The organism is Brevibacillus jepli (assembly GCF_047229145.1).
In the GTDB taxonomy this organism is placed as follows: domain Bacteria; phylum Bacillota; class Bacilli; order Brevibacillales; family Brevibacillaceae; genus Brevibacillus.
The window spans coordinates 115344-173014 of record NZ_JBFEFW010000002.1 but is presented as its reverse complement, the minus strand read 5'-3'; the positions used below and the strand labels follow the sequence as shown (position 1 = coordinate 173014).

Below are 57671 nucleotides of genomic sequence, written 5' to 3'. Positions count from 1 at the left end.
TACGAGAAATCAGGAAAAGCCGTAACGAAGGACATCGTCAAAAAACTGGTCCCGTTTGGGTTTCTAGGTGGATTGCTTCCTGAAGAGGCAGGGGGTCACGGGCTAGATTATACTACCTACTTTACGATGATCGAAGAGTTATCCAGAGTCTGGCCTTCCTTGCGTGCGACAGTCGGGCTCTCGAATTCGGTCTTGACTCATATCTATGAATACGGATCAGAAGAGCAACGAAGAAAATTTTTACAACCGTTAATGGCGGCGGAAAAATTCGGGTTCTTCGCGCTTACAGAACCGAATGTCGGCTCGGACACATCCAGCATTCAAACGCGGGCAGAGCTTCGGGGTGACAAGTGGATCATCAACGGCTCCAAAATGTTTATAACGAATGGTCTTGAAGGCGAAATCGGAATCGTCATTGCGCAAACCGATAAAACCAAAGGGATTGACGGCATTGCCGCGTTTATTGTGGAGAAGGGCGTCTCTCATTATCAAACAAAACCAATTGAGAAGATGGGAACGGTCAGTTGTCCGTTTGCTGAATTGATCTTTGAAGATTGCGAGATTCCCGCAGAGAATTTGCTAGGAAAAGTGGGAGATGGATTAAGGCAGGGGCTCAAATTTCTCAATAGCGCACGAGCCATGGTCGCCTTTATTTCTACTGGCATCGCCCAAGCGTGCATCGACTCTTCGGTAAAGTACGCCAAAGAACGGGTTCAATTTGGTAAGCCAATCGGAGGGTTCCAACTCATTCAAGCAAAAATCAGCGAAATGGTTACGCTGACGAATGCCATGCGTTTATTAGGCCTTCAAGCCAGCCACTTGCTGGATCAGGGGAAGCCCTGCAAAGTGGAATGCTCCATGGCCAAATACTTCGCGACAGAACAGGTCTTGAAAGTGGCAGAAGAAGCCCTACAAATTCACGGCGGCTATGGGTATACCAAAGAATTCCCGGTTGAACGGTATTACCGCGATATTCGTTACTTTACCATTGCAGAAGGCACGAATGAGATTCAAAAACTGATTATTGGGCGAGAAATTTTGGGGATATCAGCTTTTTCATGAATGAAACAGGGAAAGAGCCGACAGATCAAATTGTCGGCTTATTTCTTTAGGAGATAATCCCTTTTCGGTAGAGCTCTCCAACCGCATGCGACCGATTATTGGCTCCCAGCTTTTGAATGGCTGATTTGACGTACTGTTTTACAGTCAACTCACTGATCTCCATGGAATCAGCCATTTCCTTTGTACTTTCACCCCATGCGATTCTCTTCATCACTTCTAATTCTCTTTTGCTTAGCTGAGAAGAATTTTCTGTAGCTGGAAAGTCTTCAATGAACTTTCCCACGAGCTTGCCATACAGAGTAGTAGCCGCAAGGAATTCATCATCAAACGTTACACTGCTATGAAATTGTTTTGAGCAGATAAATCCTATGACAACAGCACCGTAGCAAATGGGGACGACTAAAACTCCATTCTCATTTGATGAATGTGCGTATTTGCTGCTGGTTTGCTTAAAAAATTCCACCCCAGAACAGTATTTCGCCTTTTTTTCACGAATGGTTTTTTGGACGATATCAAACGCTCGAATATCATCTCGGCGTTCTCGTATATGACCTAACCCTTTGGAGGAGAGTGAAATGATCCCTTCTGCAAAATAGCCAATGGGAGAGTATCTATATAAATAAGCATCATTGACGGGAAAAAGCTCCATATAGAGTTCAATTATCTTAAATAGCTTTTCTTCATGACTGGATATGGCATCGAGTTTTCGAACATGTTCTTCTATCGTATAGATTGCAGTCACTTTGTCATCTCCTTTTGGGGGAATCTACACACGACAAAATGGGAATATTCTTATTATACAGAAAAAAGTAAGCTTTCGATAGGTCTATTAAGGGAAGGATGGATGTTTTGTGGCGAAGTTAGACCCAACAGCGAAAATGTATGTGGAAAGGATTCATCAATTGCCTGCCCTTCACAAAATGGAACCGCAGGCCGTGAGAGATTTATATGCACAAATGCCTCCAGTAGAGATGGAGCTTGCACCGCTCGCAACCATAGAGGAAAGGCTGATTCCAGTTGGACAGGATGCGCGTATAAAGATCAGAATCTATACGCCTGAAGGCCAAGGTCCATTTCCTCTCTTTGTTTACTATCACGGTGGCGGCTGGGTAATTGGTGACCTTGAAACAGTAGATGCGAGCTGCCGAATGCTCGCGAATCAAACGGGAAGAATCGTTGTATCTGTCGATTATCGGCTAGCTCCCGAGCACAAATTCCCAGTTCCGTTAGCAGACTCCTATTCAGCATTAAAGTGGGTCAGTGAAAATGCTACTGCTATAAATGGAAACGCTTCCAAATTGGTCGTAGGCGGTGACAGTGCCGGAGGAAATCTTTCAGCGGTCGTCTCACAGCTCGCCAAAGAACAGGGAGGACCGGCGATTGCGGCTCAGGTTCTTGTATACCCGTGTACGGACATGCGCTTTGACTCTGCGTCGTATATGGATTTTCAAGAGGGCTTTGGACTTAATCGAGACCTCATGATTTGGTTTTCCAACCATTATATCAATCATGCGTACGACAAAGGCAATCCATACGTATCTCCATTAGTAGCGAATGATTTGAGTAATCTCCCTCCAGCTATGGTGATCACTGCTGAATTTGATGTTTTGCGTGATGAAGGGATCGCCTATGCCGAACGCTTGAAGAAAGCAGGCGTTATGGTCGAGACGTATTGCGAGCAAGGCTTGGTACACGGCTATTTCACGAATATGGCAGTATTTCCTGAACATATCAAAGAAACGATTAGTAGAATCGGGAATTTTCTCATGAAGATTGACCAGACGGTAACCAGCTGAGCACCATTCATCAAAAAAAAGAATCGGCAGCTTCCTTCAAGGGGATAGCTTAATGATCATCTACTATCTCCTTTTGAGGGAATGCGTACATACCGAATCAGGAATATTCAGATAAATAAGAAAAATGTAAGCTGTAACTAGTTCTTTCTACAGTCTGATTTCATTGGGAGGGTAAGAAAACAATGGCGTCTACTCAACAGAAATCCCAGACGATACAGCCTAACGATTTCGACGCAGTTGTCATCGGTGCAGGGTTCTCAGGCTTATACATGCTGCACCGTTTGCGGGAGGCCGGCTTTTCCACACGAGTGTATGAGGCGGCTCCGGATGTGGGGGGCATATGGTTTGCCAATCGCTATCCAGGGGCTCGTTGTGACTCCGAAAGCATCATTTATAATTACATGTTTTCTGAGGAGCTGTATCAGGAATGGACTTGGTCCTCCAGATACCCGGAACAGAAGGAAATCTTGAGTTATCTTCAATATGTAGCAGATAAGTTTGAATTACGACGTGACATCCAGTTCAACACGCGTATTATGGCTGCCCATTATGACGAGCAAACGAACAGGTGGAAGCTTCAAACAGAAGATGGCACCCGTATAACGGCGAAGTACTTCATTACCGGAGTCGGAAACCTCTCCAGCTCCAACATCCCCAAGTTTACAGGCTTGGACAGCTTTGAAGGTGCGTGGTACCATACCGGACACTGGCCGCATGAAAAGGTAGAGTTCAAGGGGAAGCGAGTCGGTGTGATCGGGACAGGCTCAAGTGGTATCCAGTCGATTCCAGTCATTGCCGAGGAAGCAGATCACTTATTCGTCTTCCAGCGGACTCCCGGGTACAGTACACCGGCGAAAAACCATCCCTATGACCCGGAGTTCATTCGGCAAACAAAAGCAAACTACAGCGAAATTAAGCGGCAAACTCGTGAATCTACTGCCGGCTATCTCCACAAGCTGATGAACGATCGGTCTGCGCTGGAAGATGATCCGGATGTACGCCAACGCGAATACCAAAAGACCTGGGATCGGGGTGGTTTTGGATTCGGTCGTACATACAATGACTTACTGCTTAACCCATCTTCCAACGAAACGGCAGCTGAGTTCATCCGCTCTAAAATAAGCGAAACCGTGAGAGACCCCAAGGTGGCTGAGCTCCTGAAACCAACGTACTATTACGCTGCGAAAAGGCCCGTATTGGACACGAATTACTACGAGACGTATAACCGGGAAAATGTCACCTTAGTTGACGTAAAAAGTGCGCCAATAGCCGAGATTACGCCGAGGGGACTCAAAACCACGGAAGCCGAATACGAGCTGGATATCATCGTTTTTGCAACCGGTTACGATGGGATGACTGGCCCGCTGTTTAAGATTGATATTCGTGGTAGAGATGGAATTTCATTGAAGGAAAAATGGGCAGGGGGACCAGAAACAAGGACATACCTCGGACTCACCAACGCAGGTTTTCCCAACATGTTTATGATCACCGGACCCGAGAGCCCTTCTGCACTGTCCAATCTGCCTGTGTCGATTGAGCAGCATGTGGAATGGATCGGAGATTGTCTCGAGTATCTTCGGGAGCATGGGATTGAAACCATCGAGGCGAAAGCAGAGGCAGAAGAGGCTTGGAGCAAGCATTGCAGAGAGGTAGCTGAATCTACACTCTTTACGAAAACAGATTCCTGGTACAATGGCGCGAATATCGAAGGAAAACCTCGGGGCTTCCTTATTTATGTCGGTGGTGTGGGCCATTACCGGAAAATATGTGACGAGGTAGCCGCGAAAGGCTACGAGGGATTTACTCTCCTATCGTTGTCCTCTCGAGAAACGATTTCCTGATCGACTTTACCATTTCATAAAGGAATAGGGGATGAGCAAAGCATGTCCAAAACTCTCGGTGCACCTAACCAAAACGTGATAACGTTCCTATTTGACACAAAGAAAATGTTCATCAATGGGGAATGGGTTCCCTCTGTATCCGGTAAAATCTATGAATCTTTGAATCCAGCAACAGGTGAAGTCATCGCTAAAATCTATGAAGGTGACAAAGAAGATGTCGATCTGGCAGTTCGTGCAGCAAGAGCCGCATATATAGGCACCTGGTCAGCCACTTCGCCTGCTGATCGATCAAAGCTCCTCCATAAGCTGGCAGATTTATTAGAATCACATTCGGAAGATTTCGCCTATTTAGAAACCCTCGATGGCGGTAACAGCATTAATCTTACTCGCCATGGCTTTGTACCAGGAGCCGTCGCTCATTTACGCTATTATGCCGGCTGGGCGACAAAATTAACAGGCCAGACGATACCACTTACATCAGGCGGGAACTTCCATGCCTATACCCAAAGGGAGCCCTTGGGCGTATGCGGGCAAATCACACCTTGGAATTATCCTTTGCTAGGGACTGTCTGGAAATTGGCGGCACCACTAGCGGCAGGGAATACTGTGATCTTGAAGCCTTCGCAGCAAACCTCCCTTACTACATTGCTATTAGGTGAGCTTATACAAGAAGCCGGTTTCCCTAACGGCGTGGTGAATATCGTGACAGGATCAGGTAGGAGCATTGGAGAAGCGATCACGAGTCATCCGGGCATCGACAAGATCGGATTCACAGGCTCTACCGAAGTGGGCAAAGGCATCATGAAAAAATCCGCCGACACCTTGAAAAAGATCACCTTGGAACTAGGCGGAAAATCACCAAACATTATTTTTGCCGATGCCGATTTGGACAAAGCGATACAAGGTGCATTCATGGGGATGTTTACGAACCAAGGCCAAATATGCGTGGCAGGCACACGACTCTATGTAGAAAAGCAAGTGTTCAAGCAAGTCACGGATCGATTGGTAGAAATGGCACAAAAGATGAAAGTCGGCAACCCTTTAGATCCTACAACACAAATGGGGCCGCTCATTTCCAAAGAGCACCTGCAAACAGTGAAAAAATATATCGAAATAGCGAGGCAAGAAGGCGCCACCGTATTAACAGGCGGCAACATTCTACAGGATGACAACCTGGCAGGCGGTAATTACCTGGAGCCTACGATACTTACGGATCTCGAGGAATATTGCACGGCTGTTAAAGAGGAGATATTTGGCCCGGTATTGTGCGTCATGCCGTTTGAACATATAGAAGAGGTCATTGAAAGAGCCAATTTAACGGAATATGGTTTAGCTGCTGGTGTATGGACGCAAAGCCTGACGACAGCACATAAAGTCATCAATGCTTTAGAAGCAGGGACTGTCTGGGTAAATACGTACCTCAAGTCAGACAATGGTCTTCCTTTCGGAGGCTTTAAGCAAAGCGGGATTGGCGCTGAAATGGGTTATCAAGGAATTGAAGCCTACACGAAAACGAAAAGCGTCTTGATTAACCTGAATTAATCGAATCATGACACAGAACAGGGGGCAGGAATTATGAAAGCACTGGTATTGGTAGATAAGCAGAAATGTGAGGTTCAGAATGTTCAAGATCCCACTCCTGATAAAGACGGTATTGTGATCAAAATCATGGCAAATGGAGTATGTCGCAGTGACTGGCATTTATGGCTGCATGGACAACCCGCTAACCGTATCCTCGGGCATGAATTCTGCGGTGTCGTAGAGGAAGTGGGCAAGGACGTGGCTCATTTTAAAAAGGGCGATCGGGTGGTTGTCCCCTTCATCGGAAGTGACGGTACATGCCCTTACTGCCTTAGTGGCAAATCAAATCTGTGTGACTCCCGTACCCACCCTGGAGCGACCTATGATGGTGGCTACGCAGAATATGTTGCCATTCCAAAAGGCGATCGAAATGTCATACACCTGCCGGAAGAAATTCCTTTTCTCGATGCATCAGCCTTGGGATGTCGCTTCATGACAGCTTTCCATGGGTTGGTCGATCGAGCGCAAGTGCTGCCGGGAGAATGGGTAGCGATTTATGGATGTGGTGGTCTTGGTCTTTCTTTGATCAACATTGCTTCGGCAATGGGGGCAAATGTAATCGGGGTAGACATTCTTGATACGAATCTGGAATTAGCCAAGCAGATGGGAGCAGCCTATACCATTAACAGCCGGAATACGAACCCCGTTGAAGCCATCATGGAAATCACAAATGGCGGGGCAGATGTGTCCGTGGATGCACTTGGACATTCCGAAACTTGCGTGAACTCGATCCTGAGCCTGAAAAAGGACGGGCGTCATCTGCAAGGCGGTCTTGTTACACATGATGGCGGGAAAGTTACCCTCCCAGTCACTGAGATGCTCAAGAAAGAGATTCGCTTTATCTCTACGTTTGGCATGCCGATTCATGGTTATTCATCCTTGCTGTCCTTCGTTTTACAGGGTAAGCTGGCTCCCGGAAAGATGGTGAACCGTGAAGTATCCCTGTCAGAAGTAAATGACCTCTTCGAAGGAATGAGCAATAACACGTTAACGGGAACGTATGTTGTGACAAAATTCGAATAAGAGAAGCCAATCCTAACAGAGACAATTGCAAAGCAGGAGGGAGAGCCTGTCGGATGGTACGACAGACTCTTTTTTCTTATCGGAGGGAGTGTTATCCATGCTTAGTATTTTGAATTTCCTCGCATTTTTGGCGATAACGGCCTATGCGGTTTATTTGGCAGTATACTTGGTAAGGAGCAGAGTTATTTTCATCAAGCTGGGCAAGAAATCGCAGCTTCAACCAGATACCCGCCAACGAATCAACGAGTTTATTGTCCAGGTATTCGGACAAAAGAAGCTGTTTAAGGACATAAAAAGCGGGATCATGCACTTCGTTATGTTCTACGGATTCATCATCCTTCAATTTGGGGCAATTGAGCTCATCTTAAAAGGGTTTTTCCATGACTTTGCGTATCCAATCGGTGCTCTCCACAAGTATTTCAGTCTCTCACAGGAGATTACGACCTTTCTCGTATTACTCGCAACGCTCTACGCCTTTTACCGTCGTTACATTGAAAAGTTAAAGCGCTTGAAGCGTGGCCTAAAATCAGGTCTCGTCCTTATTTTTCTCTCCACGTTGATGACATCGATTTTGTTCAGCCTTGCTTTTGAGCATCTGTATATGGGGCGAACAGGAGATATGTATTCACCTATATCTGCTCTCGTTGCGGGATGGTTTTCGGGAATGAGTCCAGAAACAGCAGGGGTTTTGTTCTATTTCTTCTGGTGGATTCATCTGATTGTTTTGCTGATGTTTATGGTGTACGTTCCACAATCCAAGCACGCGCATTTGCTGTTCGCCCCTATCAATGTATTTCTTCGGGATACAAAGCCAGTAGGCAAATTGACGACCATCAATTTCGAGGATGAAACACAGGAAACATACGGGGTCGGCAAAATTGAGGATTTTCGCCAGAATCAATTGATTGACTTGTACGCCTGTGTGGAATGCGGCAGATGTACGAATATGTGTCCGGCTTCGGGTACGGGCAAAACATTGTCGCCAATGGACTTGATCGTCAAAATGCGCGATCATTTAACAGAAAAAGGCACGTCGCTTACTTCAAAGTCACCATGGGTTCCCTCGCTTTTGAATGCCTCTTCTGCGAATTCGGAGGTGGCAGCCACCAGTGCAGTAGTCAATCTGGTAGGAGATGTCATCACTGAAGAAGAACTATGGGCTTGTACGACCTGCCGCAACTGTGAGGATCAATGCCCGGTCGCGAATGAGCATGTGGAGAAAATCGTGGATATGCGCCGTTATCTTGTCCTGACAGAAGGCTCTATGCCGCATGAAGCTACACGTTACTTCCAAAACGTAGAGCGACAGAGCAATCCATGGGGAATCAATCGCAAGGAACGTATCAAGTGGCGTGAGGGAAGAGAGGATATCGTTGTTCCGACAGTAAAGGAAGTAGAGGAATTTGAATACTTATTTTTCGTCGGTTCAATGGGTTCATTCGATCTCCGCAGTCAAAAAATCGCCCAGGCATTTGCAAAAATCATGAACACGGCAGGTGTGAGCTTTGCCATTTTGGGCAATGAGGAACGCAATTCTGGTGATACCGCTCGGCGCATGGGAAATGAATTTTTGTTCCAGCAGCTTTGTCAGGAAAATATCGCTCAGTTCCAGGAGTATCAGGTGAAAAAAATCGTGACGATCTGTCCGCATACGTACAATACGTTCAAGCATGAGTATCCGGAATTTGGATTGGAAGCGGAAGTCTACCATCACACCGAGGTCATTTGGGAGCTCATCCAGCAAGGTCGAATCCAGCCATCGAAGGAAGTGACTGAAAGCATCGCCTATCATGATTCCTGCTACATAGGGCGTTATAACAACATTTATGATCTGCCGCGTCAGATACTCAAAAAGATCCCGGGTGTGCAGGTTTTGGAGATGGGACGAAACAAGGAAGACGCGATGTGCTGTGGGGCAGGCGGGGGCATGATGTGGATGGAGGAAACGCAAGGTAAACGCGTGAATATCGCGCGAACAGAGCAAGCTCTCGTCCTTAAGCCTACTACGATTGGCAGCAATTGTCCGTATTGCTTAACCATGATGAGCGATGGCGTAAAAGCCAAAGAAGCAGAAGACCTCGTCAAAACTTTGGACATTGCTGAAATTGTGGAGAAGGCGATATAAACAGAGGATAACGACATGCGAGTATGAAATATTCGTAGAAAATAATGTTCTAAACTGAACGGGAGTAATTGAAACAGCGGCGAACCAGGACCTGAAAATAAAGTTTTAGGCTCGCTGCTATTTTTATTATGCTAACGATCGTCATGGTAATAAACGCTGTAGCACACAGAAAAATATTCCAACATCCAGGAGCATCCCCTTTCATATATCCAATCGAGAATATACAATCTAAATTGGGAGGGGTGAAAAATGGATACTCTTATAATTACACCTATGAAAGGTATTGGCAAAATACTGCTTGGTATGACTAAAACCGAAGTAGATGAGTGCCTGCAATATTACACGGATAAATACGAAATAACCTATGAGAAAAATCCACTATGTTTTCATGCGAAGGGTGCTATTCAATCCTGTTTTCAATTTGAATATGACTCTGATGGTAAGGTATACTTCATTCAAATAGCATCTTCTCTTAAGAATGAACTTAACTGCGTATTTCAGGATTGGGATGTATTTAACACAAAAGCGGAGGAATTGGTAGAAAAAATTGATAAGGTATCGACCTATGACCGCAATCACCGTGAGCTTGGTTGGACGTATTATTATCCCGGGTTGGGACTTTCGTTTTGGAGACCAAACATACTTAAGGAATCTGACATGCAAGAAGATTGGTTCAAGGAACTAGAACCATCCATTCAAGAGGATGAAAAAAGGAATTTATACTTTGAATGTGTAAGTATCCAGTGTATTAAGTAGACAAATAAAGTAAAAGGTTTATAAAAAGGCCACAGACAAAAGACCTGTAATTATATCATAGGCTGCCGCTTTGATATTTAGTTATTTTGCCTGTTAACGTATTGCCCCATCGTCAGTCTAAAACAATATTTTCATAATCTAAGTCTTTATTTACTTTAAACATGAAAATTGCATATAAACGCAAAGGTTTCATGAAACGTATTTTTTGAAATTTCCGACTACAATATTTGTCCGCCTGTTTGTACCAATGAAAGGAGCGTGCCAGTAATGGGCAGAGTACTGGTAGAATACGAACAAGAATTACATCACACAGAGAAAACCATCGACTCCAAATACGTTCAACAACATCTCGCAAATGAGCGTACTTATCTTGCCTGGATTCGAACAAGCCTCGCAATTGTCGGATTGGGATTTTTGGCATACGGCGTATTATTCCAATCGACTTCCAAATTCGTTCAGGTTGTAACGGATATCATTGGAATCGGGTCTGTTTTATTTGGAGGCTCCATTATTGCATTTGCCACTCTGGATTATGTCAGGAAGCGAAAAGGGATCAATAATGAAACATTTCGTTCTCCCGTCTCGGGTATCTATCTAGTCTCTACCAGTTTGATTTTTATTACCATGGTTCTCATGGTTTTAGTAAGCATCATATTGTTAACACCGAATTAAAACGTCGATGGGTATTCCGGCGTTTTTTTGTTTTTTCACCTGACCAATGTGCGCCAATCTGCATGAAAAGGGTATAATAAACTGGCAAAATGTATCAGGGGTACGTTACTTTCTTTCAAATACACCAATCAATAAAAGGAGATAAAATGACAGACAAAAAAACAACGATCGAACCGGGATGGAACTTCGACAACAGCTATACAACGCTGCCGAAATCATTTTATTCCAGACTGAGCCCACCTCCAGTGCGTTCACCGAAGCTCGCTATTCTTAACGAGTCATTGGCAAAGTCACTGGGGCTGAATGCCGAAGCCCTTCAAAGCGACGATGCCGTAGCCATGCTCGCGGGAAACGTGACACCAGAAGGCGCAATGCCCCTCGCCCAAGCATATGCCGGTCATCAATTCGGTCACTTTACCATGCTGGGGGACGGTCGGGCTCTCCTGCTTGGTGAGCAAATTACACCCACTGGCGAGCGTTTTGATATTCAATTGAAGGGCTCTGGAAGAACACCTTATTCACGCGGCGGCGATGGTAGAGCAGCGCTTGGCCCGATGCTGCGCGAATACATCATTAGTGAAGCCATGCATGGGCTCGGTATTCCTACTACGCGCAGCCTTGCAGTAGTAACAACCGGCGAATCTATCTATCGCGAATCCGCGTTGCCTGGTGCCATTTTGACACGTGTTGCAGCCAGTCATATCCGAGTAGGCACGTTCCAATTTGCGGCAAGATTTTGCTCCATAGAGGATCTCCGCGGGTTAGCTGATTACACGTTGCAAAGACATTTTCCGGAGATCGAACCAGATGATAATCGCTACCTCCAGCTACTGAAGGGAGCTATCAAGCGGCAAGCTGCGCTGATTGCCAAGTGGCAGCTCGTTGGCTTCATCCACGGGGTCATGAACACCGACAACATGGCAATCAGCGGCGAAACCATTGATTACGGTCCGTGCGCTTTCATGGACACGTACGATCCTGCAACTGTATTTAGCTCTATTGACGTTCAGGGACGCTATGCTTACGGAAATCAGCCGTACATTGCCGTGTGGAATTTATCTCGTTTTGCGGAAACCTTATTGCCGTTGCTTCATGACAACGAAGCGCAGGCTGTGAAAATAGCCGAAGATGCCCTTGCCGAATTTAGCAAGCTGTATCACAGCAATTGGCTCACAGGAATGCGGGCAAAGCTCGGTATGTTTAACGAAGAGGAGCAAGACGAAGCGTTGATAGAAGGTCTACTGGGCATGATGAAGGAGCACCGTGCAGACTACACGAATACATTCCGTGCGCTCTCGATCAATCAACCAGAAGATACCGTCCTGTTTGGCACGAGCGAATTCACGGAATGGCATGAGCAGTGGAAAGCACGACTAGCGAGACAGCCAGAAGACATCTCTGCGGTACAACAGTTAATGAAAGAGAGTAATCCGGCAGTCATTCCTCGCAACCATCGTGTAGAGGAAGCATTGGAAGCTGCATGGAAAGAGGGCGACTACTCTGTGCTCGAACGGTTACTCGCTGCCCTTTCTGATCCATATGCTTACACTCCCGAGCAGGCAGAATACACGACAATACCCGAGAAATCAGCACGTCCGTACCAAACGTTTTGCGGTACGTAATAGCACGCAATATGAGTCCAACGATCTTTCACACGTTGGACTCTTTTTTCATACGTCCGGTACTGGCATTGATAGCAATCCTTCATCAAAAATGATAGTATAGCAGGTAAAATCGCAAGGGGATATCAAACATGCCAAAGACCATCTTGATCGTAGAAGATGAACCTATATTGCGAGAGATCATGAAGGATTATTTCGTAAACGAAGGGTATGAAGTGTTAGAAGCCTCAAATGGGAATGAAGCGCTATCGACATTTCAATCAAGTGAAGTACACTTAATCATATTGGACATTATGCTGCCAGAATTGGACGGATGGTCTGTTTGCCAACGCATTCGCAAGTCATCCAACGTTCCCATCATCATGCTTACAGCTCGTGTCGATGAGGATGATACGATCTTCGGATTTGAGCTAGGGGCAGATGACTATGTAACCAAGCCTTATAGCCCTCCCATTTTATTGGCACGCGCAAAACGGCTTTTGGAAAGTCGCCATATTTCCGGACTGGCTGATGAGGGATTATCGAGCAGCGGCATTACGATCCATTTTTCGTCCCGAACGGTTACAGTAGATGGGGTTAAGACAGATTTGACACACACCGAATTTGAAATATTAGCTTACTTCATGAGGAATAAAGGGATGATCATTACAAGGGAGCAATTAATCACCAAAATATGGGGATATGATTTCGCTGGTGATGATCGTACGGTGAACAGTCACATCCGTAATCTACGCTCGAAACTAGGGGAAAAATCAAAGCATATTACAACAGTCGTACGCTCAGGTTATAAATTCGAGGAACAAGTATGAAGAGTAGCATTGTTTTCAAGCTGTTTATCTGGACTTCGATTTTATGCTTGGCTATTCTTGCAACCATTTATGTAGGGCAGACCGTTTTCTTCAAACAATTTTACATCAACAAAAAAGTGGCGGATGTCCAAGAGAGCCTGAAAACATTTGAAGAAGAGTATGCAAGAAGCAGTGGAGATCCGCAAGCGGTCCAGAAGCTGGAGCAAGACTATTATCGCCAGCACAATACATGGGTTACCACGCTGGATCATCTGGGGAATATCAACTACGCCGACGATGTTTCTATAGAAGTCAAGCTATTGCCTGAAAAGAACAGCCCCTTTTCCAAGCAGACATTGATCATTCCGCTATACGGCTTGATGAATATAGGGGAGATCCGTGAGGGAAGCTTTCTTCGTCCTGGAGCAATGGTTACCATTCAAGGAATCAGGAAAGATAGCGGAGTTGTTCCGTATCGACTGGGAATTGAGTGGGGCAAGGTAAGTTTTGAAAATAATCAAATCGCCAAAAAAGAACACGAGATCATTCCAAAATTTCAAGATCAGGAAAAATCATGGAATGCTTTCCCATCCATCTACCTCCATGGAACCATTACCAAGACCCATCTTCCTGTGAAGGGCGAAACACCCCGGCTGCTCTATACCAACCTTGTCTTTATGGATCGGATCAAAGAGTTTCAAGCAAACCTTTTACTCAGTCCTGACAAGTTGAAGGTGAACAACCCCTGGACGTACCTTATAGAAGAAAATGATATCAAGTACCAACTGTTCGTCCACCCCATCCAGAATAAGAAAGGGGAGCCAGCCTATATTTTTGCCATGACATCGCTACAACCGGTCGATGAAGCCATCAGCATGATCAAAGAATACTATGTGTACCTCCTTTTATTTGTGGTGCTCCTCATTTTGTTGAGTTCGTTCTACTATTCGAAGCAGATTGCGAGACCTTTGTTGCGCATTAATCATACAACGAAAAAGATTGCCAGCCTGGATTTCTCAGAGAAAATTCCCGTTGCATCTAAAGATGAGATCGGGGACTTATCGCACAATATTAATATGCTCTCTGCACGGCTGCACTCCTACATTGAACAGCTGCAGCAAGATATTGAGAAAGAGAAGCAATTGGAGAATACAAGAAAGGAGTTCATCTCTGGCGTATCGCATGAGTTGAAGACTCCACTCAGTGTCATCCAAAGCTGTCTGTCGATTCTAAAAGACGGCGTAGCGAGCCATAAGAAGGATTACTATTTCGAAGCGATGGAAAATGAAGTGAAAAAGATGGACATGCTCATTGTAGATATGCTGGATCTGGCGAAATACGAGTCCGGGACGTACAAAATGAAGATGGAGTCGTTTCCAATAGATGATGTGATTCAGCTGATTTGTGAGAAATTACGGCCAGAATTGGAGAGCAAGGAGTTGCATCTGCATACCGAGCTTATTCCGGTCAATGTAGTAGCCAACCAGCTGCGAATCGAGCAAGTACTCGTCAATTTCCTGACAAACGCTATTCGCTACACGCCTGAGCGAGAAAGCATCATCATTTCGAGCAGGGAAGAGAAGGATTCCATAAAAGTTTGTATCGAAAATAAAGGAGCCCATATACAGGAAGAACAACTCAAGAAAATATGGGACCGATTTTATCGAGGAGAGTCTTCCCGCCATCGCTCTACAGGAGGAACCGGGCTAGGTCTGGCCATCTCGAAAAAGATATTAGAGATGCATGGCGTACCTTATGGCGTTTACAATACGCAAGATGGCGTTATGTTTTACTTCTATTTGAACAAGGAAACATAAGAGATTGCCCAAGCACAGAACTCGCTTCTGTGCTTTTTTTATTTTTTCTCCGGTTCTACGTATTCTTTAATTCAATTCGATTTGCTCTGCACTTTATCTTTATCTCTCTCTAGTATTCTCTCCTTAAAGCAAGAAGAAAGGAGGGAACATCATCAGCGTGGACAAGAGATTTGCCTTCTTGGTATTGCTGGTAACTTGCGTTGTCATTTTTGGTTTTTTCTACAATAACCCTGACAACAGCAATGCTCGCAATGTCCATTCGCCAGTCTACAAGATTGTCATTGATCCGGGACACGGCGGCAAAGATCATGGTGCGGAGGGAGCTAGTGGGCAGGTCGAGAAGGATTTTACTTTGCAGCTAGCACGCAAGGTGAAGGAGCTATCCGAGCAAGATTCTCGCATGCAGGTGTATTTGACGAGAAGTGATGATACCTTTTTATCCTCGAAGGAACGAGAAAGACCACAATTTGCGAATCAATTGGGTGCAGATTTGTTTATCTCTATCCATGGAAATACCTATACGGACCCCAATGTTTCGGGCACGGAGACGTATTATTATCGCTCCGAATCACTTCCGCTTGCACAGCGTATTCAGAAACATGTGACGGAAGCGACGGGCTTTCTGGATCGGGGAGTGAAAAAGGAAGAGTTTTTCGTGGTAAAGGATACGCAAATGCCGGCGGTGCTTCTGGAAGTTGGCTATTTAACAAATCCAGCGGAAGAGCAAAAACTGTTGGAAGAAGATTTTCAATATCGCATTGCCTCTTCGATTATAGAGGGAATACAAGACTATCTGCGAGCAACTGAGAACACATAAAAGGGAGACGAACATGAGAAAAAAAGCTTTTGTAACGATACTGGCGGGATTTATTGCATTATCAATGGCTGCGTGTGGAAATCAAGTAACGCCATCAGCAAAACAAGGCAGTAGTTCCACCTCGCCTGCTGCTGAGGCTTCCTATAAAACAAGGTTTCAATCAACCGTTTTTGTAGGGGATTCGATTACGGAAGGGCTGTCCTTCCACGATGTTTTGGATAAAGCCAATGTGAGTGCTGGTGCAGGCGCCACAGCCGAATTCGCTTTGGAAAATGTCGATGATGTAGTACAAAGAAACCCGAAGCACATCATTATTCAATTGGGATCAACTGACATTCTGTGGCCAACGGACGATCCCTTGGCACACTCGTACAAGCATTATGCGAAATTGATTGACAACTTCAAAGAAAAACTGCCTGAAACAAAAATCACGATATTATCGGTGACACCGGTTACGGCTGAGGCAGAGAAAAAAGAGCCCCGTTATCAAGTAATTAACGATTACAACGAGGGACTACAAGAGCTTGCTGCTGAGAAAAAAGTGGCATTCGTCGATTTGTCTCCGATCTTTGTCAACAGTCTCAATCTGTACGATAAGGACGGCATCCACTTTAACGAGAACTATTACAAGCTGTTGCTGGACTTTTTAAAAGACCACGTGAACTAACATGCTAACATGCCAAAATCGATGCATAACGGCAAGGGAGGAGGTGGATTAATTTGGTATTTAGCAGTCTCATCTTTCTTTACTACTTTCTGCCGATCACGATATTACTCTATTTTGTACTGCCTACGGTCCTGAAAAATGTGGTTCTCTTTGCTGCGAGCCTCGTGTTCTATGCATGGGGAGAACCTGTGTATGTTTTCCTCATGCTCGCTACAACGGTCTTTGATTATGCAAACGGACGATTGATTGACAAGTTCAGACATCGCAAAGGAATTGCCAGAACAATTTTTCTCACTTCTCTTGCCGGGAGCTTGGGTATTCTCGGATTCTTCAAATATGGCGGTTTTGTCCTGGACAATCTCAATCACTGGCTGGGTCTGAATATGCAAATCGCCGATCTTCCGCTTCCCGTGGGTATATCCTTTTATACGTTTCAAACGATGTCTTATATCGTGGATGTATATCGGGATCGAGTTCCCGTACAAAAAAATATCCTGTCCTTTGGTCTCTACGTGACGATGTTTCCGCAGCTGGTGGCAGGGCCGATCGTCAAATACAGCGATATTGCCAAGCAGCTGACCTCTCGAAAAGTGACATGGGAACAATTCGGCGAAGGGGCGGAACTGTTTATAAAAGGACTGGCCAAGAAAGTGCTTCTGGCGAACAACATCGGTACTTTGTGGACGGATGTCAAAGCGATGCCTGCTGATGAAGCTACCATTTTGTCGGTATGGCTTGGCATCATTGCCTTCAGCTTACAGATTTATTTTGACTTCAGCGGATATTCGGATATGGCGCGAGGCCTTGGCAAAATGTTCGGCTTCGATTTTATGGAAAACTTCAAGTACCCGTACATCTCGAAAAGTATTACGGAGTTCTGGCGCAGATGGCATATTTCATTAGGCACCTGGTTTCGGGAGTATGTGTATATACCCCTAGGCGGGAACCGGGTAGGCTTATGGCGGCAGTTCATCAATTTGCTTGTCGTCTGGTTCTTAACCGGGCTATGGCACGGAGCAAGCTGGAATTTTGTCATTTGGGGATTGTATTTCGGGCTGTTTATCATGCTGGAAAAATGGATTCTATTACGTTGGCTGCAAAGGTCACATGCTTTTGTCGGACATGTTTATACGATTTTGATTGTGATCGTCGGATGGGTATTCTTTGAAATGGAAAATGTCTCTGACGCATGGGCATTAATCCAAACCATGTTTGGATTTGGCTCGCATAACGCTTTTGACACACAATCCCTTTACTTCCTGTCCACCTATTGGATTCTCTTGCTCGTGGCGGTCACGTGCGCAACACCCTTTCCGACAAGAGTGGTTTCGTACGTGAGAGAAAAATTCAATTTGGCAGGGGACGTCGCTGCTATCACGATGCATTCCCTTTTCTTGCTTCTGTCCACGGCTTTCTTGGTCAATGCAACATACAATCCATTCTTATACTTTCGCTTTTGAAGAAGGTGGCTTTTCTGAACAGATCTACATTTCGGTATACACACATGACTGCCATTCTGCTGATCGTTTTTTTAGGGAGCATGGCGGGATGGAATCTTTTGACTCCAGATAAGCTTTTCTCGGAATCGGAAAATCGGAGCCTGGAGCAGCTGCCGAGCTTTTCCACACGCAATCTGTTTTCGGGAAAGTTTACTTCTGATGTGGAACAATACATTGCGGATCAGTTTGCGGCAAGGGATATTTGGATCGGGTTGAAATCAGGGGCGGAACGGATGGTCGGGAAAAAGGAGAGCCATGGGGTTTACTTGGGCAAGAATGGATTCTTGCTGCAAAAATTTACTCCACCAACAGCCGAGGAGCAAAAGGAAAAAGTAGCAGCCATCCATGCTTTCGATGACGCGACTCCCGACCTGCGAAAATACGTGATGCTCGTTCCCACTGCGCAGAGTGTGTTGACCGACAAGCTTCCTACCTATGCCACGGATAATGCCGAGCTTGCTTACAGAGACAAGGTGCATGAAGCTCTTCGTGAAAATATTCATGTGGTTGATGTCTATCCAGCACTCACCGACAACCAGCAGGAGTCCTTTTTTTATAAAACCGATCATCATTGGACTACCCATGGCGCTTATTATGCCTATCAAGAACTGGGCAAGAAGATGGGATTTGAACCAACAACAAAAGAAGATTTCCATATCAAAACAGTGACGGGTAGCTTCTACGGCTCCTTGTATTCCAAGAGCGGATACAGACATGTGGAGCCTGACAGCATTGATCTCTATTTGCCAAAGAAGAGCGAGACATACCATGTAGAGTATGTTGACGAACAGCGGCAATCAGACTCTCTGTATGCGATGGAGAATCTGAAGGAGAAAGACAAATACAAGGTCTTTCTGGGTGGAAATTATGGTTTGATCAAAATAGGGACCGGAAATACGGAGGGCAAAAAACTACTGGTAATCAAGGACTCCTACGCGAACAGCTTCCTTCCTTTTTTGACGCAAGACTTTGAAGAAATCTATGTCGTTGACCTCAGATATTATGATGGGGACCTCAAGAAGCTCATACAGGAACAGCACATTTACGACATGCTTTTGTTATACAATGTCCAGACGTTTTTTGAAGATCCGTCTATCCAGACCTTAGCAGAACACGCGAAATGAAAGGGGATTTAGTAGCATGGCAGGATTACTTTCTAGACAAGGTTATGGTTGTCGGAGATGGTTGGTTACCTTTCTTGTATCCCTACTCTTAGTAGGCGGATTAACTGCATGTTCGGATACAGAAAAAGATGCCTCGAATCTTTCCGCAACAGAGGTAGGGGAACACATTAAGCAAGCTGTGAATTTGGGTGAAATGAAGCAAGGCGATATCACAAAGCTGCAAAAGCTCTACCAGATTGATCCTGAGGAAGTCGAGGATTTCATGTTGTTTACCGCTTCATCCAATGTGGAAGCAGACGAGCTTTTGGTACTGAAAGTGAAGGATTTGAATCAGGTGGATGTCATCAAAGAAAATGTGCAAAAACGAATAGAGGCACAAACCCTCAAGTTCAAAGACTATCGTCCGGAAGAATATCATCTCGTGGAAAAGCATGTTTGGAGGGTGAAAGAGAAATTGATATTGTTCGCAGTCTCCAAAGAAGCCGATCAAATTGACCGTGCATTTGAAGAGGCATTTCAATAACGAATAACTGAAACAAGCGCCCACGATGAGGCGCTTGTTTTTATGTGTGTCCCAATCTTACTAAAATGTAAGAGAGAAGGTTAAAATCGTTAGACTAGAGTCATTCATTTACATAAAGGTCTCGTCTATAATCCAGACATATACCGTTTATAAGGGAGCAATCAAGATGAAAAAAATACTGGGTTTCTTGTTGGTTATTGTCATTTTTGCAGGGATTGGATTTGGAGTCAAACGATTTGTAGAAGGTCCAACGCAACCGGTCAATGGCGTTCTCGTTATTGGCACAGAAAAAGATACGAATCGAGTAAAAGAGTTGTATAAAGATAACACCAAACAAACGATCGACTACAAAATGAAATTGGTGACAACAAAAAAAATCACGAAATTGGCAGAGCAAGATCAGAAGGAAACGGGTCAAGAATTTGAAACCAGAGATATCAAATATTCGGTTGTTACACGATCCACAGCTGAGCAATTCGTACAGAGCGGGATTCTAAGAGCAAGACAAGATCCTGATAGCGCGTCCATTATTTCAGACCCTGTTACCAGCATACAAGAATTATCGAGTGGTCAAAATCTATATTACTCTTTAAGTGATGCAGAAATGAAAAATAACCAAATCGATTTGAACGGTCAGATGGTACCCGTAGAGTATGTGAACCATCAGGTATGGATCGGGTATATACCGCAAACGGATCTTGTTATAGTTGACGACCAAACATACAACAAATTAACCGAAGCAGAGTCAACGCTCTCCTTGATCGAGTTTCAGAATGGCAGCTTCGATTATAAGAAGAAAGATAAGGTGAACCAGGTTTTGCAGGAAATTGGGAACGTATATGCAGATAGCGCAGACAAAGTAAATTTCGTAGAGGTACAAGATTGAGTTTGAGTGACGAGAGGGTGAGCTGTATGGAAGTTGTACGGATGGAAAACGTAGTAAAAAGCTATGGGGAAGGAAATAACCGGGTAGATGCGTTAAAAGGGATTAACCTTTCTATTCAGCAAGGAGAGTTTGTCTCCATCGTTGGGGTTTCCGGTTCCGGTAAAAGTACACTGCTGCATATTTTGGGAGGGTTGGATCGTCCAAGTTCAGGACATGTATTCATCGGAGACCATAATATTTACGATTATACAGATGATGAGCTTTCGATATTCAGAAGAAGAAAAGTCGGGTTTATTTTTCAGTTCTTTAATTTGATCCCCGTATTGAATGTACAGGAAAATATTGCGTTGCCGATGTTATTGGATGATGAACCGATCGATTTGACGTATTTAGAAGAACTAATTGAAATCCTGGGGCTTCATGAACGGAGAGACCACTTGCCCTCCGAATTATCAGGCGGACAGCAGCAACGCGTCTCTATCGGCAGGGCCTTAATGAATCGGCCGCATTTGATTTTGGCGGATGAGCCCACAGGGAATCTGGATACGCGAAATACGAAGGAAGTCATGGATTTATTACGATTGACTGCCAGAAAATACAATCAAACGATTGTATTGATTACGCACGATCTAACCATTGCTTCGGCTTCCGACCGGATTATCACGATAGAAGACGGTACGATCATTTCAGATCAACGACTTGCTGCGAATTAACCATAGACAGGAGGGGAATGATTTTGATCAGCAGTTACAAACAATTAAGCAGCAAGTATTTAAAGGGGAATATGAAACGAACGATTTTGACTTTGGTCGGAATCATACTCTCTGTAGCGTTAATTTCTACGATCGGCCTTTTTATGAAAGGATCTCAAATCTCCCAGGTGGAGAGCATCAAGAAGATAAGCGGGCATTCATTTCATGTCGGTATTTCCAATTATGATGAAGCATTATTAAACAAAATCAAATATAATCCCCAAATTGCTTCGTTTGGATTGATGTCTCAGGGCGACATCGTTCCCGTTGGAGAGGTTTCCCTTCAAATGAATTTCGCTGATCATGGCGCCATGACGTTTTTACCCTATAGCCTCATTGATGGGAAATTGCCAGCCAATGACCGTGAAGCAGCTGTCGATTCATGGATACTTCCTTTTATCAAAAAGGGTCTTCAGATCGGCGACTCATTTGAATTGGATGGAAAAACCTATCAGCTGGTTGGTTTACTGGACAATCGCGCGTTTACGCAGAAAAATAAAGTGGGTCGTTTATTAACGTATAAACGTGATTTTGCAATTGGAGAAGGCAGGATATTAGCTGAAATAAACGAGAAAGCGAACTTTCAAGAGGTATTAGATGAAATAAAATCACTGACGGAAGACGAGAATCTCGTTATCAATCAAGAATTGATCAGAGTTTTGAAACCAGAATCCAATCAATCGGTTTTAGCGGTACTCGTCATCGTCGTGAGCATTGTTGTGATCGCAACGGTTGTTGTGATTTACAACGCTTTTCAAATCAGCGTCGTAGAGCGGATGAAGCAGTTCGGCTTGCTCCGAAGCATCGGTGCTACGCGTAAGCAAATTAGACAAATCGTGATGAGAGAGGCTGCTGTAATGGCTGTCATCGCCATACCGGCTGGGCTTGTTTGCAGCATATTGGCGGTTGCTGCTCTCCAATTCATTTTCTCGATCCTATTAGAAGAGGGTGTTTCGTTCTTTCTTATCGATTGGCAGATTTTATTCATCAGCTCGATCATTACGCTTGCGGCCGTATTGGGGTCCAGTTATTACCCGGCTTTTTTTGCGGGCAGAATATCGCCATTGCTGGCAATCAGCAGCAGGTTATCCATAAAAAAAGAGGCGATCAAAAAACACAAGACTCACCAGTTGAAAAAGCCTTTCTCTTTTCCCTTGAGCCTAGCCTTGAAAAATGTCAAAAGAAATAAAAATCGTTACACCATTACGATCCTGTCCATCATTATATCAAGTGTCTTGTTTATTACATTCTCGTCTTTGATGGAGATCGCATTTGCCTCCAAATATGTAAAAGATTTATCCACCAAATCGGATCTAACTGTCTATCTGAAACATGATGCTGCTGATGATTCAGCAGAAAGACAGCAAATTTCGGCGCAATTGAAGTCGCTTGAAAATGTATCGGGAGTGAAGGAGCAGGACCTCAGCTTCGAAATTAATTTGAAGGATACGACTCAATCTCTTGGAACTGTTGCTGAAATCGAGCAGACTGTTGGAAAAAACCACTCCATTACTATTGTGAATCACATGGATGAGAATAAAGTGAGGGAAGATTCAGAGCTCGTAATAAAAGTGCTGGTATATAGTTTTATCACGGTCGTTTCATTGATTGGCAGTCTCAATATCGTCAATACGATTACGATCAGCATCATCACCAGACGAAAAGAATTGGCTGCGTTAAAATCTATCGGTATGTCACAAAGGGATTTGAAAAAAATGATCATCTATGAAGCGCTGATTTACGGTTTTTCTGGAAGTTTGCAAGGGATCTTTTTCGGTTGTATACTTTCTTATATTATCTATTTGGCGGTTTCCGGTGTCTTGATGGTCGAATGGACGATTCCCTACGAAGCTTGTCTCATTACGTTTGTTTCCGCTTTGTTCATCAGTTTTTTATCGGTTCTGATACCACTGAGAAAAATCCAACAAGATAATCTTATCGATGTTATCAGAGAACAATAAAAAAAGGCCTGGCTATTTAATAGTCGGGCTATTCGGATTGGTCAATGACTGAATTGGAATGATGGTAAGGAGAGGTCATGCTTGAATAAAATATTGCTTGTGGAAGATGATGAGGCCCTTGGTCTAGCTATCGAATTCTCGTTGAGAAATGAAGGCTATGAGGTGGTCAGAGCCTCTAGTGTAAAAGAAGCGAAACACCAGTTTGATCAGCATACGTTTGATTTGGCTATCCTGGATATTGGCCTTCCAGATGGTAACGGCTATGATTTATGTCGGCATTTCAAAGAGCAAAATGATTCTTCGGTTATTATTTTCTTAACGGCTCTAGATGAAGAAGCAAATGTAGTAATGGGTCTGGATATTGGTGGGGACGATTATATTACAAAACCTTTTCGAGTCAAGGAATTCATGTCTAGAGTGAAAGTGCAGCTGCGCAAGCAAGGGAGGCTGGAATCTCTTTCAACGATCTTAGCATCTGAGAATATCAAAATAGATACAAATCTAGTTAAGGCTTATAAAAATCATGAAAGCATTCCATTAACCAATCTTGAATACAAGCTGCTGTTAACTTTCATGATGAACGCCCATAAAGCACTAAAAAGAGATGATCTCCTGATGAAAATATCGGAAGGAGAAGATGCTTTTTTTGATGAAAACACGCTATCTGTCTACATTAAGCGTTTAAGAGATAAAGTGGAGGATGACCCCAAATATCCGCAGTTTATCGTCACCCAAAGAGGATTGGGCTATCGGTGGAATAAGGATGTGACTAGAGAGTAAGATGATGAAGAATACCGAGTTGAATCGATCTATGACCATACTGGCTGCTCTGTTATCTCTTTTTATCGTTTATCAGTTTATTACACATCAACTGCTTTATGATGATTTAAAAAGCGATTCTATTACAACCTGGGGTGAAATTACGGCGAGATTGGTTGAACTAAACCCTGAGAATGAAGCGGAAATTATGAAGGTCTTAACAAGCCACTCCTCTGATTCAAGTGCGTATCAGGAAAAAGGAAGAGAGATCTTTAGGCAATATGGATTATATGAGGATTTGGAGTCCGAGCTTTTTCCCCTCTTAAATAAACATATTTCCAGCCATAATCAATTGATTTATGGGGGATTAATTTGTTTCGGATTGATTCTGCTAGGGGCAAGCTACATGCAATACAAGGCTGTCTTCCTTAAAATTAGACAACTTACTTCCGCAGCCAAAAAAATAATCGATGGGGACTACTCGGTTGTCATCAATGAAAATAAAGAAGGGGATCTCGCCAAACTGGCGGCTTCCTTTCGTTCTATGAAGGATATTATTCGAAAAAGCATGCACGATCTTCTGGAAGAGAAAGAGTTTTTAGCACAAATGCTGCAAGATATATCGCATCAATTAAAAACACCGCTTTCCACTATATCCATCTACAATGAAATGATGTTGAATGCAGAGCTGCCTCGCCAGCAGCAGGTTCAACTCCTGCAAAATAATGAAGCTCAAATCTCCAGAATGAATGTCTTGATTCAAAATTTGCTAAAGGTAGCGAAAATCGACGCCAGAGCTATTTCCTTTGATAAAGGACCAGCCAATTTGGTGGAGACGATCGAGGAAGTTTTGGATCGCTTGGCAAGCATGATTAGTGATAAACATATATCAATAGACTGGGATGCGCCGGAGGAAATCGTCGTTGTTCACGATAAGCTCTGGATGCAGGAAGCGTTGTTGAACCTGCTCAAGAATGCAATCGAGCATTCCAAACCCAGCAGTAAAATCATCATTCAAGTAAAAGATACTCCTATCTATACGGAATTGGTAATTCAAGATTTTGGTGAAGGGATTTCAGCTGAGGAATTGCCGCATATTTTTGATCGATTCTACAAAGCGAGAGATTCTAAAAAGCATGATTCGACGGGGATTGGATTGGCGCTAGTCAAAGCCATTATCGAAGCACATCATGCCTTGATGAAAGTAGAGAGTGAGAAATATCGCTATACAAAATTTACGATTACCTTCATGAAGTTTTAGGCACAGAACTCGCTTCTGTGCTTTTTTGTTTTCTTTTTTGTGTCCGCCGGATTCTTTGGATTCTTTCATTCATTTCGATTTGTTCTGCACTTTTTCTTTATCTCTATCTAGTATTCTCTCATTAAGCAAAAGAGAGGAGAAAACATCATCAGCGTTGCTGAGGCAAGTACCGATATCAATTAAATACTGGAAAGGGAAGAGTGAAATGTTAAAAAAAGTGTGTGTTTGTTTGCTTATGGGGAGTGTCGCTTTATCTTCTGCAGCCTGTGGAGATAATGGAATTGAACAAAAATCACCTAAGGAATCTCTAGCTATTTCGTATGAAAAAAAGTCAACTACAGAAAGTCAAGATGCTTTGTATAAAACTATTTTCAATAATAGTTTGTTTGTGGGCGATTCGATGACAGAAAGACTCAAGTCTGGTGATTTTTTGGATGATAAGAATGTTGTGGCTGAAATGGGGGGAACCACAATAAAAGCTTTACATCTAGTTGATGAGATAGCAAAAAGAAAGCCTGAACATATTTTTATCTCTCTGGGAAATAATGATTTAGTTCGTTTCGCAGAAAGAAAGGACAAACCTGCTGAAGGTCCAATCAAATTTGTAACATCAAGCTATTCTCAATTATTAAAAAAAATAAAAGAAAAACTTCCAAATGCAAAAATACATGTTTTATCTGTTACTCCAGTCTCAGAGGAGGCTTTAAAGATCGGTCCCGAATACAAAGATATAGGTCATTTAAATGCGGCACTTAAAGAGCTAGCAAATGCTGAAAAAGTAGATTTCATAGATTTATCTCCAATATTTGAAAAACATAAAGTCCCATATCTGGATGAAAGAGAGGGTGTCCATTTTACAGATGATTATTACCCGCTTCTTCTTGAATATTTAAAAGACATAATGAAATAGTATCTGATTGTGGTAGCCCGAGCAAGCTGACCATAATTTCTTTGGTCCGTGGCTGTAAAGAATAGCAAATCTAGGAACAAAGAAGGGTGCCTTATATTTGCGAAGTGTGTATAATATTGGAAAAGTAAGTCGAAAAGTTAGTTTTTATTGAAAGGAGGTGAGATATAAGTGAAAAAGAAATTAATCGTCCTGTCAGCCATTGCTGGCAGTGGTAAAAGCAAGTGGGCACAAGAAATTGCCAAAAAGGAACGGGCAACCATCGTGTCTACGGATGAAATTCGCCAAAACTTATTCGGTGATGAGCGAAAACAAAAGAAGTCAGCGCAAGTATTTTTTGAGGTTTACTCAAAAATCGCAACGGAGCTGGCGAATGGAAAGAATGTCATCTTGGACGCAACCAATATTGACAGAGAGAAAAGAATGAAGGTCCTTGCCAAATTTCCCGATGTTCAAAAGGAATGCTATTACGTCGATGTTCCCTATACCGTTTGCCTGGAACGCAATCGATCCCGAAAGAGAACCGTAGACGAATACATCTTGGCGAAGATGCGGAAGAATTTTCATTTTCCCATTAAGAATGAAGGCTGGGATCACATTCACCTCTTGCACGAGCCAGCTCCCTATGCCATTGAAAAAGAAGAGTTTGTTCAATTGCTTCAAAGTGAACCCTCTTATGAACAGCTATTTGACAGACTGAATGCCATTCCGATCTTCCGCGAGATGTATCAATTTAATCAGGAAAACCCTTATCATCAGTATCCGTTGTGCAAGCATACGTATCATGTTTTCGATTATGTAAACGCCTTTTACACGGAAGAAGACAAATTTCTCATGCAAGTGGTCGCCTTGTTTCATGATACCGGAAAACCATTTTGCAAAACGTACAAACCGACGAAAGGCCATTACTCCTACTACGGACATGAACATGTTTCTGCGCAAATTGCTTGCCATTTCTTAAAAGAATTAGGATTCGAAGATGATTTTATCTTTGAAGTTGTCAATCTGATTCAAATGCACATGAAGATTAACTACGGAACACAGCAGGATATTTCCGAGATTTATCATTTATTGGGCGAAGAGTACCTGTGGAAACTGTACTTCTTCAAGGAGGGAGATGCCTATGCCAAATAAGGAGGTGAAAAACGATGTTGAAAAAATACCCGAGAACCTTTCATTTACCCTGGTCAAGAAGTAGGACCGACGATGATAAGATTCTGCGATCGGTTCGTCACTTCGAAGGAAAAGAAGTAGTCGTGACAGAAAAGCTGGATGGAGAAAATACCACCCTTTACCGAAACCATATCCACGCAAGGTCACTGGATAGCAAAGATCACGCATCCAGACACTGGGTAAAAATGCTGCATGGGACGATTTCGTTTCATATCCCGGAAGGCTGGAGAATTTGCGGGGAAAATGTATATGCAATGCACTCCATCTACTACGAACACCTAACGAGCTATTTCTACGTTTTCTCGATCTGGAATGAAAACAATGAATGCTTGTCGTGGGATGAAACGGTAGAATGGGCGGAATTACTTGGTTTAGAAACAGCGCCAGTCTTATACAGAGGGATTTGGAAGGAAGAGACCGTAAAAAGCTGCTACACCAAACGTTCTGTCTTCGGCGGAGAACAAGAGGGGTACGTGGTACGAACAACGGAGAGGTTTCCGTACGAAGATTTTAAACTGTCTGCAGCCAAGTTTGTGCGCAAAAATCATGTACAAACCGACCAGCACTGGTTATCGAAGCCAGTCGTTCCGAATGGAATAACACAAGCGAACTAACGACTTTACATTTACGGAAGGGAATGAGAACGATGTAATTTGCTAAGTGGTATTGACCGTCTGATAGAGTATCCAAATATTTCATTTTGGCTATTGTTAAGACAGTCATTACATGGGAGGCAAGAGAGATGCACGAAGAAATGAATGAAGAAATGACTGCAGCGGGCTGGGATGCCATTGATCAGGAAATGAGAAAGATTTATGGAGAGCAGGAGCCTAAGCATTATGGGACGCTCATCTCGTATGCACTGGGTGGCAACGATCCATTGGATGGAATTAGCGCCTACAAAGCGGACGAGCCTTATCCGCATTGGCATTTTGTTACCTATGGATTTACGGAGCTATATGAAAAAGAGTCCGAGAATGAAGAGGAAAGCGGTTTTGGCTTTGAATTGACGTTTCGATTGGCGCGAGGGGACGACGAGGAAGAACCGCCTGCCTGGGCGCTGAATCTGCTTCAAAATATGGCGCGTTACGTATTCAACACGGGTAATGTTTTTCAAGCAGGTGATCATTTGGATGCAAACGGTCCGATTTGCTTGGGTGCCGATACCCAACTGACTGCACTCGCTTTTGTCACAGACCCGCAGCTTGCCGAAATCGATACACCGAATGGTCGGGTGCAGTTCTTGCAAATGGTAGGAATCACAGCTGATGAACTTGATGCGATGATGGCTTGGAATACACGTGGCGTTCTTGATACTGGCTTGCCATTTATGCCTTCCTACATAACCGATCTCGAGCGTGATTCGCTCCTTCGCAACCCTACGGTTTCTGCTGCTGTTCAGACAGGGATGGAACAAGAAGGATCAAATACCGCCTATTTGTTTGTCAGCCAGCTAGGTTGGGAGCCAGGAAAAAGAAGCTTATTGAAAAAGACGCCTTCGACAGTTAGGCTGGGAGCGAAGCAAGCGGAAGTGATCGGAAAAGTTCTCCGTGGTCGTATTCAAAAAGGGGAGAGCTTGAGCCTGGTGGGTCCTGATATCCGAGTTGTATTTGAGGCAGGCGAGAAGCCTGAATGTATGCCAGGAGAGGACGTCATTCGTTTTATCGTAGATGATTCAACCGCTGTTGCACTTAGCAGGCAATTGATTCCCAAGGAAAGCAGCTTTGAGATCCCTTCCATGAAAGGAATTGCCATAAACATTGTGAAAACCAATATAACCGATAGCGAGGGCAATGTTGTAAAGGTCATCGGTTAACTTTGACGATTCCTGTTCTGTGCTGCGCGTTAGCCGCTTTTGACGGTAAAAGAAGTCGCAACAGCTGTCTATGAACTGACATCCGTCGGTCTTACGAAAATAAAATAAGAGATGTTAGCTGATTCTTGACTAGATGGTTGACATTGCTAACTTATTTCAATATACTGTCTGTAATTTCATATGAACATACGTTGAAAGAGCCCAGTAGCAGCTTATTCCCTGTTCTAGAAAGCCGGGGGTTGATGGAACCCGGTACACAATAAGCGAGCGAATTACACTCTGGAGTATCTCGGGTAATGCCGAGCGGAATCGCGAACGATAACTCGCTATGAGTGGCATGAATGTCCTGAAGCAAGCGCTAGGGTTCATTCGTGCAAGATGGGTGGTAACACGGTTATTCAATCGTCCCTATGTCTACAATAGACAAGGGGCGATTTTTTATTTTTTACCATAGGAAATCGAAGGAGTGTATGGCAGTGAATATTATCGACGAACTCGAATGGCGCGAGGCCATCAATCAGCAAACAGATGCAGAAGGACTGCGAGAATTAACGAACGAAAAAGCAGTCTCGCTATATTGTGGGGTAGACCCAACAGGTGACAGCATGCATATCGGTCACTTGATTCCTTTCATGGTACTGAAACGCTTCCAGCTCGCTGGTCATCGTCCGGTCATTTTGATCGGTGGTGCAACAGGTACGATTGGCGATCCAAGCGGACGTCAATCCGAGCGTTCTTTGCAAACACTGGAACAAATTCAGGAGAACGTCGACAAACTCACCGCACAGATGAAAAAGCTGTTCATTACAGAAGGTGACAACCAAATCCGTTTGGTGAACAACTACGACTGGACGCACAAAATCAATGTCATTGAATTTTTGCGAGATTACGGTAAAAACTTCAGCATCAATACGATGCTTGCCAAGGATGTCGTCTCCAGCAGACTGGAAAGCGGCATTTCGTTTACGGAGTTTTCCTATCAAATTCTGCAATCGCTCGATTACCTGCATCTGTACCAACATGAAGATGTTCAGCTGCAAATCGGCGGTTCCGATCAGTGGGGCAACATCACGAGCGGTCTCGATCTGATTCGCAAAAAAGAAGGGTCTGAAGCAAAAGCATTCGGTCTCACCATTCCTCTAATGCTGAAGGCAGATGGGACGAAATTCGGGAAGACAGCAGGCGGCGCCATCTGGCTTGATCCAAACAAAACAACGCCATTCGAATTCTACCAATTCTGGGCGAATACCGATGACCGCGATGTTGTGAAATACTTGAAATACTTTACGTTCCTCTCGAAAGAACAAATTGAAGAGCTCGCTGAAAAAGTACAGACCGAGCCTCATAAACGCGAGGCGCAAAAAGCGCTGGCTGAGGAAATGACAAGATTTGTGCACGGCGAGGAAATGCTGGAGCAGGCGCAGCGCATTACAGCCGCTCTGTTTACTGGTGATATTAAATCGCTATCGGCAGATGAGATCGAGCAAGGTTTCAAAGAAATGCCGACGTACGAATCTACTCTCGAAACGAAGAACATTGTCGATTGGCTCGTTGAGATCGGCATTGAGCCATCCAAGCGTCAAGCGCGTGAGGATATTACAAAAGGCGCGATCTCGATGAACGGCGAACGCGTTACTGATCTGGAACTGGAAGTAACGCCAAGTCTCGCTATCGGCGGCCGCTTCATTATTATCCGCAAAGGCAAGAAAAACTACAGCTTGGTGAAATTGTCTCAATAGATGAAGGAATAAGAAGCTTCCCTGGACACATAAAGGGAAGCTTCTTCTTGTATTCGCATTAATTTCGTGTTTCGCAGCCCTCCAACGTATGCTTGTGGAAGGACATCGCTTTTCGATCTAAGCGGTAGCTGATAAAAGTCAGCAAGGATGCCGCGATCGCAACAATCGCACCGACCCAGGAAACATCGATGAGTTCCCTGTTTGTTGTTACAAATCCACCCAAAGCTGATCCGAGGGCGATCCCGACATTGACCGACACAGGAGTTAATGAGGAAGCCAAATCTCTGGCAGCCGGAAAATGTTTATCAGCCAAATCAAGAAAATACAATTGCATCGTAGAATTCATGATATATACGAGGAGGGCCATAAATGATAAGCTGATGAATCCACCGATTAGAGAATGGGACGAAACATAAAGAGATGCGAGAATAACGGCTTGCATCAGATACACATACCGGAGCTTTCCAATCCCGTTGTGAGCTGCCAGTATTCCACCAATCAACGTGCTAAAGATCGAAATGACCCCGTACAGTAAAAATACGAGACCAATATATTGGTTCGGTACGAAGAGCACTTCTTGCAGCAAAGGAGTTAAATACGTATATACCGTGTAGGTCGCAGCAATACTTAATGCCGGGATAAAGAACGCGATGATGATACGTGTATTGGTTAGTAGCCCGATTTGTTTTTGCAAGGAACTGTTCGATCCCGTAAGTCCTTTTGGGATGGTCGCTGCACTTGCTAGGAGAGATATGACACCTAGTAGAGCCGCAAACCAAAAGGCCATTTGCCAACCGCCCCATTGCCCAATAAAAGTACCTAGTGGCACCCCAATCACGCTGGCGATCGTGAAGCCTGCAAAAATGATAGAAATAGCACGCCCCCTTTTCTGAGGAGGCATTGTTTCACTGGCAACCGCCATGGCAAGTGCAATCAAAACCCCGGTCACAACGGCAGTCAAGATTCTGGAAACAAGAAGCAATACATACGTCTCGGATAGGGCAGTAAGAATATTCCCGGTAATAAAGACGCCGATCAACGTAAGCATGAGGGGATACTTGGCAAATCGGCTGAATACCGCCGTTAAGATCGGAGTACCAATTGCAAACGAGATGGCAAAGGCAGATACGAGCGATCCTACTGTTGAAATTGAGATGCCCAACTCGGATGCCATCTCACTAAGCAGCGAGATAATGACAAATTCACTCGTACCAAGAACGAATGTCAATAAGAATAGGTTGAATGTTAGGAACTTTTGCTGTTTGTTCAAAAGCTGAGTCTCCTCCCACATGTGCGATAGTCAAGCTTTTTCAACGGCAATCTGGAGCTCGGCGACGTAAGAGTCCGGGTCATCCGGATTTTCACGACGAACACAAATTTCGCGACGCGGTTCATTCTCTTTGATCCGATATCCGTTCCGTTCAATCCACACTGCCAACTCGCTACTCGCCGTGCAACGGCACGTCGTCCGACAATGATGGATGAGCGTAGCCATCAACGGAATCTCCGGCAATCGCTTAACGGTAAAAGGTGGTTCGGTCTGCAAATCGTGAGAAAGCAGACGCGCCACTTCAACATCCATGTTGTCATCGCACTCCTCACAGCCATGCCAAAGAACCATTCTGGAAAGAGAAGATTGACCAGAACGCCCTAATTGATCGTCCAACTGTTGGAATAGATCAGGTATTTTCCAAAACGGAGTTCTTTGACGATAGGACAGGACGAGCTGCGGCTCCACTTTTTTAAGGATCACATCGTGAGAAGGTAGGCTATTTCCTTCATTTTCGATGGTATACAGACGATCCTTGATGAGATTCAGTCTTGCTTGCTCCTGATCCAGAATAGACTGAATCTCGCTTTGCTTGATCCGAAACATCCCCCTGATTTGTTCGAGCGGGATATCCTCGCTCATCATCTGGCGAATTTGATCCAACGAGAAGCCCAATTCTTTATAAGCCAATATCCGATTGAGTTGGAACATTTGGTCAGCCGAATAATAGCGATAGCCTGTAAATTTGTCGGTGTGGGCCGGCTTCAGCAAGTTAACCTGGTCGTAGTAGCGTAATGTCTTGACGGACACTTGGCTGATCTTCGAAAATTCACTGATTTTAAACATGATGTAACCTCCTTGCTTGAATGTAACGCTACTTCCTTATTTCTGTACCGAGTATAACGTTCCAGTTGAGGGGAGAGTCAAGCGGCAAGGAGAAGTGAAGTGCAATGAAAAAGCCGGTGGATTTCTATACCACCGACTGTCGCACAATTTACCTTTTAATTGGGGAGCGGAATACTATCCGCTTGTTTCGCTGCGATAACCGCAACTGCATTCGGCTCCAAATCGAACCAAAAGATTTGCTCGCCATCTGCCTTCTTTTGCGATGGCTTTTTCCCGTTGACAAAGACTTCCGAAGCTTTGGTTACCATGGAAAGGCCGGAAATTTTGCGCTTGCCATCATTATGCAGGAGAATAGAGCCATTTGGTGCATATTCCATTCTGACATGCGAGAGGGCGAGCCAATAATCCATGATTTCACGTACGGTCGTCAAATGCAATTTTCCTTGATCGCGCAGCGTGTTCATTCGCTTCAACAATCGGTCAAAATCGGGATGAATGATCCAGCTTCCTTTTGAATCTCGAAGGATAAAGCTCCCGCCTTGCTTTTTTGATGGAATTCTTGCCAAGTAAGTATGATTGATAAAAACACCACGATTTTGAATCAAACGCTGGAGGTTTTGCTCCCGATACAGATAAAGTGTATCCTCCGGAATGGTGGCAGCTGACCATGAATAAAACGGGCCAGTAACAGTTGGATGCGACCAATAGAGAGGGGTACGCAGAGCGTCGCCTTTTCCCGTTTGGTAGAGATCAAGGCCGTTATTTGGATTGGCGATATCTTCTGAGCTGTAATGCCAAAAATACGAGGTGCCGTATTTTTCCCACAGATGCGCCAAATAATTTGCAGTTTGATTGTCCAGAGCGTTAAAGCCAAAGCTGGATTTCAAATATCCATGATCAATCCATGTGCTGCTTTGAAAACGGTTCTGCATAAATTGGAGCGTATCTTCTGTTGTTTTCTGATAATGCCTCATTTCGTAGGGGAAGATCGTATGTAACCCAATATCATGACCGTACTGATTAAGGTCTTCCAAGAATTGAAGAAACTCAGGACTTTGCTCGATGGCCACATTCATAGGTGCTTGTGGATTGTAATACGGATTCGAGTAAAATACGCTCTTCGTCACAGGGATTCGGTGTTTCACAAACCCGCCGGTTGCTTGCGTAGCTGTCGTGATCTTCTCTGAGCCGAAATAAACGGCACGGTTCGTTTGCAGCGTTTGCTCATCTGCATGTTCTGTCCATACATGTGTCGCCAAGAATCCTGAAGGCTGACTCATAAATCGCGGCATGAGCTTTGGCTGATATCCGACGACCAGCGAGAATGAATTCGTCCGTTCATCATTTGCACGATATTCGGAAGCGTTACGTACTTTCCCTACTTGATTCGTAGCACCTTGCTGGACGTACTGGTGATCATTCATATGATCCAGGTTCAATAACAGCTGTTTTTGTGCTGTATGTAATTCGAGTGACGAAACGTTGGGGGCATGGTACAGAAAAGCAGTCTGTTTCCCTTGACCAAATTTCGCACCTTGTCGATCCAGCCAGTAAGAAGGTTGGAATTTCTGTGTGTCCACTTTCCTGTTCTTCCGGTATACTTCTGTCACTTTCGGCTTGAATTGCAGGACGAACGCTTCACGAAAAACCTTTGCTGCCCGCTTGTAGGTGGTGTTAACGGTAATGTCGATGGCAGGACTGTTTTTTTGTAGCTCGTATCGTGTTGTTACGACCGCACTGGGTGTATGGCCTGTCACTGTGATTGTAGAACCCGTTTCCGTTTCCAGCTGTTCTACCTTCACATCGTCCCATTTGCGCACCCAATGGCTTCCCCGTTTGATAAAAACGTTCCGATCGATCAGTTTTGTCGTGGGAGGAGAGAAAAAAACTTCGTTTCCACGAACGGCAGTCACTTTTGCCTGATGGACAAGCGGAGCATTCATTCTGCCACCAAACGATTCCGAGCGGATTTCGATAGCGGAGCCCGGTTGAAACGGCGGGCTTTGATCCAACGTTATCTTGTTGGTTCCTTTCGGCAGGGAGGGAGTCATCGCATTATAGATGGCGCCGTATTCAGCTTGGTACTGGATGGAGGACAGAATTTCGTTTTTGGCCAAATCAGTAATACAGACATCACCAGCATCGTTTACGCTAAACACATAATACGGGTTTGCAAACGAAGATTCCTTAGCAAGCGTCGGTACCGGAAAAAAAAGAATAAAGCAGAGTAACATGAAGATGTGCATTGCGGAAAACCTTTTAACCAGCATGATCTTCTCCTTTCACATTGCTGTATTAATAAGACGGATGTGAGTAGAAAAAGCCACAATTTGTAAATCTAAGGATTCTCAAACAAAACGAAAAGGGATATAATTAATTAAATTAATTAACTAAATGAGCAGAGGAGTTACTATGTACACATTCTTTTCGAAAATCATTTTCGTACGTCGACGTTATGACAATCAATTGCAAGAGGAGCTGCTCCCTTATGGAATTTCAGTAACGCAGTGGGGCTTAATGCGCTATCTCAAGAAAAATGGGACTGCTACTTTTAGTGATGTGGCGGATTATTGGCAGGTAGAGAAGCCAGCGATTACACCAATCGCGCAAAAATTAGCTGCAAGGGAATTGATCTTGATCTCATCCGGAACAGATAAGCGCCAAAAAATTATGTATTTGTCCGAATCAGGTGAAGCGTTGCACAAAAAAATCATGGAAACGACTGATCAGTTTTTAGAAGAAATAATGGAAGGGGTTACCGAAGAAGAGAGAGACGTAACAGAAAAAGCGCTGGAAAAAATACTGGTTAACTTAATGAAAAGAGGCTAGACAGTGAAAAAGGAAAAGCTTTGGACAAAAGAATTTATGATTGTATCTGTCATTAACTTTCTCCTTACGCTTATGTTTTTCTTACTCATGGTCACCATTGCATCGTACGCCAAAACAGAATTTAACGCTTCAACAAGCTTAGCCGGGCTGGTATCCAGTATCTTCATTATTGGGGCGTTAATTGGGCGTTTAGTCACAGGCAGGGCAATCAGTGAAATTGGCACGAAAAAAACACTGTGGATCGGTCTGGTATTTTTCGCTGTAACTTCATTATTGTACTTCGTGGTATCCCATATCAGCTTATTGCTGGTCAATCGTTTGCTGCAAGGAATTGCTGTTGGTATTGCCAGTACGGCAACAGGCACCATTATTGCACAAATCTTGCCAATGTCACGAAAGGGTGAAGGTATTGGCTACTATAGTTTAAGTGCGATTCTAGCTACAGCTGTAGGTCCGTTTCTCGGTATTATCCTCTTGCGGATGGAAAATGGCTTCACTTTGATCTTTACGATGAATGTGGTCCTATCCTTGATTTGCCTGGTGTTTTATGCCATTGCCAAAATAAACATACCAGTAAGCAGTTCTGGCGTTAAAAAGGAGACAAACGGTTCACTGATTTCCAAATTTATCGAACCGAAAGCCCTGCCGATTTCATTCATTGCCTTATTGATCGGCTTCAGCTACTCTGGTGTCCTATCCTTTTTATCCTTCTATGCAGAAGAAATCAATCTTGTTTCCGCATCCAGTTATTTTTTCTTAGTGTATGCGCTTGTCATTATTTTCTCGCGACCATATACAGGAAAGCTGATGGATGCACGTGGAGCGAACATCGTGACATACCCGAGCTTGGTACTATTTGCTCTTGGGATGCTGTTATTCAGCCAAGCAGCAACTGCCTGGACGCTGCTGTTATCGGCTGCATTGATTGGATTAGGCTTCGGAAACTTTAACTCTGTTGCCCAAACGGTAGCCGTGAAGGTAACGGAGCCGCATCGTTTTGGATTAGCAACCTCGACTTACTACATTTTGTATGATTTAGGTTTAGGGATCGGACCTTATGTACTCGGATTTATCGTCCCGTATACAGGATATCGCTCCATTTTCGTCGGGATGGTTGCCTTCATTCTGATCAGTATCCCTCTCTATTACTGGCTGCATGGAAAACGAGATCGGGAATTGTTACAAGCAGCTTGAATTCAAGCAAGGAGGAAGAACTGTCAATCCACCTTTTATTCATGTAACAGATTCCGATATTTTGTCTACCCATCGATTGAAAAAAGTTTTGGCAGAGGAAGAGCCACTCTTGATTTCGTTTGATCAAGATGCTTGGGCGAATAACCTTGCATACGATCAGTTGGACCTTGAGCAATACCTACAATTATTTCAAATGCTCCGCTGTAGTATGCAGACGATTCTGGGTACTCTGACCAGCGATCAATACGAGCGTGTAGGGGTTTATGCAGATGCGGGCCGGTTCACCTTTAAAGAGCTGCTCGAATTCCGGGTAGAGCATGTTCGCGACCACCTTGCTCAGATCGAACGGGTACGGGATGCATATAAGCAAAGCTTGACATAACCAAACACCCGCTACACGGGTGTTTTTTGTTGGTCATTGGATGGTATTCAAGATATAATAGAAGCTTGGTGAGAATCTGCAGTGAGCCTGTGGACATACTAGTTGGAAAAGTTATGGATTAGCCCTTCACCTTAGAAATCACAATTGTTAGGAGTCTGTAAGCGGATGATGGATAGAATAAACTGGCCAGATATGAAGAAATACATCATGGTCGCGACTTACACCGTACTCTTGTTCGTTCTGTTCTGGAATTTTGCGGCTGTCAAGTTGTACGTCTATGAAATGTTTGATTTGTTAGATCCTGTTATTTATGGAATCGCCATTGCCTACATTCTCAATATTTTACTGAGATTTTATGAAGAAAGAGTATTTGCTCCCATCAATCGGCGAAACAATCGAATCTGGTTGAGAGTGCGACGTCCATTTTCGATTTTGTTGACATTAGCGACTGTTCTGGTATTTTTGACATTTTTGATGTGGTTTATTGTTCCTCAGTTAATCTCAAGTATTTCCGTGCTTGCCTTTAGTCTGCCGAATAATATGGAATCGTTAAAGGCTTTCGTGGATAGTATCGCAACGAAGTTTCATTTGTCTGGCGATCTGTGGAATACACTCGTCCAGAAGTGGAATGAGATTCTGACCAAATTTGGTCAGTTTTTCCTGACGTCGATCCCGGTGATTTTGGAATTCACGAAAATGTTCACGATCAGCTTTATCGATATCATCATGGGTCTGATGCTGTCCGTCTACTTGCTACTCAGTAAAGAAAAGTTAACGATGATCGCGAAAAAATTGGTGTATGCGTACACCTCCAAAGAGAGAGCGGACAAGGCTGTAGAAATCGGTGGAATTACGAACAAAGCATTCAGTGGTTTCATAGCCGGTCAGCTTACGGAGGCACTGATACTTGGTTCGCTCTGTTTCGTCGGTATGTGGATGTTCCAAATGCCATATGCACTTTTGGTAAGTGTCATCATTGGGGTAACGAGCATTATTCCGATCTTTGGTGCGTACATCGGGACGATTCCCAGTGCGTTTATCATCTTGATGGTTGATCCGATTAAAGCAATTTGGTTCGTCGTATTTATACTTGTTCTCCAACAAATTGAGGGCAACTTTATCTACCCGAAGGTCGTAGGGAATTCCATCGGATTAGCGGGCTTATGGGTCATGCTGGCCTTGTTGGTGGGTGGAAGTTTATTTGGTATCATGGGCATGTTGCTTGGTATTCCAGCTTTTGCCGTTGTGTATACATTGGTCAGAAGTGCTACGAACAAGCGCTTGCAGGATAAAAACATTGTTATCAAAGAATAAGGGCAAGGGCATATACCTCCTCAGTTGTTCTGACAAGGTATTTGTCATTGAGAGGGCTCACACTTTTTGTATGAAAACATAAAGTGTGGGCCTTTTTACGTCTTTGAAAACGTGCAGTCACGAAATGGTACTTGCCATAAATATAAATATGCCAAAGGTCCCTTTCGATGTGAAGAAGTTGTTTTGGTAGCGATCTAACACTTTTAACAAAAAATTCCTATTTTTTTCTGTACAGAATAATTCTCTCTGCTATAATGAATAACAGTTTGATCAACATGAGAATATCTATGCATAGCATATCGCTGACTTGGTTGAGCAATTTTTCATGAAGGGGAGATGTGTAAACGAACCAAGCAAATAGTGTGATCTGTTAGTATTCATTGCAGTAACCATGTCCTGGATCCATTAGGCTATAGAAAGAGACTTTTGTCCTGAAATCATTTGTACACAAACAGGGAATTATCCCCATTGTGAAAATTTGTAAAATCAAAGAGAATTTGAAGGTGAAAATGGATTCAAGACCATAGATATATAATACTGGGTGATAATTACAAAAAAGATACAAAATCCCACATATTTTGTTACATTCGCCCATTATACTTAATGTTGTTGATGAAGATACTTCCATTTTTGTACGTTTTCACCCATTTTATTTCAATTTCATAACCGCTTTTACCTTAACTGTCACTTGCTTGGCCATCGTATTGTATTGTCACACTTCATGATAGACAAAAGTTTTTCAATTATCGGAGGGGACATATGTTAAGAAATCAGGCCAATCTCATCGACTTGGAATGGGAAAAAGAACAGGTAGCCATTTTTAATCAGACAAAGGCTGCATATTCACAGGATAAGTCGATTCATCAGTTATTCGAGGAGCAAGCAGAAGCTGTACCACACCGGATTGCCATCGTTTATGAAAACGAGCGCTTAACCTACCAGGAACTCAATAAGAAAGCCAATCAATTAGCAAGAGCACTGATCAAAAAAGGGATTCAGACAGACAGCATTGTCGGTGTGATGATGGAAAAGTCCATCGAAACGGTTACAGCTATAATGGCCATCCTCAAGGCTGGCGGAGCGTATGTTCCCATCGACATCGAATATCCCCGGGATCGGATTCAATATATTTTGCAAGACAGTCAAACCAAAATCGTACTCACACAGAAGAACGTCCGCAATCTTGTTCATGACGTCGGGTACGGCGGGCAAGTAGTAGTACTGGAAGAAGAAAATGTCGATTCTCACTCAGATTCCAACCTTCACCTTCCAAGTAAGCCCACTGATCTTGCGTATGTGATTTATACCTCAGGCACAACTGGCAAGCCGAAAGGGACCATGTTGGAGCATAAAGGGATCGCGAATTTGCAATCATTCTTCAAAAATACGTTTGGCGTTTCACCTGAGGACAAAATTGGTCAATTTGCCAGCATGTCCTTCGACGCATCGGTATGGGAAATGTTCATGGCTTTGCTATCCGGTGCCAGCCTATACATTCTTTCCAAACATACGATTCATGATTTCATCACATTTGAAAATTATTTGAATGAAAATGAATTGACCATCATCACGTTACCGCCTACTTATTTAACTCACCTCAACCCAGATCATATCACTCCACTACGCATCATGATTACGGCAGGCTCAGCTGCCAACATTCCTCTAGTGAATAAATGGAAAAACAAAGTCAGGTACATCAATGCATACGGTCCAACGGAAACGAGCATTTGCGCGACGACATGGGAAGCTCCTTCCAATGAGCGCCATATCCAATCTGTTCCGATCGGAAAACCGATTCAAAATACATCCGTTTATATTGTCAATGAAGAGTTAAAGCTGCAGCCGATTGGCAGCGAAGGCGAATTGTGCATTGGCGGAGTAGGCTTGGCCAGAGGATATTGGAATCGACCAGATCTGACGGCAGAAAAATTCATAGATAATCCGTTCATACCAGGCGAGAAGATGTACAGAACAGGAGACCTAGCCAAATGGCTGCCGAATGGGGAAATCGAGTTTCTCGGCAGAATCGACCATCAAGTGAAAATTAGGGGTCATCGGATTGAGCTAGGAGAAATCGAGTCCGTTTTGCTGAAGCATGAACTAATCAAAGAGGCAGTAGTTATCGCCAGAGAAGATCAACATGCGGGGCCATATCTGTGCGCCTACTTTATTTCGGGACAGGAAGTAACACCTTCGCAGATCAGAGAATATACCGCACAAAAGCTTCCTGCGTACATGGTTCCTTCCTTTTTCGTGAAGCTGGATAAAATGCCACTCACACCAAATGACAAAATCGATCGCAAAGCATTGCCTGAACCTGATCTTGCTGTAAGCCCAAGTACAGCATACGAAGCTCCCAGAAATGAGACAGAATCCATCCTCGCTGCGATTTGGCAAGAGGTTTTGGGAATCGAGAAGATTGGTATTCGCGATAATTTTTACTCGCTCGGTGGTGATTCGATCCAAGCTATCCAGGTCAGTGCACGATTGCATTCCTACCAGCTGAGGCTAGAGACGAAAGATTTGCTGAAATACCCGACGATTGCGCAGGTTGCTCTCTTTGTCAAGAATACGACCAGAAAAAGCGATCAAGGCATCATCGCGGGGCCAGTACCTCTTACGCCGATTCAACAGTGGTTCTTTGAGCGGAACTTTACGAATATGTTCCATTGGAATCAATCGTATATGCTATATCGCGAACAGAGATTTGATCCTCACGCCATTCAGAAGGCACTGGATAAAATTCTCCAGCATCACGACGCGCTGCGTATGGTATATCAGCGCGAAAATGAAGAGATTGTGCAGCTTAATCGCGGTTTGGCTGAAGATTTATACCATTTCACTCGCTATGATCTGACCTCGCATACGGATGTTCAACCCGTGATAGAAGAAGAGACGAGACGCTTGCACAGCAGTATGAATCTACACGAAGGCCCGTTGGTTCAGGTAGCCCTGTTTCATACTTTCGATGGCGACCATTTGTTTATGGCCATCCATCATTTAGTAGTTGATGGCATCTCTTGGCGCATATTATTTGAGGATCTAGCAACAGCATACGCCCAGGTGCTAGCAGGGCAAGAGATAGTTCTGCCCGAAAAAACGGATTCTTTTAAAAATTGGTCAGAATGGCTAAACGAGTATGCAAATCAAGATGAGTTACGAAGAGAACTGCCCTATTGGGAGAATCTCGAATTGGAAGCTAGAACTGTCTCTCTTCCCAAAGACTATGAATCGATTGGTAGCAAACAAAAGAGTATACGAAACATACGAGTCGCATTGCCGGTAGTAGAGACCGAACAATTGTTGAAGCAAGCAAATCATGCATATCAAACCGAAATCAACGATTTGTTATTGGCAGCGTTGGGGCTTGCAATCGCAGAGTGGAGCAAGCTGGACCAAATCGTGATTAATTTAGAGGGGCATGGGCGCGAGGAAATTATCCAGCAGGCGAACGTTGCGAGAACAGTAGGTTGGTTTACGTCCCAATATCCGGTTTTGCTAGATTTGAGACAAATCAATCAGTTATCTGACCATATTAAGCTCACGAAAGAAAATTTGCGGAAGATACCGAATAAAGGCATTGGTTATGAAATCTTAAAGTATGCGACAGTACCGGAAAGACGTCGTTCCCTATCTTTTTCCCTGCAATCCGAAATTACGTTTAACTACTTGGGCCAATTTGACTCGGACATCAAAAATGAACTGTTTACTCGATCGCCTTATAGTTGTGGCAACACTCTCGGTGCGGACGGAAAGAACAACTTGAGTCCTGAGTCCGAAATTTATACCAACCTGAATATTACCGGATTGATTGAAGGTGGAGAGCTTCTCATCACCTTTTCCTATAGCGAGGAGCAGTATAGAGAAGAGACCATCCGTTGCTTGAGTGATAGCTATAAAAAGCACCTCCTGTCGATCATCACGCATTGCTCCCAGAAAAAAGAAGTAGAACGAACTCCAAGTGATTTTAGTCTGAAAGGACTCCAAATGGAGGAAATGGACGATATCTTCGAATTACTTACAAATACACTTAATTAGATAAGCATATACGAATATTTCGTGGGGCAATGCATTCTCTTAACTTACATTTTTATGCATTAATGACAAATAATGTTGATATCGAGGTGCCGTAATGAGTTTATTTAGCAAAGAACAGGTACAAGATATGTATTTGCTGACTCCCATGCAAGAAGGAATGCTATTTCATGCCTTGCTAGATGAAGAACACAACTCTCATCTTGTACAGATGTCCATTACGATTCAGGGTGATCTTGACGTTGGTTTGTTTACCAACAGCTTGGAAGTGCTGGTAGAGAGATATGATGTGTTCCGTACGTTATTTCTCCATGAAAAATTAAAGCAGCCTTTGCAGGTTGTTTTGAAGGAACGACCGATTCCCATCCAATTTCATGATTTGTCTGCATACAATGAGCAACAAAAGCAGCAGCAGTACGCACAATACAAGAGCGAAGATCAAGAGAAAACCTTTCATTTGGCGAAAGACCCATTAATGAGAGTCGCTATTTTCCAAATGACGAAGCATGACTACCAGATCATCTGGAGCTTTCATCACATTCTCATGGACGGTTGGTGCTTCAGCATTATTTTTGATGACCTTCTATCCGTCTATTTATCCTTGCAAAACAAGACTACGATCTCGCTTGAGCCGGTACAGCCATACAGTCACTTTATAAAATGGCTGGAAAAACAAGATAAACAGGCATCTCTCGCCTATTGGAGAGAATACCTCGAACACTATGAACAGCAGACTTCTTTACCGAAGACAGGGAAGCCATCTAGCAAAGCTTTTCAACCAGCTCAATATCGCTTTGTGCTGAACCGTACGCTTACGAAGCAGCTGCTAGCGATTGCCACTCAGAATCAAGTGACGTTGCCGACAGCGATTCAAACGATATGGGGGATTCTCCTCCAAAAATACAATTCATCCGATGATGTGCTATTCGGTTCCGTTGTCTCAGGGCGGCCAACAGAAATAGTAGGAATCGATAAAATGGTTGGGTTGTTTATCAATACGATCCCATTCCGTATTCAATCGAAAAAGGGTCAAACGTTTTCTGACCTATTACTGGATGTGCATCAAAGAACGCTGCAAACTCAGCCATATGAGCATGTGCCTTTGTACGATATTCAAAACGATTCGATCCTGAAGCAAGATTTGATCGATCACCTGATGGTTATTGAAAACTACCCGCTGGTGGAAGCATTGCAGAAAAAGGCAAGGGACCAGCAGGTTGGTTTTACAATTATCGATGTGGAGATGTTCGAGCCTACCAATTATGACATGACGGTCATGGTGATGCCCAAAGAAGAGATTGCTATGCGGTTTGATTATAATGCCGCACGCTTCGATGAAGAGGTCGTGCAAAAAATGGTCGGCCATATCAATCAGGTAGCGGCTTGCGTAGCAAACAATCCAAATGTCGACCTTCAGCAAATTACTTTGCTGACAGAATCTGAGAAACAACAGCTATTGGCTAAAAATCAAGAAACATCAGCTGCCTATCCTGCGAAAACGATTCACGAGCTCTTTTCGGAGCAGGTTGAAAAAACGCCCGATCAGGTTGCTATCGTATTCGGAGATCAGCACCTGACGTATCGGGAGCTCGAAGAAAAGTCCAATCAGCTCGCCAGATTTTTGCGCGCAAAAGGAATTGCAGCAGATAGTCTTGTCGGTACAATGATGGATCGTTCGATAGAGATGATTGTAGGAATCCTTGGGATATTGAAAGCCGGTGGCGCGTTCGTGCCGATTGATCCGGAGCTGCCTGAGGATAGGATTGTCTACATGCTCGACCACAGCGGAATACGATTAGTAGTGACTCAGCATCATCTGCTAGAGAAAGTCACGACTTCTACGGAAACGATAGACATCAACGCCTCAGCCATATGGGAAGAGAGCAATGCGTCTGTAGACACGATCAATCATCCTGATGACCTGTTCTATATCATCTATACTTCAGGAACAACGGGTAAACCAAAAGGCGTCATGCTTGAGCATAAGAACATGACAAATCTGATGCACTTTACGTTTTCCCACACCAATATCGATTTTCATGAAAAAGTGCTGCAGTATACCACATGCAGCTTTGATGTTTGCTATCAGGAAATTTTCTCCACACTGCTTTCCGGGGGACAGCTCTATCTCATCACGAATGAGATGAGACGTCATGTAGAAAAACTGTTCGCGTTTATCCAGGAAAAACAGATCAGCACTTTGTCCCTCCCTGTATCCTTTTTGAAATTTATCTTTAACGAAAAAGATTATGCGCAAAGCTTCCCGCGTTGCGTCAAGCACATCATCACTGCAGGGGAACAGCTCGTCGTCACTCATGAGCTGCAGAAGTATCTACGGAAGCATCACGTATTTTTACACAATCATTATGGACCGTCGGAGACACATGTAGTGACCACCTACACGATGGACCCGAGATCAGATATACCGGAGCTGCCTCCCATTGGTAAACCGATTAGCAATACAGGCATTTACATTCTGGATGAAGAGCTGCAGCTGAAACCGGCCGGGATTGTCGGGGAACTGTATATTTCCGGTGCGAATGTAGGAAGAGGATATTTACACAATCCAGAGCTGACCGCGGAGAAGTTTCTCGAGAATCCGTATCAGCCAGGTGAAAGAATGTATCGGACGGGTGACCTGGCCCGTTGGTTGCCGGATGGCAATATCGAGTTTTTGGGGCGGATCGACCATCAGGTAAAAATAAGGGGTCATCGCATCGAGCTGGGAGAGATCGAGTCACAATTGCTCAACCATTCCAGCATCAAGGAAGCCGTCGTCATCGACAGAACGGATGAGACAGGCGGAAAGTATTTGTGCGCCTATGTCGTTCTGCAAGCAGAGATCAGTAACGAAGAGCTGCGAGCCTACCTGTCGCGGACTCTGCCTGAATATATGATCCCGTCCTTTTTCGTGAACCTGGAGCGGATTCCGGTCACGCCAAACGGAAAAACAGACAGAAGAGCTTTGCCCATACCTGATGGAAATGCTTTTACGGGAACGGCTTATCTCGCCCCGACAACTGAACTGGAACAGAAAATGGCAGCGATTTGGGAAAACGTACTCGGCGTGTCACGGGTCGGCATTCAAGATAATTTTTTCACGCTGGGGGGCCATTCACTAAAAGCGATCCAACTTATTTCCCATATGCAAAAAGAATGCAAGACAGATGTTCCGCTGCGTGTATTGTTTGAGAGACCGACCATCCAAGCCATCGCAAAATATGTAGAAGGCGAAGAGGAAGGAACATATTCCGCTATTCCGCGAGTCCTGCCGCAAGAGTATTATCCTGTATCCTCTGCGCAAAAACGCATGCTCATCTTAAATCAGCTAGGCCCGGCTAGCACGGTTTACAATCTGCCTGTTGCGATGAGACTCGATGGGGAACTGGATGTGAAACAGCTGGAGCATGCCATCTCTTGCCTGGTGAATCGTCATGAATCGCTTCGCTCGTCTTTTCATACCATCAACGGCGAACCGGTACAACGTATCCACCAGGAATGCAAGCTGCCGATTACTTACATGGAATCGACAGAAGAGCAATTGAATCAGGTCATGATGGATTTCATGCAACCGTTTGATCTGGAAAGGGCTCCGTTATGCCGGGTTGGGCTAGTCAAACTAAGCGAGCAGCACCATGTCATGATGTTTGATTTGCACCATATCATCTCGGATGGTGTATCGTCCCAGATCATTTTGAATGACTTTGCTCATTTCTATCAAAACAATTCCTTGCCAGAGCAGCTCATTCAGTATAAAGACTTCGCAGTTTGGGAAAAAGGTCAGGCAGAGTCGAACGACTACCGAAAGCAGGAAGCGTATTGGACCAATCGATTCGCTGGTGAAATCCCCGTCTTGAACCTGCCTTTGGACTACGCTCGACCGTCTGTTCAAAGCTTTGAGGGCGAACGTTATCCATTCCGAACAGAAAAACAGCTACTGGATGGTTTGCAGCGAGTAGCGGCAGAGACAGGTACGACCCTCTACATGGTTCTGATGGCAGCCTATCATGTTTTACTCGCAAAATATTCTGGGCAAGAAGACATGGTTGTCGGAACGGTGACTGCCGGAAGAGCACATCCCGATACGGAAACCATCATGGGCATGTTCGTCAATACGCTCGCAATCAGAAATCAGCCGGTATTAACCAAAACGTTCAAGGAATTTTTACTTGAGGTGAAGGACAATACACTCGCTGCCTTTGAGAATGCAGAGTACCCGTTTGAGGAGCTCGTCGAAAAGCTGGCGGTCAATAGAAATCGAAGCCGCAATCCTTTGTTTGACACCTTGTTCATTTTGCAAAACATGGATACCGATCCAATCGAAATCGAAGGAATCACAGTAACGCCTTACGTGCCAGAAGGGAAAATGGCGAAATTCGATCTGTCTCTCGAAGCTACCGAAAATCAGTCGGGTCTTATCTTCTGCTTCGAATTTTGCACCAAGCTGTTCAAGCGAGAGACGATCGAAAGAATGTCGCAACATTACATCCAAATCTTGCAGGAAGTCATCCGGAACGCAGAGTTGGCTCTCTATCAGATGGAGATGCTAACCGAGCAAGAAAAGCAGGAATTGTTGGTCCATTTCAACGACACATACAAGCATGTTCAAGAGGAATCCACGCTTCCACAGCTATTTGAAGAGCAAGTGCTGAAAACGCCTGATCAAATTGCGCTCGTTTGCGGGGAAAAACGGTTGACCTATCAGGAGCTCAATAAGAGAGCCAATCAGCTTGCTCGCACATTACGGAAAAAAGGAGTGCAGGCTGACCAAAGCGTTGGCATTATGGCAACTCGTTCCTTGGAGATGGTGATAGGAATCCTTGCCATTCTCAAGGCTGGCGGAGCATATGTGCCCATCGATCCTGAATATCCGAATGATCGCATTGCTTATATGCTGGAAGATTGCGAAGCCCGTCTGGTGCTTACCCAAGAACAGCTTGGAACAAAGATTGCTGCTGGAGTGGAATGCCTGTATCTGGAGGATAAGAGTAACTATTCTCGTATAACCACAAACCTGGACCCGATTCATACGGCAACCAATCTGGCTTATATCATCTACACATCTGGTACAACGGGTAGGCCAAAAGGGGTCATGGTAGAGCACCGAGGTATTGTCAACAGTGTGACGTGGAACAAGGAAGAGTTTGCCTTGTCTGTCCATGACAGAGGCTTGCTGCCTCTTTCCTTTGCCTTTGATGGCTTTGTCCTTACCTTCTTTGCGCTGATAGTATCCGGTTCAACTGTTATCTTGACGAAGGATGAAGAAGCCAAAGATCCGATCGCGCTCAAAAACCTGATCACAGCGTGGAGTTGCAGCTACACGTTATGCGTGCCAAGTTTGTTCCAGGCGATTTTGGAATGCAGCACCCCGGAAGACATCAGTCCGATGAAAATGGCAGTGCTCGGGGGAGAAAAGCTATCTCCGAAGCTTGTAGAAATGTGCAAAGAGATGAATCCGCAGATGCTTGCTGTCAATGCGTACGGTCCGACAGAAAGCAGCGTCATCGCCACTTATCTGTGCGATACGCAGCCGGATGCTCCCATCACGATTGGGCGTCCAATAGCAAACACAAGCATATACATCGTGGATCATTCGCACCAGCTGCTACCAATCGGTGTAGTTGGAGAGATATGCATTGGCGGCCGCGGTGTGGCACGGGGATATTGGAAAAAACCAGAACTCACTCAGGAGAAGTTTGTTTCCAATCCATTTGAGCCAGGTAAACGCATGTACAAGACGGGAGATCTTGGCAGGTGGCTCCCTGACGGAACGATTGAATTCGCTGGACGCTTGGATGAACAGGTAAAAGTGAGAGGATATCGGATTGAGATCGGGGAGATAGAATCGGTTCTGCTCAGCTATGAAAACACAAATGAAGCGATTGTCGTTGCCCATCAGGATGGAAGCGGAGACGCGTATCTGACTGCCTATTTCACTGGGAAAGAAACCATCTCAGAAGTGGCGCTTCGAACACATCTATCCCAAGAGCTGCCAGCGTATATGGTACCTACCTATCTGGTTCAACTGGATGCTTTCCCGCTCACACCAAATGGCAAGCTCGATCGCAAAGCTCTGCCAATGCCTGAAGGAAAGCCTGCAACAGGGGCGGAGTATGTTGCACCAGCTAATGAGGTGGAAGTCACGCTGGTGAAGATTTGGGAGAACGTCCTCGGCCACTCAGGTATCGGGGTGATGGATAACTTTTTTGAGCTAGGCGGCCATTCCTTGAAAGCTATGACGGTCGTAGCGCATGTGCATCGGGAGTTTCAAATAGATCTGCCTTTGAAGCGCCTCTTTGATGCTCCGACGATTCGATCCTTGTCGCCATGGATTGAGCATAGCGAGAATGCATCAGATACATCGATTCAACCAGCAGAGCTACAAGATTACTATCCAGTATCGTCTGCCCAGCAGCGAATGTACGTGCTTCATCAGCTGGAAGGGGCAGGCATCAGCTACAATACGCCTGGCATGATCATGCTGGAAGGCAAGCTGGTTCGTGAGCAGTTGGCGAATGCGCTGCAAGCATTGGTAGACCGCCACGAGATCTGGAGAACGTCATTTGAAATGGTGGGAGATCAGCTCGTCCAAAAAATACACGACCGCGGGGAAGTGGAGATGGAGTATCGGACAGCAGAGGAACATCAGATCGATGAGATTTTCCATTCGTTCGTCCGTCCATTTGATCTTTCTGTTCCTCCGTTGATACGCATGGGCTTGGTGAAAATCTCGGATGAACGTCATCTTCTCCTTTATGACATGCATCATATTGCAGCAGATGCCTCATCCGTCACGATCATCTTCAATGAGCTGGCCGATTTGTACCAGGGCAGACACTTGCCAGCGCTGCGTATCCAATACAAGGATTTCTCTGTTTGGCAGAAGAGCTTGTTCGAGTCAGATGACTTCAAGTCACACGAAGATTATTGGCTTCAAGCGTTTGCGGGGAAGATTTCCACGGTGGAACTGCCAACAGATTTTCCACGACCATCTGTGAAAAGCTTTGAAGGTGACCATATCGCGCTTTCTACTGATCAATCACTGCTAGAAGCCTTGCACACGCTGGCTACAGAAACCAAAACGACGCTGTTTATGGTCTTGCTCGCCGCTTACAATGTGCTGCTATCGAAGTATTCGGGGCAGGATGACATCATTGTCGGAACACCGATCTCCGGCAAGACGCGCTCTGAGCTGGAACCGATTGTAGGAATGTTCGTCAATACGCTGGCAATCCGAAACAAACCGACAGGTCAAAAGACCTTTAAGGATTTTCTGATGGAAGTCAAGCAGAATGCCTTGGATGCTTATGATCATCAAGATTACCCGCTGGAGAGTCTGGTTGAAAACCTGGGCATTCAACGTGATCCGGGACGTAATCCACTGTTTGACACGATGTTCATTTTGCAAACCGACGAGCTGTACCAAAAAACGCTGGATCAATTAGTCTATCGCCATTATGAATCCAGCAGCGCGCTTGGCATATCGAAGTTCGACTTGTCTTTTCACCTGACTGAGCGTGAGACAGACCTGTTACTGCGACTGGAGTACAGCACCAAGCTGTTCAGAAGAGACACGGTAGACAGAATGGCGCGTCACTTCTTGCAAATTCTGCGAAACGTAATAGCTCATCCAGATAGGAAGCTTCAAGAGATTGAGATGCTGACGGCAGAAGAAAAGCAGTTGTTGCTGGTGGACTTTAATGATACGGACAGAGATTACCCGACAGGCAAAACCATCCAACAGCTCTTTGAAGAACTGGCAGCAAACACGCCTGATCAAACGGCGATTATATTCGAAGAAAAACATATGACCTACAAGGAACTGAATGAAAGAGCGAACCAGTTGGCCGTTGTTTTGCGCGAAAAAGGGGTAAAACCCGAGCAAATTGTCGTCATGCTGGTGGAGCGTTCACTGGAGATGGTCATTGCAACCCTGGCGATATTAAAAGCGGGCGGCGCCTTTTTACCCGTCGATCCTGAGTATCCCGAGGAAAGAATCCGTTACATGATGGAAGACAGTCAAGCGAAGCTGGTGGTTACTCATTCACACTTGATCCATAAGGTGTCCAGTCAGGCAGATATCATCGATCTTGGCGACGCTCGAAGCTATTCGCCACAAACAGAAAACTTGCTTTGCATGAACAAGCCGTCTGATCTGGCTTATATCATTTACACGTCCGGTACGACAGGCAATCCAAAGGGAGTCATGCTGGAACACAGTGGAGCAGCCAATCTGCAAGCCGTATTCACCAATCACCTTGGTGTAACACCACACGACAGAGCCGGGCACTTTGCCAGCATTTCTTTTGACGCATCGGTCTGGGATATGTTTATCGGATTGCTTACAGGTGCGCCTTTGTACATCATCTCCCGTGACACGATCAACGATTTTCGCAAATTTGAGGAATACGTCCGCCAGAACGAGATTACCATTCTCACTTTGCCGCCGACGTATGCCATTTATCTTGAGCCTGATCGTATGCCGTCTTTACGTATCCTGATTACAGCCGGATCGTCATCTTCCACCGCGTTGATAGAGCAGTGGAAAGAGAACGTGACCTATATCAATGGATATGGCCCAACAGAGAATACCGTTTGCGCGACACTCTGGAAAGCCGTGCCGGATGAACCAGTCGGACAGACGATTACCATTGGTAAACCCGTACAGAACACGAAGCTGTACATTGTGGATGAACAATCGCAATTGAAAACTGTGGGGCAGATAGGAGAATTGTGCATCAGCGGGGTGGCACTGGCCAGGGGATACTGGAATCGTCCAGAACTGACCGCAGAGAAATTCGTCGACAACCCGTTTGTGCCAGGAGAAAAGATGTACCGAACTGGTGACTTGGCTAGATGGCTTCCGGATGGAAATATCGAGTACCTCGGAAGAATCGATCATCAGGTGAAGATTCGCGGACACCGGGTAGAGCTGGGCGAAGTCGAGAGTGTTCTGTTGCGGTACGAGACGATAATAGAGGCCGCAGCTATCACACATACGGATGACCACGGGCAAGCTTTCCTGTGCGCTTACTATGTGGCAGATGGGGAAGCAACTCCAGCACAGCTGCGAGAATTTATGGGCAAAGAACTGCCAAACTATATGGTTCCAACCTTCTTTGTCCAGTTGGATAAGATGCCGTTGACACCGAATGACAAGATAGACCGCAAAGCATTGCCGAAGCCGAGCCAGGAGAAGAATGCAGGACGAGAATATGAAGCTCCACAAAACGAACTCGAACAACTACTGGCAACGATCTGGGCAGAGGTTTTGGGAATCAAGCAAGTCGGAATGAAAGACAATTTCTTTGAACTAGGCGGAGATTCCATCAAAGCGATTCAAGTATCCACGCGCCTTCACGCATCAGGCTGGACGCTTGCGATGAAGGAACTGTTCCAATATCCGTCTATCGAACTTGTCGCCGCCCATGTAACGCCAAACATCAGAGAAAGTGACCAGGGAGTCGTAGAAGGCGAGATTGGTTTGACTCCTATCCAAAAGTGGTTCTATGAGCAGAATTTCACTGATCGTCACCACTGGAATCAGGCTGTCATGCTGTTCCGAGAAGAAGGCTTCGATGGAGGACTTGTTCAGCAAGCCTTCCATAAAATCATCGAGCATCACGATGCGCTGCGCATGGTATACAAACACGAAAATGGGACCATCACCCAAATCAATCGAGGGCTTACAGATGAACGATTCCGTTTCCACTCATTTGATTTGACGGAACATCCAAATAGCGCAGCTCACATTTTGGAATTGGCTGATCTCATCCAAAGCAATATCGATTTGGAACAAGGACCGCTCGTCCATCTGGGCCTCTTCTCAACCAAAGAAGGCGATCATTTACTCATTGCAATTCACCATTTAGTAGTGGATGGCGTCTCGTGGCGAATCTTGTTTGAGGATTTTTCTACAGCCTATACACAGGCTCAGCGTAATCAAGAGATCGTCTTGCCGAAGAAGACGGATTCATTCAAGGCTTGGTCGTCCCAAATGCATACCTACGCAGAGAGTGACGAGCTTTTGCGAGAGGTTGCTTATTGGCACAACCTGGAGAGAACGACCTCGCAAGCAGCGTTGCCTACCGATTTTGTCACAGCAGATCGTAAGCAAAAGCATACGCGTACTGTAAAGGTTGAGTTGACAGCTCCGGAAACAGAAAATCTTCTACGTCACGTTCATCATGCCTATCACACAGAGATGAATGATCTATTGTTGACGGCCTTGGGATTAACCGTGAAAGAATGGGCGAATACCAGCTGCGCTGTCATCAATCTGGAAGGTCACGGACGCGAAGACATCCAGAATGAAATGAATGTGACGAGAACAATTGGGTGGTTTACTTCTCAGTTCCCGGTCGTGCTTGATATGGAGAAGTCGCAGGACTTGGCATACCAAATCAAGCAAATCAAAGAGAGCTTGCGCCGGATTCCGAAAAAAGGAATTGGCTACGAGATTTTACGCACGATGACGAAAGGTAAGACCGAACCAACCTTGTCATTTACCTTACAGCCGGAAATCAGCTTTAACTATCTCGGACAATTTGATTCGGATGTGAAATCGGGCGGCTATTCATTCTCACCACTCGGGACAGGACAGTTGTTCAGCCCGCAATCGGAAAGAGTGTTCCTCCTGGACATCTCCGGCATGATCGAGGATGGAAAGCTCCAGATCAGCTTTGGATACAATAGTCTCCAGTACAAGGAAGAAACCATTACTCGCTTGGCAGACAGCTACCGGAATCACTTGCTTGCCATCATAGCCCATTGCCTGTCAAAAGAAGAAGGGGAGTTGACCCCGAGCGACCTGGGGGATGACGACCTTTCTATGGAAGAATTGGAGAACATACTGGAATTGATTTAATCAGGCGAAATTAGAAATGCTTTTCCTCCAATAAAAGCTGTGCATGACGCGTTTTTATTGGAGGAACCCTCTTTGAATCGAAAAAACTTTAGTTGAGGTGCGAAATGAAAAAGCAGGAAAATATCGCAAAAATTTACCCGTTAACCCCATTGCAAGAGGGTATGTTGTTTCATGCTGTCAAAGATTCGAACAGCAGCGCCTACTGCCTCCAGATGTTCGCAACGATCCAAGGTGATTTTCACCTGCCGCTCTTCGAAGAAAGCATCAACAAGCTCGTAGAGAACTACGAGGTATTGCGCACGGTGTTTGTGTATCAAAACCTGCAGCGGCCCAGACAGGTTGTTTTTAAAGAGAGAAAAGCTCCCGTGCATTTCGAAGACATTTCCCATTTACCAGAGCAGGACCAGAACGATTACATAAAAGCGTATACCAGTCAGCATCATTCCTTTGACTTGACGAAAGACATCTTGATGAAAACAGCTATTTTCCAAACAGGAGAGAACAAGTATCAATTCGTTTGGGCCTTCCACCATATCATTGTTGACGGTTGGACATTGGGCGTATTGCAGGGCAAACTGCTTTCGTATTACGCAGCACTCCGTAAAGGCGAATCAATTTCACGGGAAACAGTAAAACCATACAGCGAATACATCAAATGGCTGGATAAGCAAAACAAAGATGAGGCGCTCACTTACTGGCAAAATTACTTGGAAGGCTTTGACCATCAGGCAGACTTCCCTAAGAAGAAGTATGTGGCTGAGGGTGGCACCTATGTGCATGTCGAGTCTCTCTTCACCATAGCGCCAGAACAGACCCAACAATTGATGCACATTGCCAACCAAAATCAGTCCACGATGAGCAGCGTGGTTCAAGCCCTGTGGGGCATTTTAGCCAGCAAGTACAAAAACACGGAAGATGTTGTATTCGGGTCTGTCGTATCAGGGCGTCCACCTCAGATCCAAGGTATTGAGAGCATGGTTGGCTTGTTTATTAACACGATTCCAACCCGGGTTCAAACGAATAGACAACAATCGTTCAGTGAACTGCTGGGGACTGTTCAAAAGCATGCCTTGTCGTCTACTACCTATGATTTCGCCCCGCTCTATGAAATTCAGAGTAAAACGGAGCTCAAACAGGAATTGATCGATCATTTGGTGACCTATGAAAATTACCCGGATAACTCCTTGAAGCATCTGGAAGATTCACTAGGCTTTCAGTTTACGGTGGAAAACGGGGAAGAGCAGACGTCCTATGATTTTAACGTGGTCGTTGCCGTCGCACCCTGGAACGAAATGTTTGTGAAGTTGAGCTATAATGCTGCAGTTTACGAACGGGAATTCGTGGACAGAGTGGAAGGCCATTTGAAAAAGATCATCGAGCAGGTCATTCACAATCCAGAAATACTGCTTCAAGATATCAGCATCATCACTGATGAGGAAAAACAGCAATTATTGGTAGCTTATAACGACACAGCGGCCGATTACCCACAGGACAAAATGATATTTGAGCTAATCGCTGAGCAAGCCAGCCAGACGCCAAATAAAGTAGCGGCTGTTTGCGGTGATAACAGCCTGACTTACCAGGAGCTTCATGTGCGTTCTAACCAGCTTGCCAGAGCTCTGCGCGAGAAAGGAATTACCCGAGGAAGCATCGTCTCGATTATGGCGGAGCATTCGCTGGAACTGATCGTGGCCATGATGGCTGTCTTAAAATCAGGCGGCGCCTATTTGCCGATTGATCCAGAATATCCGCTAGAGAGAATTCAATATTTACTCGATGACAGTCAGACCACGATTCTTTTAACACAGAAGCATCTTCAAGAAAACATCGACTTTACAGGCAATATTCTCTATCTCGATAATCCTTCCTTGTATGAAGGGGACAGCACGAATCTTGATACAGTGTGCACGCCAGATGATTTGGCCTACATGATCTATACCTCCGGGTCCACCGGCAATCCGAAAGGCGCGATGATCACCCATCAAGGTCTGGTCAATTACATCTGGTGGGCCAACAAGGTGTACGTCGAGGGTGAAGCTGTAGACTTTCCGCTTTACTCTTCCATTTCATTTGATTTGACTGTCACCTCGATCTTCACACCGCTTCTATCAGGCAACACGATCTATGTATATAGAGGAGCTGACAAGGTACAGGTCATTTTAGATATTATCCAGGACAATAAAGTAGGAATCATCAAACTGACGCCAACGCACCTGAAGCTGATAGAAGAAATAGACGGCACTAATTGCGGTATCAGACGGTTTATTGTCGGCGGAGAAAACTTGCCAACCAAGCTGGCGAAGAGAATCTATGAGAATTTTGGACACAATGCCAAGATCTTCAACGAGTACGGACCGACCGAAACTGTTGTTGGCTGCATGATTTATCAGTATCACCCTGAACAAACCATACAAGAATCCGTACCAATCGGTGTCCCTGCCGATAACGTGCAGCTGTATTTGCTTGATTCTTCCATGCAGCCTGTGCCTGTCGGATCGATCGGCGAAATGTATATAGCCGGTGATGGCGTAGCCAAAGGGTATTTCAACAGACCGGAGCTGACTCAGGAAAAGTTTATCGATAATCCGTTCCGTCCCGGTACCAAAATGTACCGCACTGGTGATCTGGCGAAATGGCTGCCCGATGGAAACATGGAGTATTTAGGAAGAACAGACCATCAAGTAAAGATTCGCGGACATCGGATTGAAATGGGCGAAATCGAAACACGTCTGACTCAGCATGAGTGGATCAAGGAAGCAGTCGTCATCGCAGAAAAGGATAGCAGCGGTCAAAATGTCCTGTACGCCTACGTTGTTTCCGATCAAGAGCTGACGGTATCTGAATTAAGAGAACATCTGGGAGGTACGCTTCCTTCTTATATGGTTCCGTCGTTCTTCATCCGCCTGGAGGAAATCCCGCTCACAGCAAACGGCAAAGTGGAGCGAAAGAAATTACCGAAGCCTGACGATTCCGTTTTGACCGGAACAGCGTATGTCGCTCCTCAAAATGAGATGGAAACGAAGCTGGCCGAGATTTGGCAGCAAGTCTTGGGGGTTGGCCGCGTAGGTGTTCACGACAATTTCTTCGACTTGGGTGGACACTCCTTGAAGGCCATGACCGTTACTTTCCAAGTCTCCAAGGCGTTGGACGTGGAATTGCCAATCAAAGCTCTTTTCGAGAATCCAACTGTATCTGACCTGGCTGCTTATCTCTCTCGGGCCGGAGGGACCAAGATCACTGCCATACAACCAGTTGAAGAGAGAGACTACTATCCGGTTTCATCTGCACAGAAGAGAATGTATATTCTTCAGCAGTTTGAGGGAAGCGGAATTAGCTATAACATTTTCGGAGCTGTATTGCTCGAAGGAAAGCTGGACTACCAACGCTTCGCAGATGCGATGAAACGTTTGGCAGAGCGTCATGAAGCTCTTCGCACTTCATTCCACAGCATGAATGGTGAACCTGTCCAGAAAGTGCACGCTGTGGTAGAAATACCGATCGTTCACATGGAGTCCAGAGTGGCCGAGATCGAACCGATTATGAAAGAATTCGTCCGTCCTTTTGATTTGGAAGTGGCTCCGTTGCTTCGAACAGGCTTGGTCAACCTGGGTGAAGATCGTCATTTGTTCATGCTCGACATGCACCATATTATTTCGGATGGCGTATCCTCCCAAATATTACTAAGCGATTTTTCCAAGCTGTACAATGGTGAATCCTTGCCAGAGCTTTCACTCCAATACAAGGACTTTACGATCTGGCAAACGGAATTGCTGCAATCGACGCAATACCAAAAGCAAGAGGAGTATTGGGTCAAAACCTTTGCAGGTGAAATTCCTACGCTAAATCTTCCAACAGACTTTCATAGACCTTCTGTTCAAAGCTTTGAAGGAGATTTCATCACGATTCGCTCTGGCAATCAGCTCTTGGAAGAGTTACAGCTTCTTGCTTCGAAGGTAGGAACAACGCT

General features: G+C 44.8%; 37 protein-coding genes and 1 other annotated feature (2 of these 38 cut by a window edge). Of the genes, 33 read left to right on the top strand and 4 right to left on the bottom strand.

Annotated elements, in window-relative coordinates:
* Positions 1-1062 carry the 3' portion of an acyl-CoA dehydrogenase family protein gene (locus tag AB1L17_RS02835; RefSeq protein ID WP_412844017.1) on the top strand. Its footprint begins 90 nt before the window's first position, so 1062 of the gene's 1152 nt are visible here — the last part of the coding sequence; its start codon lies beyond the left edge, outside the window; it ends in the stop codon at positions 1060-1062.
* A 46-nt stretch (positions 1063-1108) separates the two neighbouring features.
* Here AB1L17_RS02835 and AB1L17_RS02830 read toward each other — a convergent pair whose 3' ends face one another.
* On the bottom strand, positions 1109-1804 hold the full coding sequence (locus AB1L17_RS02830) for a LuxR C-terminal-related transcriptional regulator (protein WP_412844016.1): 696 nt from the start codon (positions 1802-1804) through the stop codon (positions 1109-1111).
* A gap of 109 nt (positions 1805-1913) precedes the next feature.
* Between AB1L17_RS02830 and AB1L17_RS02825 the strand changes: the two genes are divergently transcribed.
* The 25 genes from AB1L17_RS02825 (at position 1914) to tyrS (ending at position 30967) form a co-directional block, all read left to right on the top strand.
* Positions 1914-2858 (top strand): LipP1 family hormone-sensitive lipase, encoded by a 945-nt coding sequence (locus AB1L17_RS02825; protein WP_412844015.1) that lies wholly within the window; start codon positions 1914-1916, stop codon positions 2856-2858.
* A 182-nt stretch (positions 2859-3040) separates the two neighbouring features.
* Positions 3041-4699, top strand: a complete 1659-nt coding sequence (locus AB1L17_RS02820; RefSeq protein WP_412844014.1) for a flavin-containing monooxygenase — start codon at positions 3041-3043, stop codon at positions 4697-4699.
* Between the two features lie 42 nt (positions 4700-4741).
* Complete coding sequence (locus AB1L17_RS02815; RefSeq protein ID WP_412844013.1) at positions 4742-6241, top strand: aldehyde dehydrogenase family protein; 1500 nt, start codon at positions 4742-4744, stop codon at positions 6239-6241.
* A gap of 33 nt (positions 6242-6274) precedes the next feature.
* The gene (locus AB1L17_RS02810) at positions 6275-7303 is read left to right on the top strand and encodes an alcohol dehydrogenase catalytic domain-containing protein (protein WP_412844012.1); all 1029 of its coding nucleotides are present in this window, start codon (positions 6275-6277) and stop codon (positions 7301-7303) included.
* Between the two features lie 97 nt (positions 7304-7400).
* Positions 7401-9428 carry a (Fe-S)-binding protein gene (locus tag AB1L17_RS02805; RefSeq protein ID WP_412844011.1) on the top strand — a complete coding sequence of 676 codons (2028 nt, stop codon included), beginning with the start codon at positions 7401-7403 and terminating at the stop codon, positions 9426-9428.
* Between the two features lie 249 nt (positions 9429-9677).
* Positions 9678-10184, top strand: coding sequence for a hypothetical protein (locus AB1L17_RS02800; protein WP_412844010.1), 507 nt, complete (start codon positions 9678-9680; stop codon positions 10182-10184).
* Between the two features lie 267 nt (positions 10185-10451).
* The gene (locus AB1L17_RS02795; RefSeq protein WP_412844009.1) at positions 10452-10856 is read left to right on the top strand and encodes a YidH family protein; all 405 of its coding nucleotides are present in this window, start codon (positions 10452-10454) and stop codon (positions 10854-10856) included.
* A 146-nt stretch (positions 10857-11002) separates the two neighbouring features.
* Positions 11003-12478, top strand: coding sequence for a protein adenylyltransferase SelO (locus AB1L17_RS02790; protein ID WP_412844008.1), 1476 nt, complete (start codon positions 11003-11005; stop codon positions 12476-12478).
* A 131-nt stretch (positions 12479-12609) separates the two neighbouring features.
* Positions 12610-13287 (top strand): response regulator transcription factor, encoded by a 678-nt coding sequence (locus AB1L17_RS02785; RefSeq protein WP_412844007.1) that lies wholly within the window; start codon positions 12610-12612, stop codon positions 13285-13287.
* The gene (locus AB1L17_RS02780; protein ID WP_412844006.1) at positions 13284-15083 is read left to right on the top strand and encodes a HAMP domain-containing sensor histidine kinase; all 1800 of its coding nucleotides are present in this window, start codon (positions 13284-13286) and stop codon (positions 15081-15083) included. The genes AB1L17_RS02785 and AB1L17_RS02780 overlap by 4 nt, the downstream gene beginning before the upstream one ends.
* Positions 15084-15240: 157 nt before the next feature.
* Positions 15241-15900 (top strand): N-acetylmuramoyl-L-alanine amidase family protein, encoded by a 660-nt coding sequence (locus AB1L17_RS02775; RefSeq protein WP_412844005.1) that lies wholly within the window; start codon positions 15241-15243, stop codon positions 15898-15900.
* Between the two features lie 13 nt (positions 15901-15913).
* Entirely contained in the window at positions 15914-16567 is a 654-nt protein-coding gene (locus AB1L17_RS02770) for a GDSL-type esterase/lipase family protein (RefSeq protein WP_412844004.1), read from the top strand.
* A 53-nt stretch (positions 16568-16620) separates the two neighbouring features.
* Positions 16621-18027, top strand: coding sequence for an MBOAT family O-acyltransferase (locus AB1L17_RS02765; RefSeq protein WP_412844003.1), 1407 nt, complete (start codon positions 16621-16623; stop codon positions 18025-18027).
* 80 nt (positions 18028-18107) lie between these two features.
* Entirely contained in the window at positions 18108-19190 is a 1083-nt protein-coding gene (locus AB1L17_RS02760) for a DHHW family protein (RefSeq protein WP_412844002.1), read from the top strand.
* Between the two features lie 16 nt (positions 19191-19206).
* Complete coding sequence (locus AB1L17_RS02755) at positions 19207-19713, top strand: DUF4358 domain-containing protein (RefSeq protein WP_412844001.1); 507 nt, start codon at positions 19207-19209, stop codon at positions 19711-19713.
* Positions 19714-19879: 166 nt separating this feature from the next.
* The gene (locus AB1L17_RS02750; RefSeq protein ID WP_412844000.1) at positions 19880-20599 is read left to right on the top strand and encodes a lipoprotein BA_5634 family protein; all 720 of its coding nucleotides are present in this window, start codon (positions 19880-19882) and stop codon (positions 20597-20599) included.
* 26 nt (positions 20600-20625) lie between these two features.
* On the top strand, positions 20626-21312 hold the full coding sequence (locus tag AB1L17_RS02745) for an ABC transporter ATP-binding protein (protein ID WP_412843999.1): 687 nt from the start codon (positions 20626-20628) through the stop codon (positions 21310-21312).
* Between the two features lie 23 nt (positions 21313-21335).
* On the top strand, positions 21336-23312 hold the full coding sequence (locus AB1L17_RS02740; RefSeq protein ID WP_412843998.1) for an ABC transporter permease: 1977 nt from the start codon (positions 21336-21338) through the stop codon (positions 23310-23312).
* Positions 23313-23393: 81 nt separating this feature from the next.
* Positions 23394-24092 carry a response regulator transcription factor gene (locus AB1L17_RS02735; protein WP_412843997.1) on the top strand — a complete coding sequence of 233 codons (699 nt, stop codon included), beginning with the start codon at positions 23394-23396 and terminating at the stop codon, positions 24090-24092.
* 4 nt (positions 24093-24096) lie between these two features.
* Positions 24097-25332 (top strand): HAMP domain-containing sensor histidine kinase, encoded by a 1236-nt coding sequence (locus AB1L17_RS02730; protein ID WP_412844124.1) that lies wholly within the window; start codon positions 24097-24099, stop codon positions 25330-25332.
* 205 nt (positions 25333-25537) lie between these two features.
* Positions 25538-26242 carry a GDSL-type esterase/lipase family protein gene (locus AB1L17_RS02725; protein WP_412843996.1) on the top strand — a complete coding sequence of 235 codons (705 nt, stop codon included), beginning with the start codon at positions 25538-25540 and terminating at the stop codon, positions 26240-26242.
* A gap of 168 nt (positions 26243-26410) precedes the next feature.
* Positions 26411-27373 carry an AAA family ATPase gene (locus AB1L17_RS02720; protein WP_412843995.1) on the top strand — a complete coding sequence of 321 codons (963 nt, stop codon included), beginning with the start codon at positions 26411-26413 and terminating at the stop codon, positions 27371-27373.
* Positions 27374-27387: 14 nt separating this feature from the next.
* The gene (locus AB1L17_RS02715; RefSeq protein ID WP_412843994.1) at positions 27388-28026 is read left to right on the top strand and encodes an RNA ligase family protein; all 639 of its coding nucleotides are present in this window, start codon (positions 27388-27390) and stop codon (positions 28024-28026) included.
* 140 nt (positions 28027-28166) lie between these two features.
* Entirely contained in the window at positions 28167-29228 is a 1062-nt protein-coding gene (locus tag AB1L17_RS02710) for a suppressor of fused domain protein (protein ID WP_412844123.1), read from the top strand.
* Positions 29229-29410: 182 nt separating this feature from the next.
* Positions 29411-29641, top strand: a binding site (T-box leader).
* A 57-nt stretch (positions 29642-29698) separates the two neighbouring features.
* On the top strand, positions 29699-30967 hold the full coding sequence (gene tyrS / locus AB1L17_RS02705; RefSeq protein ID WP_486599047.1) for a tyrosine--tRNA ligase: 1269 nt from the start codon (positions 29699-29701) through the stop codon (positions 30965-30967).
* Positions 30968-31025: 58 nt separating this feature from the next.
* On the opposite strand, the gene AB1L17_RS02700 is transcribed toward tyrS, so the two are convergent.
* The 3 genes from AB1L17_RS02700 to AB1L17_RS02690 form a co-directional block, all read right to left on the bottom strand.
* A complete protein-coding gene (locus AB1L17_RS02700; protein ID WP_412843992.1) occupies positions 31026-32237 on the bottom strand; it encodes an MFS transporter in 1212 nt (403 codons plus the stop codon).
* Between the two features lie 30 nt (positions 32238-32267).
* Entirely contained in the window at positions 32268-33083 is an 816-nt protein-coding gene (locus AB1L17_RS02695) for a MerR family transcriptional regulator (protein WP_412843991.1), read from the bottom strand.
* Between the two features lie 155 nt (positions 33084-33238).
* Entirely contained in the window at positions 33239-35353 is a 2115-nt protein-coding gene (locus tag AB1L17_RS02690) for a hypothetical protein (protein WP_412843990.1), read from the bottom strand.
* A 142-nt stretch (positions 35354-35495) separates the two neighbouring features.
* On the opposite strand from AB1L17_RS02690, the gene AB1L17_RS02685 reads away from it, so the two are divergent.
* From AB1L17_RS02685 to AB1L17_RS02655, 7 genes are all read left to right on the top strand, one after another.
* Positions 35496-35912, top strand: a complete 417-nt coding sequence (locus AB1L17_RS02685) for a MarR family winged helix-turn-helix transcriptional regulator (RefSeq protein ID WP_412843989.1) — start codon at positions 35496-35498, stop codon at positions 35910-35912.
* Between the two features lie 3 nt (positions 35913-35915).
* Positions 35916-37106 carry an MFS transporter gene (locus AB1L17_RS02680; protein ID WP_412843988.1) on the top strand — a complete coding sequence of 397 codons (1191 nt, stop codon included), beginning with the start codon at positions 35916-35918 and terminating at the stop codon, positions 37104-37106.
* The gene (locus AB1L17_RS02675; protein ID WP_412843987.1) at positions 37069-37488 is read left to right on the top strand and encodes a DinB family protein; all 420 of its coding nucleotides are present in this window, start codon (positions 37069-37071) and stop codon (positions 37486-37488) included. The genes AB1L17_RS02680 and AB1L17_RS02675 overlap by 38 nt, the downstream gene beginning before the upstream one ends.
* Before the next feature lie 165 nt (positions 37489-37653).
* Positions 37654-38802 (top strand): AI-2E family transporter, encoded by a 1149-nt coding sequence (locus AB1L17_RS02670; protein WP_412843986.1) that lies wholly within the window; start codon positions 37654-37656, stop codon positions 38800-38802.
* Between the two features lie 759 nt (positions 38803-39561).
* Positions 39562-42840, top strand: a complete 3279-nt coding sequence (locus AB1L17_RS02665; protein ID WP_412843985.1) for a non-ribosomal peptide synthetase — start codon at positions 39562-39564, stop codon at positions 42838-42840.
* A 94-nt stretch (positions 42841-42934) separates the two neighbouring features.
* A complete protein-coding gene (locus tag AB1L17_RS02660; protein ID WP_412843984.1) occupies positions 42935-53704 on the top strand; it encodes a non-ribosomal peptide synthetase in 10770 nt (3589 codons plus the stop codon).
* A 104-nt stretch (positions 53705-53808) separates the two neighbouring features.
* Positions 53809-57671: the beginning of a non-ribosomal peptide synthase/polyketide synthase gene (locus AB1L17_RS02655; protein ID WP_412843983.1), read on the top strand. The gene runs 15595 nt beyond the window's last position; the window shows 3863 of its 19458 coding nt (coding positions 1-3863); its start codon is at positions 53809-53811; the stop codon falls past the right edge of the window.

Coding starts and splice junctions, on each gene's coding strand:
- AB1L17_RS02785 (WP_412844007.1), top strand. CDS start 12,610: ATGCCAAAGACCATCTTGATCGTAGAAGATGAACCTATATTGCGAGAG.
- AB1L17_RS02810 (WP_412844012.1), top strand. CDS start 6,275: ATGAAAGCACTGGTATTGGTAGATAAGCAGAAATGTGAGGTTCAGAAT.
- AB1L17_RS02760 (WP_412844002.1), top strand. CDS start 18,108: ATGGCGGGATGGAATCTTTTGACTCCAGATAAGCTTTTCTCGGAATCG.
- tyrS (WP_486599047.1), top strand. CDS start 29,699: ATGGCAGTGAATATTATCGACGAACTCGAATGGCGCGAGGCCATCAAT.
- AB1L17_RS02790 (WP_412844008.1), top strand. CDS start 11,003: ATGACAGACAAAAAAACAACGATCGAACCGGGATGGAACTTCGACAAC.
- AB1L17_RS02715 (WP_412843994.1), top strand. CDS start 27,388: ATGTTGAAAAAATACCCGAGAACCTTTCATTTACCCTGGTCAAGAAGT.
- AB1L17_RS02770 (WP_412844004.1), top strand. CDS start 15,914: ATGAGAAAAAAAGCTTTTGTAACGATACTGGCGGGATTTATTGCATTA.
- AB1L17_RS02745 (WP_412843999.1), top strand. CDS start 20,626: ATGGAAGTTGTACGGATGGAAAACGTAGTAAAAAGCTATGGGGAAGGA.
- AB1L17_RS02690 (WP_412843990.1), bottom strand. CDS start 35,353: ATGCTGGTTAAAAGGTTTTCCGCAATGCACATCTTCATGTTACTCTGC.
- AB1L17_RS02755 (WP_412844001.1), top strand. CDS start 19,207: ATGGCAGGATTACTTTCTAGACAAGGTTATGGTTGTCGGAGATGGTTG.
- AB1L17_RS02665 (WP_412843985.1), top strand. CDS start 39,562: ATGTTAAGAAATCAGGCCAATCTCATCGACTTGGAATGGGAAAAAGAA.
- AB1L17_RS02730 (WP_412844124.1), top strand. CDS start 24,097: ATGAAGAATACCGAGTTGAATCGATCTATGACCATACTGGCTGCTCTG.
- AB1L17_RS02725 (WP_412843996.1), top strand. CDS start 25,538: ATGTTAAAAAAAGTGTGTGTTTGTTTGCTTATGGGGAGTGTCGCTTTA.
- AB1L17_RS02685 (WP_412843989.1), top strand. CDS start 35,496: ATGTACACATTCTTTTCGAAAATCATTTTCGTACGTCGACGTTATGAC.
- AB1L17_RS02815 (WP_412844013.1), top strand. CDS start 4,742: ATGTCCAAAACTCTCGGTGCACCTAACCAAAACGTGATAACGTTCCTA.
- AB1L17_RS02670 (WP_412843986.1), top strand. CDS start 37,654: ATGATGGATAGAATAAACTGGCCAGATATGAAGAAATACATCATGGTC.
- AB1L17_RS02780 (WP_412844006.1), top strand. CDS start 13,284: ATGAAGAGTAGCATTGTTTTCAAGCTGTTTATCTGGACTTCGATTTTA.
- AB1L17_RS02800 (WP_412844010.1), top strand. CDS start 9,678: ATGGATACTCTTATAATTACACCTATGAAAGGTATTGGCAAAATACTG.
- AB1L17_RS02710 (WP_412844123.1), top strand. CDS start 28,167: ATGAATGAAGAAATGACTGCAGCGGGCTGGGATGCCATTGATCAGGAA.
- AB1L17_RS02750 (WP_412844000.1), top strand. CDS start 19,880: ATGAAAAAAATACTGGGTTTCTTGTTGGTTATTGTCATTTTTGCAGGG.
- AB1L17_RS02820 (WP_412844014.1), top strand. CDS start 3,041: ATGGCGTCTACTCAACAGAAATCCCAGACGATACAGCCTAACGATTTC.
- AB1L17_RS02795 (WP_412844009.1), top strand. CDS start 10,452: ATGGGCAGAGTACTGGTAGAATACGAACAAGAATTACATCACACAGAG.
- AB1L17_RS02660 (WP_412843984.1), top strand. CDS start 42,935: ATGAGTTTATTTAGCAAAGAACAGGTACAAGATATGTATTTGCTGACT.
- AB1L17_RS02805 (WP_412844011.1), top strand. CDS start 7,401: ATGCTTAGTATTTTGAATTTCCTCGCATTTTTGGCGATAACGGCCTAT.
- AB1L17_RS02675 (WP_412843987.1), top strand. CDS start 37,069: ATGGAAAACGAGATCGGGAATTGTTACAAGCAGCTTGAATTCAAGCAA.
- AB1L17_RS02695 (WP_412843991.1), bottom strand. CDS start 33,083: ATGTTTAAAATCAGTGAATTTTCGAAGATCAGCCAAGTGTCCGTCAAG.